We start from the raw sequence: 55811 nt of genomic DNA, 5'->3' as shown, positions 1-55811 counted from the left end.
TCGGGGTTGGTGAGGGCGACGGCGGCGCCGCTGCTGGCGATGAGGGTGTCGCGGAAGAAGCCGGCGAGGTCGACGAGTGCCCGGTCGATCGCGTCGCGCTGCGTCCGGGTGTTGCGGGACTTCTGCTGCCGCTCCAGCTCGCGTTCGGCGGCCTTCGCCCCGCGCGCGGCCGCAGCGACGCCCTTGCCGACGCCGCCCGCACCCATGGCGACCGCGAGCTCCTCGCGTTCGGCCGAGTCGCGGCTCTCGCTCAGCTCGGTCGCCTCGGCCTTCGCCGTGCGGACGAGGTCGGCGGCGAACGCGAAGGCGTCGCCGATGTTGCGCAGGCGCAGCGGCAGGCCGAGGACCGTCTCGCGGTGTGCGCGGGCCTGCGGGTCGCGCGCGAGGTGGCGGGCCCGCCCGACGTGCCCGGCGGCGACGGAGGCGGCCCATTGCGCCGCGTCGGCCTCGATGCCGTCGCGGCGCACCAGGACGTCGGCGATCGCGGCCGGTGAGGGCGTGCGCAGCGGGACCGGACGGCATCGCGAGCGGATCGTGACGGGCAGGTCCTCCGGGTGGTCGGACGGCGCGCAGAGCAGGAAGATCGTCTGGTCGGGCGGCTCCTCGATGAACTTGAGCAGCGCGTTGGCGGCGCGCTCACCGAGCCGGTCGGCGTCCTGGATGATCAGGATCTGGAACCGGCCCGTCGCCGGGCGCCGCGCGGCCGACTGCACGAGCGTCCGCATCGACTTCACCGAGATCGACAAGCCCTCCGGGACGATCTCGCGCACGTCGGCGTGGGTGCCCGACATGACGGTGTGGCACGAGACGCAGTGCCCGCAGCCCTGGTCGGGGCACTGCAGAGCCGCGGCGAACGCGCGCGCGGCCACCGACCGGCCGGAGCCGGGCGGGCCGGTGAAGAGCCATGCGTGCGTCATCGCCGACGGGCTGCCCGCGGCCGCGCTCAGCTCCGCGACGGCCGACGGCTGCCCGACGACCTCGTCCCAGACGCTCACCTGGCTCCTTCCACGCTCGGGTCCGACTCCTTCGCCGGGGCCGCGGGCAGCATGGGCGCAAGACCTGCGGCGATGCGTTCGGCGACCTCATCGGCGGTGCCGTCGGTATCAACGACGACGTAGTGGTGCGGCTCGGCCGCGGCCATCCGCGTGAGCAGCCGCTGCACCTGCGCGTGCTCCTCGCCGGCCAGCTCCGGCCCCGACGGCGCCTCGACCGGCGCGCGGTCGAGCAGCACCGAGACGTCGGGGCGCAGCCGCCCGGTCGCCCAGGCGGCCAGGCTCTCCAGGTCGCCGGGGTCGACGACGGCCTGGATGCGGTCGGCCGTGACGCCGAGCTGGGCGAGGGGGCTGGCGAGGTACCGCTCGACGACCACGATCGCGCCGGCGTCGAGTGCCGGCCGGACCACCCGCTCGACCTGGTCGGCGCGGACGGCCGCGGCGGCGAGCGCCTTCGCGCGCGGACCGGAGAGCGACGCCGCGTGGGTGGCGGCCATCCAGCGCTCGCGGTCGCGTTCGCTGCTGTCGGGCTGCACGACGCTGCGGCCCTCCGCGCGCAACCGTTCGGCCAGCCGGTTCGCCTGCTCCGCCGTCTCCGCAGCGGCCGCGCCCTCGATCGCGATGAGGACGCCGGTGCCGTGCCGCGGCTCGCCGCGCCGGATGGCGGCGAGCAGGTCGGGCAGCATCGGTTCGGTACGCCGGTCGTCCATCTGGCGGTAGGCGAGCATGCCGACGCCCGCCGCGAGCAGCCCGCCGGCCAGCATCACGACCCGGGTGCCGTCGATGACGTAGGGGAAGCCGAAGAGGTCGATCTGCCGCGCGCTCACCAGCCCGACGATCAGCGGCACCAGCGCCATCGAGCCGAGCAGCGTCAACCGGACGATCGACTGCACGAAGGCGACGATCCGGCCGCGGATCTCGTCGGCGACCTGCGCACCGATGATCGTCAGCCCGGTGAGGAACGCGATGCCGGCGAAGCCGCCGACGAGCATCACGGCCGCGATCGCCACGAACAGGTGCGGCGCGATCGCCACCAGCAACAGCGCGACGCCCGCCGCCACGATCGCGGCGCCGAAGAGCCGGTTGTGCGGCAGCCGGCGCGCCATGCGCGGCGCGGCGCCCATCCCGAACGCGAGCCCGACGAACACCGAGGCGAACAGCAGCCCGTACGCCGCGTTCCCGCCGCCGAGGCTCTTCGCGTAGAGCGTCGCCGAGCCGATCACCGTGCCGCCGGCCGCGAACGCGCCGATGATGCCGACGACCAGCCCTCTGATCAGGGGTGTGCGCGCGACGAACGACGCGCCGTCGCGGATCAGCGTGACGACGCCGGGTGCCGTCGCTCTGCGTTCGGCGCTCTTCCCCGAGATCTCGGGGATCCGGAAAAGCACCGTCAGCGCGATCACGAGGTAGGCCACGCCGCTGAACAGCAGCGCGAGGAACACCGTGTCGGCCTTCGACCAGCCGAACACCCGCTCGGTGCTCGACAGCAGCGTGAACAGGCCGGACGCCGTGATCACCGCGACGCCGTAGGTCATGACGAGCGCGAGCTGGTTCGCCGTCTCGACCTGGTCGGGCCTGCGCAGCAGGTTCGGCACCGACGCGTCCTTCGCCGGGATCCAGAACAGCGCGCAGATCTCGATCAGGAACGTCGCGACGAACAGCCACCACAGCGAGCCGACGGCGATGATCGAGACGAACAGCCCGCACCGGAGCAGGTCGCACACGACCATTACCCGGCGCCGGTCGAACTTGTCGGCCAGCGCGCCGGCGAGCGGCCCGAGCACGAGCGCGGGCAGCAGCTTGGTCGCGACGACCCCGCCTAGCGCGAAGCTCTGCGCCTGGTAGCCGTCGGTGAGCTGGGTGGCGAGGGCGGAGAGCGCGAGCAGGCTCATCCAGTCGCAGATGCCGGCGACGGACGTGACGAGCCACAGCCTGCGGAACGCGGGTATCGCCAGCACGCTGCGCACGCGATGGGACGTCGGCGGGGCGAGTGAGGGCTCTGAGCTGATCGCTCGTCACCTCCTCGGCCGGGCCTCTTGCTCGCAGACCAGGGTAGACGGCCGCGCCCGCGCTCACGGTGTTGCGTCGACTACGACGGCCCCATTAGGGCTGTTCGAGAGCGCTCTCTACGACCACGACGTCGTTGTCGGCGGTCACGGGTTCAGCAGCACGGCGATCGTCTGCACGACGATGAGCGCGAAGACGAACACGAAGAACAGCGTGAACAGCCGCGAGCCCAGCCGGCTGCGCGAGTGGCGTGAGAGCCCGAGGATGCTCGGCTCCTCGCCGATGGGTGGGCGCGCAGGCGGCCGCGGGGGCAGCGTCCGCCCGGTGTGCCGAGGGACAACCGCCGGGGTCACGGGAGCGGCCGGGGCCGCAGCCGGGCCCTCTGCCGGAGACCCGGACGGAGACTCTGTCGGGGCCTCCGCCGCGGTGTCGTCCGGGCCGGCCGTCATGGCGCAGATGCTAGGCCCGACCAGCACGAATGCCCGGTAGGACGCGGCGGGCGGGCGCCGCTTCCACTCGTCGGTGGTCAGGCGGCCTAGTTGTACTTAGTTTCCGCCGTTGCCGCCGCCGTTGCCGTCGCCGTCGCCGCCCTCTTCACCGGGCGCCGGCGGTGGTGGTGGCAGCTCACCGCTGCTGACCTGCAGGACGACCTGTTCGCCCGGCAGCGCCTGCCCGCGCGGGGCCTGCCCCACGACGGTGCCGCGCTCCGCAGCGTTGTCGGTCTCCTGCACCGACACCTTCCACCCCGCACGTTCGAGGATCGCCTTGGCGTCGTCCTCCGAGCGGCCGACCACATCGGGCACCCGCGACGCGGCGCCGCCTTCGAGGAACTTCTCCTCCGGCGGCGGGAAGTTCAGCACCGGTTGGCCGTCGAGCAGCGGCTTCATAGCGCCGAACCACGTCTGCGCGGGCGTCTTGCCACCGAAGATGTTGCCGCTGCGGCAGGCGAACGGCGAGCCTGCGCCGTCGCACAGCGGCTTTGGCGAGTTCGAGTTGTCGAACGTGATCACGGCGCCGGCCATCTGCGGCACCACACCGACGAACGCCGCCGACTTGTGCTGCTGCGTGGTGCCGGTCTTGCCTGCCATCGGCCGGTCCCACTGGACCGCGCGCGCCGCGCCGGCCGCCGTCCCGGAGATGTCGTCCTTGCTCAGCCCGAACAGCATCGCGTTGGCCAGCGCGGGCTCGACGGCCTGCTCGCAGGGCGCCTCGGTCACCGGGACGGGGTTGCCGGCCCGGTCGGTGATCGACTCGATCGGGCTGGGCGGGCACCACTTGCCGCCGCTGGCGAGGGTCGCACCGACGTTCGCGAGCTCCAGCACGCTCGTCGGACTCACCCCGAGCGTGAACGACGCGAGTTTCTGTGCCTTCGTGACCTCGGCGATCGAACGGTCGGTCGGGCGCCGCGTCCGCGGGTCGACGAACGGCGTAGTGGCGAGCGACCGCATGCCCAGCCGGACCGCCATGTCGACGACGTCGGGGATGCCGGTGAACTCCTCGAGCTTGATGAACGCCGTGTTCGGCGACTGCGCAAGGGCGTCCTGCATCGTCATCCGCTCGGGGTAGTCGCCCGCGTTCGCCACCGGGAGCGGGCGGCCCGCGCCGTCGACGTAGATCGGCGAGGCGTACCCGCTCGGCGGCACCGTCATCTGGTAGTTGATGCCCAGGCCCTTCGAGAGGGCCGTGGCCGCCGTGAAGATCTTGTAGACGGAGCCGGAGCCGAGGTTGACCGGCTCGTACGGCAGCCCGTAGCTCGTCTGCAGCGCCTTCGCGTCGAGGCCGAACGTGCGGCTGGAGGCCATCGCGAGCACCCGGTGCTTGTCGGCCCCCGGCTGCACGACCGACATCACGTTGGCGACGTTGGGCTGCTGCGAGGGCACCTCCTTGTCGAGCGACGCCTTCATCTTGTCGAGCACGTTGCGGTCGAGCGTGGTCTTGATCGTCAGCCCGCCGCGGTTGAGCAGCTCGCGCGAGAAGCCGGCTTCGACGAGGTAGGCCTCGACGTACTTGCAGAAGAAGCCGGCCGTCCCGGCCCCGATGCAGCCGGCGGGCTGGGTGTTGAGCGGGTTGGCGACACCGAGCGGGCTGGCGATCGCGGCCTGCGCCTGCGCGTCGTCGATCATCTGCTGCTCGCGCATCGCCTGGATCACCGTGTTGCGCCGCGCGACCGCCGCCTGCGGCTTGGTCACCGGGTCGTTCGCCGTCGTGCTCTGCACCAACCCGGCCAGCAGCGCGGCCTGGGGCACCGTCAGCTTGTCGGCGGTGGTGCCGAAGTACGTGCGCGCGGCGGAGGAGATGCCGGCGGCGCCGTTCCCGAACGAGACGATGTTCAGGTAGCGGGTGAGGATCTCCTCCTTGCTGAGGTTGCGCTCCATCTGGAGCGCGATCTGCGCCTCCTTGAGCTTGCGCGCCGGGGTCTGCTCCGTGGCCTTCAGCCGCTCGGTCTCGGTCTGCGCCGCCACGTAGAGGAAGTAGTTCTTGACATACTGCTGGGTGAGCGTCGACGCGCCCTGCACGACGTCACCCGACGCCGAGTTCGCGATGAGCGCGCGCACGGTGCCCTGCCAGTCGACGCCTTCGTGCTGGTAGAAGCGCCGGTCCTCGATCGCGACGATCGCGGCCTTCATGGCGGCCGAGATCTGATCGGCCTTCAATTCCTGCCGGTTCTGGTTCGGGTCGAAGAACTGCGCGATCGGCGCGCCGGCCGTGTCGGTGACGACGGTCGTGACCGGCAGCGGGCCGTCGACGACGTCGGCCGAGACGCTGTTGACGTTGTCGCCGGCTTCCATCGACAGCAGCCCGATCCCGGCCGCGAACGGGAAGACCATCCCCGCGACCAGCACACCCGCGAGCATGCACAGCGCGAGCAGGAGGCCGATCGGCCGGAGGAGTCGGCGGCGCGAGGAACTCACGGTGGGTCAGCGTACGCGGGGTCGCGTCACCGTCCCGTCAGGTCACCGGCCGGTCGAACTGGAGTACTTCTACTCGGTATCGAGTGGAACCAACCGCTCCCAGAATCCGTCTGTGCTGGTCGGACGTCCGCATCGACGAGGGGGAGCAGCCATGACGGGTCGGGGGGAATGGCGTGCTGCGGCGCGCTGCCGGGCGACGGACGCCGACGGGCTCTTCGTGGGCGGGTCGCTGCAACGGCAGGCGCGCCAGTTCTGCCGTCCGTGCCACGTGCGCACCGAGTGCCTCGCGTACGCGCTCGACGAGCGCATCCAGTTCGGCGTGTGGGGAGGCATGACCGAGCGCGAGCGCCGGGCGCTGCTGCGCCGCCGCACCGAGGTCGGGTCGTGGAGCGAGCTGCTGTTCGACGCCCGCGAGTCGCACGAGGCCGCGGAGTGCGTGGCGGCCGCCGAGCGCGCAGCACTCCGCGGTGCGAGCGTCAGCGGGCTGAGCGCAGCTTCCGCTCCGGGGTGAGGGTGGCGGCGCGGTCGGTCGCGAGCCGCTCGCCGATCTCGCGCAGCCCGTCTAGGTCGGCGACCTCCGCGACGACCGGCACCTCCGTCACCGCGACGGTGGGGTGCGCGCTCGTGAAGCGGGCGAGCAGCCGCTCCTCCCGTTCGGCGAGGTCGACGCGGTCGGCGTGCAGCCGCAGCACGGCGGCGGCGAGCGGCGCGCCGCGCAGCCCGTCGGCCGCGTCGCGGGCCTTCGCGGCGGAGAGCGGGGCCAGCGCGGGATGGGTGCGGTTGAGGACGAGGCCGGCCAGCGGCATCTCCTCCTCGGAGAGCCGGTCGACGAAGTAGGCGGCCTCGCGCAGCGCGTCGGGCTCGGGGGCGGCGACGACGACGAACGCCGTACCCGGGGAGCGCAGCAGCTGGTAGGTGGCGTTCGCGCGCTCGCGGAACCCGCCGAACATCGTGTCGAACGCCTGCACGAACGCCGACGCGTCGGCGAGCAGCTGGCCACCGATGATCGTCGAGACCGCCTTCGCGAAGAGCGAGAATCCGGCCCCGACGATCTTGAGCAGGCCGCGGCCCCCGGCCCGCGCCGGCGCGGTGAGCAGCCGGATCATGCGGCCGTCGAGGAAGGTCGACATCCGCTGCGGGGCGTCGAGGAAGTCGAGCGCGGAGCGCGACGGCGGGGTGTCGACGACGATGAGGTCCCACTCGCCGGTGGCGGCGAGCTGCCCGAGCTTCTCCATGGCCATGTACTCCTGCGTGCCGGAGAACGACGAGGAGATGGTCTGGTAGAAGGGGTTCGAGAGGATCTTCTCGGCCCGGTCGGGCTCGGCGTGGGCCTGCACCATCTCGTCGAAGGTGCGACGCATGTCGAGCATCATCGCGTGCAGGTCGCCGCCGGCGGCCTCGACCTTTCCGGGCGCGTTGTCGAGCTGTTCGAGCCCGAGCGCCTGCGCGAGCCGCTTCGCGGGGTCGATCGTCAGCACGACGGCCCGCCTGCCGCGTTCCGCCGCGCGCACGGCGAGCGCCGCGGACGTCGTGGTCTTGCCGACCCCGCCGGACCCGCAGCAGACGATCACCTTGGTCTCGGGGTCGTCGAGCAGCTCGTCGACGTCGAGGCGCGGCGCCACCTTCGTCGGGCTCATGCGACCGGTACCGCGTTCACGGAGACTCCCTGCTCGGTGAGCTCCTCGGCGAGCTCGTAGAGCGCACCGAGGTCGACACCCTCGATCAACCGCGGCAGTTCGAGCCGCGGCAACGGCCTCGTCGGCTCGGTGTCGAGCCGCGCCAGCGCCGCCGACTCGGCGTGCACCCGCTGCGCGTGCTCGACGGTCTCGGCGACCAGCCCGTCGACGACATCGGCCGGGAGGTCGAGGCCCGCGGACGCGAGCCCGGCGCGGACCCGCTCGGCGTCGACCCGCCCACCCGCCGCGGCCGCGACCGAGCGGTCGGGCAGCCACTGCGGACGCACCTGGTTGGCGATCACCGCACCGGGTCGCATCCCGGCGGCGACGAGCTCGTCGACGGTCTCCAGCGTCTCGGTGACGGGCAGGTCCTCCAGCAACGTGACCAGGTGCACGGCGGTCAGCGGCGAATGCAGCAGCTGGACGACACCCTTCGCCTGCGTGTGGATCGGACCGCTCTTGGCGAGGTCGGCCATCGCCGCGGTGACGTCGAGGAAGTTGACGACACGTCCGGTCGGCGGGGCATCGAGCACGACGGCGTCGTACACCGGGCGCCCGTCGCGGTCCTTGCGCGTGACGCACTCCTTGACCTTGCCGGTGAGCAGCACGTCGCGCAGACCGGGCGCCAGCGTCGTCGCGAACTCGATGGCGCCCATGCGCCGCAGCGTCCGCCCGGCCATACCCAGCCGGTAGAACAGCTCGAAGTACTCCAGCAGCGCGGCCTCGGCGTCGACGGCGAGCGCCCTGACCTCGCCGCCACCGGGCGCAACCGCGATCTTGCGCTCCTCGTAGGGCAGCGGCGGGGTGTCGAAGAGCTGCGCGATCCCCTGCCGGCCCTCGACCTCGACGAGCAGCGTGCGACGCCCTCCGGAGGCCAGTGCGAGCGCCAGCGCGGCCGCGACGGTGGTCTTGCCGGTGCCGCCCTTGCCGGACACGACGTGCAGGCGTGCCTCGGACAGCGCTGCCGGCCAGTCGGTGGTGGTCACCTGTCCAGATTAGGCGGACCAGCGCGGACCGGCCGCCCGACCGGGTGAGGCGCTGGCTACAGTCTTGACATGAGCTCCCCAGGTTCAGGCGTGACGAAATGGGAATACCTCACTGCGCCGGTGCTGATCCACAACACCCAGGCGATCTTGAACAACTTCGGCAGAGACGGCTGGGAGCTGGTCGCGGTCACCTCCGGCGCCAACGGCGAAGAGCTGGTCGCGTGGTTCAAGCGGCCGGTGCAGGGCTGATCGATGGCCACCCCTGCCGAGCGGCTCGCTGAGCTGGGAATCACACTCCCGTCCGTTGCGACACCCGCGGGTTCCTACGTCCCCGCGCGGCGCACGGGCTCACTCGTCTACACCGCGGGCCAGCTCCCGCTCGTCGACGGCAAGCTGGCCGCCACCGGCAAGGTCGGCGAGGAGGTCAGCCCCGAAGAGGCCGCGAAGCTCGCCCGCATCTGCGCGCTCAACGCGCTCGCCGCCATCGACAATCTGGTCGGGATCGACGCCGTCACCGGCATCGTCAAGGTGGTCGGCTTCGTCGCCTCGGCGGCCGGGTTCACCGCGCAGGCCGGCGTCCTCAACGGCGCGTCCGACCTGCTCGGCGAGGTGTTCGGCGAGGCCGGACGGCACGCCCGCTCGGCCGTCGGCGTCGCGGAGCTCCCGCTCGCCGCGCCGGTCGAGGTCGAGCTGATCGTCGAGGTGGACGGATCATGACCGCAGCCGACCAGGCCTGCCACGACCTGCTGGTCCGGCTCGCCGGGCGGCTACCCGACGAGCTGCTCTGGCGCCTGCGCGACTGGCTCGCCGCCGAGGGCCGCGCCGCGGTCAGCGCGATGCTGCCGCGCGAGCTGCTCCGCCACCGCCTCGGCCTGAGCGAGGAGGAGCGCGAGATGCTCTTCGCCAGCGTCGGGGAATGGGGTGCGTCGCCGCGGGTGCTCGACGCCGTGCTCCCCCAAGACACGCCGGACGTCCCGGCCGTCAGCTTCCACGCCAGCAAGCTCATCGGGAAGGGCGACGTCGACCTGGCCGCGCTGAGCGTCCTCGCGGTCGTCCGCGGCCACCCCGGCTGCGTCGAGCTGCGCCAAACATGGCGCGGTGAGGGCCGGAAGGAGCAGCGGGTGGTGCTCGTGCTCGGCGCCGATCGGCCCTGGACGCTCACCGGTACGTTGCAACGCGTCTTGCGCGCGCACGGCGACCGCACACCGTGCGTGGAGGTGCTTCCACCGCACGGGGAGGCCAACCCGTACCACCGGGCAGCCATCATCGAATCAGCCCCGCTCTGGCGTTCCCCCGCGATGACGTCCTTGGCACAGGCGGGCGCGTGACGGCCGAAACCGGAGGAGTGCACGTGGACGAGAGGACGGCCTCGAACTCGACGCATGACCTGCTGCTCGCACTGGCCGGCCGGGTTGACGACGACATGCTCTCGTGGGCCCGTGAGCTCGTCGCGGTCGGCGACGACACCCGCGCGATCGAGCTGCTGACCGCGAGCATGGTCGCCGAGCGCACCGTGCTGCCCGCCGAGGTGCGCGAGGCGCTGGTCGCGGCCGGCCGGGCGCTGCGCGTCGACCTCGACTCCTCCGCGCTCGCCCCGGCGAGCAACGAGCAGGGCACCGCGCACACCTTCGACTCGTCACCGCAGGGTGTCGAGGACGTCGCCGCCGCGGTCGCGGACCTCCCGCCGCGGCTCCTGCGCGACTGCGCCGTGCACCTGTCGTGGCGGCTCACCCCGGCTGGGACGGCCCCCGGGCCGCTGCCGCACCCCGTCGTGCTCGTCGAGATCGAGGACGGCATGCAGCCCAGCGACGTGCTGGCCTACCAGCTCGCGGTCGCGCTCGACCGCGCAGGCGTCAACGCCTCCGTCGAGGTGCTGACGGCACGCAGGGCCCGCTCGCCGTACCACGTCGCGGCGCTGCGCGAAGCCCTTCCGGTGATCATCGGCGACCTGATCGACGGGCCGTCGCCGTTCGCGGAACCGCGCAAGAAGCCGGCCCCGCCGCCGGTGGCGCCACCACCACCGCCCCCGCCGGCGCCGCCACGCGAGGAGCACCCGCTCCAGGACGAGCACCCGCTGCGCGACGAGCACCCGCTGCGCGACCATCCGCTGCGCGAGGAGCTCCCGCCTCACGAGGATCTGGAGCCGGAACCGGAGCGGGAGCTGGACCCGGAGCCGCCCGGCTACGAGCCGCGGACGCAGATGCGCGAGCGGTACGAGGTTGCGCTCCCGCCCGAGCCGGAGCCCGTCGAGATCCACGAGCCCGAGCCGCTGCGCGAGCTGCATGAACTGCACGAGCCGGAGGAGCCGGTCGAGCACGACGAGCCCGCGGAGAGCCCCGAACCGCCGCCGGTCCGCGCGGCGTTCGGCAACAGCGGTCGACGCCGGCTGATCACCGAGGACCCCGAGCAGGCCGAACCGGGCCCGCGCCCCGTCCCGCGCACGCTGCCGGGCTCGGGGATGCCCCGGCGCACGACCGTCACGCCGATCTCGCGCACCGTGCTGCCCGCACCGGTGCCGCTGGTCCGCCGCGACGTCGGGCCGCCGCCGCAGGTGCACCCGCTCGCGCCGCTGCCGAAGCAGGAGTCCGCCGAGCCCACCGAGGAGCTCCGGCAGAGCCCGCCCCGCAGGCCGGGTGAGTCGCCCGCGCTGGCTGCCCTGAGCGACCCGCTGAGCGGCCCGCTCGACGAGCCCTTGCTCGACCCGCTGCTCGCGCCGAGGTACCTCGAGGACGACCCGCTCGGCGTCGACGACGCGGACGTGTCGCCACCGACCAGGCAGATCGACGCCCCGGTCAAGGCGCGGCCCGAGCCGGCCGCGCCCGAGGAGAGCTGGGCAGCGGAATGGTCCTCCGGTTCGTGGGCGATGTCGGAGCCGGTCGAGGCCCGGCGCGCGCCCGCCGAGGAGGTCGATCGCGCGCCCGTATCTGAACGCGAGTCGGCCGTGCCGGAGGACGAGCACGACTGGTACCCGCGGCACAGCTTCGCCGACGCGCCGGCCGAGGTCCGCCCGGAGACGCGGCCCGAGTCGCGCCCCGCGCCCGAGCCGGACGTGGAGCGCGTCGAGCATGCGGAAGCCGCCGAGCCGACGACGTCCGGCGCCGGCACCCCGCTCGGGTTGCGCCCGGAGTCGCTGGCCCGGCTCAGCGACGCCGACCGCGAGCTGCTCGCCCGGCTGCAGGCCGAGCTCATCGAGGGGCGCAAGCCGCGCGTGAGCCGCAGGGCCGGTATCGCGGGCAAGGAGCAGCAGAGCAACGGCGCAGCCACCAACGGCTCCCAGACGAACGGCTCGCCCGGCAACAACGGGCACGCCGGGCCGCGCCGGGCCAACCCGCCCGACCTCGCCGGCTGACTTCCCCACCGTTTTGGGTGGATGCGCGCCGCACGAGCGCGCAAGTGCCCAAAACGATGGGGAAGTTCGTGGCCGCACACCCAACTTCCCCACCGTTTTGCCAACCTGCACGGCGTTGCGGGCGTGCAAGTTGGCAAAACGGTGGGGGACTTCTACGGCCGAGCCTGCTCTGCGGTACCCCGCGGGGGTCGACGTGGCCCGACTTCCCCATCGTTTTGGGTGGATGCGCACTCCGCAGGCGCGCATCCACCCAAAACGGTGGGGAGATTCGGGTCAGCGGGCGGCGGAGCCGATCTCGTCGATGATCTCCTGCAGGCGCAGCCCACGTGCGGCGTCGAGCTGCGGAGCGGGGCCCGTCCCGGCGACGGCGGCGACCAGCTCGTCCAGCAGGTTGGAGTAGCACCCGACGGCGTCGCCGACCTTCTGCGACAGCCGCTGCACGCCTGCGGGGCCGAAGACGGCGATCTCCACCTCCGACGGGTCGACGGGCAGCCGCACCGAGATCACGGCCGTGCTCTGCGCGCCGCCTTCGTGGTCGAGCGCGAACCGCCAGAGGTCGGGCTCGCTGTAGTGCGCCCACGCGACGCGGGTGATCGGCCCGAGCGCGGCGTCGATCATGTCGAGGACGTGCGGCCCGATGTCCAGCAGCGCCCCGTGCTCGGCTCGCCACGACGACGTCGCGTAGGGGCCGCCGAGCAGCGCGCCCGAGAGCCAACGGACCGATCCGACGGTGGTGGCGTCGGCCGGCCCGTCCAGGCCGTCGAGCCAGCTGCGGACGCCGTCGTCGTACCGGAGCGTGAGCACGACCGACGAATGCACGCCGGCCTTCCGCACTGCCTCCTCGACGGCACGTGCGCCGTCGAGGTCGGCGGCGAGCGGCTTCTCACAGATCACGTGCTTGCCCGCGTTCGCGGCGCGCACCGCGAGCTCGCCCTGCACGCTCGGCGGCACCGCGAACGCAACGGTGTCGACGTCGCCGATCAGCTCGTCGAGCGTGGCGTACGCGCTGGTCAGGCACGTCGCGGCCAGCTCGGCGGCGGCGTCGGGGCGGCGCGCCCAGACCCCTCGGAGGTCGACGCCGGGATGCGCCGCAAGCGCCGGCCCGTGCACCGTGTGGGCCCACGGCCCGGCCCCGACGAGCCCCACCCGCATGAGATCCATGCGGCACATCCTGCCCGCCGGCGAGTTAGTGTCGGTTGTGCCTGCCGAACCTGTCGTCCCGAAGCCCGCGGCGACCGTGCTGCTCGTCCGCGACGCCCCCGACCCGGCGCCCGGCCGCACCCCGCTGCAGGTGTTCCTGCAGCGCCGCGTCGCCGGCATGGCCTTCGCGGGCGGGATGACGGTGTTCCCCGGCGGTGGGGTCGACCAGCGGGACCGCGCGGAGCTGCCCGGATGGACAGGCCCGGATCCGGCGAGCTGGGCGCAGCGGCTCGACTGCGACGCCGAGCTGGCCGGCGCGCTCGTGCAGGCCGCCGTGCGCGAGACGTTCGAGGAATGCGGGGTGCTGCTGGCCGGCCCGGGAGCCCCCGAGGTCGCGGAGCTGAAGGAGGAGCGGGCCGACCTGGTCGCGCGCCGCGCCTCGCTCGCCGACGTGCTCAGCGGCGCCGGCCTGGTGCTGCGCTCGGACCTGCTGCGGGCGTGGGCGCGCTGGGTCACGCCGGTCGCCTCCCCGAAGCGGTACGACGCGGCGTTCTTCGTCGCGCTGGTGCCGGAGGGCCAGGAGGCCGACGCGCACACGACGGAGGCCGTCGAGGCCACGTGGTGGTACCCGGCGGAAGCGCTGGAGCACTGGCAGAGCGGCGACATGCAGCTGATGGCCCCGACGTTCCGCACGCTGCAGGAGATCGGCGAGCACCCCGACAGCGCCTCGGTGCTCGCGGCCGCCGAGCACCGGGTGATCCGCCCGCTCATCCCGCGGGTGCGCCGCGAAGGCGAGCAGGTGATCGTCGTCCTGCCCGACGACCCCGATTTCGAGATCTCCGAGGACCACCTCACCCCTGGCACCCCCGGCGGCGGCGCATGAGCCACCCCGCGTACGGCGAGCTGCGTCCCGTCACGCCGCTCGCCTCGGTGCTGCTGGCCGAGAACCCGTCACCGATGACCCTCGAAGGCACGAACACGTGGCTGCTTCGGGCACCTGAACAGCAGGAATGCATCGTCGTCGACCCGGGCGAGCACGAGGAGGAGCACCTGCGGCGGGTCGCGGCCGCCGGGCCGGTCGCCCTGATCATCCTGACCCACCGCCACTTCGACCACGCCGGCGGCGCGAAGCGGCTGGCGGAGCTCACCGGGGCGCCGGTCCGAGCCCTGGACCGCTCGCTGGTGCTCGGCTCGGAGGCACTCGGCGACGGCGACGTCGTCGAGGCCGCAGGCGTCGAGCTGCGGGTCGTCGGCACCCCGGGGCACACGTCGGACTCGCTCTCGTTCCTGCTCGACGGACCGGCGCCGGGACGGCCTCCGGTGCTGACGGGCGACACGATCCTCGGCCGGGGAACGACCGTGATCGCGCATCCCGACGGCACGCTCGGCCCGTACCTCGACTCGCTGCGGAAGCTGGCGCAGCTGCCCGAGGGCACCACGGTGCTACCGGGGCACGGCCCGGAGCTGCCGGACGCGCCCGCGGTCGCTGCCGCCTACCTCGCGCACCGGCAGGAGCGGCTGGAGCAGGTGCGCGAGGCGCTCAGGACCCTCGGGCCGGACGTGACACCGAGGCAGGTCGTCGAGGTGGTCTACGCGGACGTGGACCGGATCCTGTGGCCGGCCGCCGACATGTCGGTGGCGGCGCAGCTGGAGTACCTCCGCGCTTGAGGGCCGCCCGCCCGGGTCGCGGTGGGGTCAGCGGGCCTCGGCGAGCTCCGGGGCGGGCGTCGACGTCTCGGGGGCCAGCGTGCGGCGGCGCGCCCAGAGTGTGACGGCGAGCACGCCGCCCGCGGCGGCACCGACGAGGAACGCCGCCGGCGGCCCGGAGGCCTCCACCGCGATGCCGCCGACCGACTGGCCCGCGGCCAGCCCGAGCGTCGCGGCGGTGACGACCCAGCCGAACGCCTCGGTCGCGGTGCCGCGGGGCGCGGCGATCTCGACGGCCATCGAGTGGCCCGTGACCTGCGGTGTGATCGTGGCGCCGGCCAGCAGCATCGCGACCACGAGCACCGGCAACGAGCCGGTCGGGCCGGTCAGCGCCATGGCGGCGACGAAGAGCGCGAACAGCGCGAGCAGCACCGGCAGCCGCAGGTGCAGCGGGCGCGGCCACGGCCGCATCGAGTAGAGCACCCCGGCGAGCACCGACGTGACCGACCAGGCGGACAGCAGCACGCCGCCCAGCGCGGGCGCGCCGCCCGCTGCCGTCACGGCGGGCACCCCGACCTCGACGGTGCCGACGACCAGCCCGAACCCGAGGGAGGCCAGCGCGACCGTCCGCATGCCGGGCCGCGCGATCGCGCCGAGCATGCCGATGGACGGGCCGACCGGCGCCGGCTCCTGGGCCCGCACCGGACGGCTCATCGCGAACACGACCGAGCCCGCGACCATCCCGCTCAGCGCTACGACGACGGCCGTGCCCGGCCAGGGCGCGAGGATGAGCAGTGCCGCGATCGCCGGTCCGAGGATGAAGAACACCTCGAGGCTGATCGCCTCGTAGCTGTAGGCGGCGTCGCGGCGCGGGCCGCTGGGCACGAGCGAGCTCCACAGCGACCGCGAGGCGCCCGGCATGGCCGGCTGGGTGAGCCCGGCGAGCACGGCCAGCGCGACCAGCACCGCGGTCGGCTGCCTCGTCTCGATCGCGAGCACCATCCCGGCGCCCGCGAGCGCGAAGACCGCCGCAGCGCCCAGCAGCGGGCGTGTGGCGCCGATGCGGTCCATGAGCCGGCCCTGCCCCACCGCGCCCAGCGAGACGCCGGCCAGCGCGCCTGCCGACACCAGCCCCGCGATCGCGAACGATCCGGTCGCGCGCTGCACGTAGAGGAGTGTCGCGAAGCTGAACATCGCGATCGGCAGGCGGGCGAGTGCGGAAGCGAGCACGGGAACGAGCGCGCCGGGCGCGGTCAGCGCGGCACGGTAGTCGGCGAGTGTTGCGGACGAGGAGGACACGCGAAACAGATTCGCACATCTGGTACGCCCGTACCACTTTTTCTCGGAAATGGGGACGAACGACACCACCGTGCCGTCATCATCGGCACGGTGGTGTGGGCGTTCAGGCGGTCAGCGGGCCCGTCGGGCCAGCCGCTCGGGCTCCAGGATCAGCACGCTCTTGCCCTCGAGCCGCAGCCAGCCGCGGTGCGCGAAGTCGGCGAGCGCCTTGTTGACCGTCTCGCGCGACGCCCCGACGAGCTGGGCGATCTCCTCCTGCGTGAGGTCGTGCGTGACCCGCAGCAGGCCCGACTCCTGGGAGCCGAACTGGCGCGCGAGCTGCAGCAACGACTTGGCCACGCGGCCGGGCACGTCGGTGAAGATCAGATCGGCGAGCATGTTGTTGGTGCGGCGCAGCCTGCGCGCGAGCACCCTCAGCAGCTGCTCCGCGATCTCCGGCCGCTTGCCGATCCATTCCCGGAGCGCCGCCCGGTCCATGGTGTACGTCCGCACTTCGGTGACGGCCGTCGCCGAGGACGTGCGCGGTCCCGGGTCGAAGATGGAAAGCTCGCCGAACATGTCGGAAGGGCCGGCGACCATCAGGAGGTTCTCCCGGCCGTCCGGCGACTTGCGTCCGATCTTCACCTTGCCGCTGCCGACGATGTACAGCCGATCGCCCGGCTCGCCCTCTGCGAAGATCACGTGCCCACGCGGGAACTCCGCAGGGTCGAGCGCCTGCGCCAATGCCTCTGCCGCGTGCGGCTCGACGCCCTGGAAGATCCCTGCGCGGATCAGAATCTCGTCCACTGCACCGCTCCTCGTCCCAGCCGCTACCGCGCGGCGGATCACCGGCGCGCCAGTCTAGGGGGTCGGGTCGGCCCTCTGTGACCTGGCAAGGCTCGTTTTGTCGCACGACCGGGCGACAAACCGCGAATCGGACGCCCGATCGGTGGTCAGGCGGCCTTGCTGCGCTTGTCGGAGCGTCGCCCTCGAGGGTTGCGGCTGCGCAGCCGGAACAGCTCCAGAGCGCGCCCGGTGCCTTGCCGGAAGAGGGCACGCACCTCGTCGGGACGGGGGCGCTCCAGAAGCTCTTCGAGCTCTTCCGGGCGCACGGTCGACTCCCGCAGCTTGGACTCCACGCGCTCCATCCCGAGCGCGAAGAACATCACGAGCAGCGGTACGAGGACGGACAACCAGGCAGTCATGACGCCGTTGATGGTCCCGCACGGCGCACCGGGTCGACACATCGGGGTGGCCCGCGCCATCCGTCCGATGCCCATTCGTAACCTGACCAGGCGACATGACGGTCCCGTCCGTGTTGTCGGCGCGCGGCCGTACGCTCGTGCTGTGACCACCGTCGCGCGCGAGACGCTCACCAAGACCACGGCAAAGCTGGCCAAGCGGGTCGCTGCGGGCGAGCCCCCGCTCGGCCGGGCGCGCCGGATCGGGCGGATGCTGCGCGTTCTGGAAGCCACGCACATCGACGCGCACTGCGAACTGGACTTCACGAACCCGCTCGAGCTCGCCGTCGCGACGATCCTCTCGGCGCAGAGCACCGACAAGATGGTCAACGACGTCACGCCGGCGGTCTTCGTGCGCTACCCGACAGCGGTCGACTACGCGAAGGCCGATCGCGCCGAGCTGGAGACGTTGATCCACCGCACGGGCTTCTTCCGCAACAAGGCGAGCTCGCTGATCGGGCTCGGCGCAGCCGTCGTCGAGAAGCACGGCGGCGTGCTGCCGAACACGCTGGAAGAGCTCGTGGCGCTGCCGGGGATCGGCCGCAAGACCGCCAACGTGATCCTCGGCAACGCCTTCGACGTGCCCGGCATCACCGTCGACACCCACTTCGGCCGGCTGGTGCGCCGGTGGGGGTGGACGGCGGAGGAGGACCCTGTGAAGGTCGAGCACGCGATCGGCGCGCTCGTGCCGAAGCGCGACTGGACGATGGTGTCGCACCGGGTGATCTTCCACGGGCGGCGGGTCTGCCACGCCCGCAAGCCGGCCTGCGGCGCGTGCACCCTCGCCGCCGACTGCCCGTCGTACGGCGCGGGACCGACCGACCCCACGCTGGCCGCCAAGCTGATCAAGGGGCCGTCCCGGCCGCACCTGCTGGCGATGGCCGGGCTACCGGCCGACCTGGACGAGACGTGACCAACCGGCTCGGCGCGCACCGAACCGAGATCATCAGCACCGTCGTGGTGCTTTTGCTCGTCATCGGTGCGGTTGTTGCGCTCTGGCCGCGCGGGAGCGGAGCGACGTCGGAACGCGCGCTCGCCGAGCCGGCCACGGCCAGTGAGTCGGAGCTCGCGCCGCTGCGCGCTGCCGCCCAGCTCGAACCGTGCCCGACGCCGGCCGCAGCGGGAGCCGCAGCCTCCGCCCCGACAGGGTCGCTGGCCGGGATCACCGTCCCGTGCCTGGGCGCCCCGGGCACCGTCGACATCGGCGCCGCGCTCGCCGGGCGGCCCGCGCTGCTGAACGTCTGGGCGTCGTGGTGCGCACCGTGCCGCGCCGAGCTGCCGGCGCTGGCCGAGTACGCCGCACGGCCCGGCGCAGTCCCCGTGCTCGGCATCAACGTGCGCGACGACCAACGCGCCGCGTTGCAGCTGGTCACCGAGCTCGGCGTCCGGCTGCCCGCGGTCACCGACCCCGATGCGCAGCTCCGCAGCGCGCTGCGGGTGCCGCCAGGGCTCCCGATGAGCTACGTGGTGCGCGCCGACGGCAGCGTCGTGCAGGTCGACCCACCGATCCCGTTCGCGAGCGCCGACGACGTCGCGGCCGCGGTAGAGCGGCTGACGTGACCGATCAGCCACAACCCGACCGCGCCCCCGAATGGCTGCGCCCGCTGCTCGACAACCTGCATGGCGTCGACGTCCACGACCTGATCCAGCACCGCATCCCACCACCGGCCGGCGGCCGGCGGGCCGCGGTGCTGATCCTCTTCGGCGAGCACGAGTCGACCGGCCCCGACGTCCTGCTCGTCGAGCGGGCCAGCACGCTGCGCAGCCACCCGGGACAGGTGGCGTTCCCCGGCGGGGCCGCCGATCCCGGCGACGACGGGCCCATCGCCACTGCGATGCGCGAGGCCGAGGAGGAGACCGGGCTCGCCCCGGAAGGCGTCGTCCCGCTCACGGTGCTGCCGGAGCTGTTCGTGCCGCCGTCGGGATTCGTCGTGTCGCCGGTGATCGCACACTGGGCGAAACCGACCGCCGTGCACGCCGTCGACCCTGGTGAGACGGCCACCGTCGCCAGGGTGCCGCTGGCCGACCTCCTCGACCCGTCCGCGCGGATCAGGGTCGCGCACCCATCCGGGTTCACGGGCCCCGCGTTCCTCGTCCCGGGGCTGCTCGTGTGGGGCTTCACCGGGGGCCTATTGTCCGCCCTGTTGGATCTCGGGGGATGGGCTCGACCGTGGGACGGCTCCCCGGTCCACGACCTGGACGCGGCACTCGACGCGGCCCGGGCCCTTCGGCAGGAGGTCGCAGGATCATGAGCTCGGACGGGTTGCCGCCGACACGGGACACCACGGGAGCCGAGGCCATTTCGTGAGTTGGGTTGACCTGGTCGTCATCGCGCTGGCGATCATCGCGGGAATCTCCGGGTGGCGACACGGGATGGCGGTCGCGCTGCTCTCGTTCGTCGGCGTGCTCGGTGGAGCGATCCTCGGTGTCCGGCTGGCGCCGCTGCTCGCCGTCGGCGTCGAGAACCCGAACAGCCGGGTGGTCGTCAGCATCATCGTCGTGGTGCTGCTCGTCGCCCTCGGCGAGACCACGGGTGTGTTCTTCGGGCGGCGGATCCGCGATCGGATCACCGGTGAGCGTTCGCTGAAGGTCGACTCGACGCTCGGGTCGATCCTGCAGGCCATCACGGTGGTGCTCGCCGCGTGGCTGGTGGCGCTGCCACTGGCCTCCGCGAGCTTCCCGGGGCTCGCCGCCGGCGTTCGTGGCTCGACGGTGCTCGGTGCCGTCGACACGATCATGCCGGAGGGCGCGAAGCAGCTGCCCAGCGAGCTGCGGCAGCTGCTCGACAACTCCGGCTTCCCCGACGTGCTGAGCCCGTTCTCGAAGACCCCGATCTCCGAGGTCGCCGCGCCCGACCCGGCGCTGCTCGAGAGCCCGGCGGTGACGGCCGTGGCCAGCAGTGTGCTCAAGGTCCGCGGGCGCGCGCCGTCGTGCCGCAAGGAGCTCGAAGGCACCGGGTTCGTCGTCGGACCGCAGCTGGTGATGACCAACGCGCACGTCGTGGCGGGCACGTCGGAGGTCGCGGTGGAGGTCCGCGGCCGGCGCGGGGCGGTCGTCCCGCTCGACGCGACGGTGGTGCTCTACGACCCCGAGGTCGACGTCGCGGTGCTGCGGGTGCCCGATCTCGACGCCGAGCCGATGACCTTGCGCCCGACGCCGGCCGAGACCGGCGACGACGCGATCGTTCTCGGCTACCCGCTCGACGGCCCGTTCACGATCACCGCCGGGCGCGTGCGGCAGAACATCACGCTCAAGGGCCCCGACATCTACGAGGGCCCCGAGGTGACCCGCGACGTCTACACCGTGCGCGCGCGGGTGCAGTCGGGCAACTCCGGCGGGCCCATGATCGACACGTCCGGCCAGGTCATCGGCGTGGTGTTCGGCGCGGCGCTCGACGACGTCGAGACCGGGTTCGTGCTCACCGTCAAGCAGGTCACACCCGCGCTCGACGCCGCGAGCGGCCGCACCCGCGCGGTCAAGACGGGCGCCTGCGCGGCGTAGCGGGCCGCGCGGGCCCCTGGGCCGCCCAAGCCGGCGGGGCCGCCGGCCGGGCAGGTCGGGCAGCGCCTACGGGCGGCTGAACCGGCCACCCGGGCACCCGGGCCTACTCCACCGCGCGGGCCGCCCGGCCTCCCACTGCGCCGGCCGAGCGGGGGCGGCCAACCCGCGCGTGCGCGCGCCACGCCCGCGTGCCCGCCCGGCACGCCTCCCGCATCGCGGGGGCGCGTCACGCAGCCCGTCGCGCGAGCGGGTCGGCGCTACCCGTTGCGCGGCGCTCCGCAACCGCCGACGCGAGCCGCCCGCTGCCCAGCAGCCGTCGCGCAGCGCTCCGCGTTCCCCGTCCCGACCCTCCCTCCCGTGCGTTCCGTTCATCACTCGGACGGAAACGATCTCCGATCGGTTCCACCGCTCGGCGAACCGGCGGCAGTTCGGCGGCGGACGGGCGTTCAGACGTCGCGGGTGATCGTCTCGTCGCGCCCGGGGCCGACGCCGATGGCGCTGACGGGCGCGCCGGTGAGCTCCTCGATGCGGTGCACGTAGGCGCGCGCGTTGGCCGGGAGGTCGTCGAACGTGCGGCACGCCGAGATGTCCTCGAACCAGCCCGGCAGCTCCTCGTACACCGGGACGGCGTGGTGGACGTCGGTCTGGGTCATCGGCATGTCGTCGATCCGCCTGCCGTCGACCTCGTACCCGACGCACACGGGCACGGTCTCCAGCCCGGAGAGCACGTCGAGCTTGGTCAGGAAGAAGTCGGTGATGCCGTTGACGCGCACCGCGTACCGCCCGATCACGGCGTCGAACCAGCCGCAGCGGCGCGGGCGGCCGGTGGTGACGCCAACCTCGCCGCCGGTCTTGCGGAGGTGCTCGCCCATGGCGTCGAGCAGCTCGGTCGGGAACGGGCCGGAGCCGACCCGCGTCGTGTACGCCTTGAGGATCCCGATCACGCGGGTGATCTTCGTCGGGCCGATGCCCGAGCCGACCGCGGCGCCGCCGGCGGTCGGGTTCGAGCTGGTCACGAAGGGGTAGGTGCCGTGGTCGACGTCCAGGAGCGTGCCCTGCGAGCCTTCGAGGAGGATCGACTCGCCGGCTTCGAGCGCCTTGTTCAGCAGCAGCCGGGTGTCGGCGATGCGATGCGCGAACTTCCGCCCGTACGCCAGCACCGTGTCGACGACCTCGTCGACGTCGAGCGCGCGGCGGTTGTAGACCTTCACCAGCACCTGGTTCTTGTAGGCCAGCGCGGCCTCGACCTTCTGGTGCAGGATCTTCTCGTCGAGGATGTCGGCGACCCGCACGCCCACCCGCGCGACCTTGTCCTGGTACGCCGGCCCGATGCCGCGGCCGGTGGTGCCGATCTTGGCCTTGCCGAGGAACCGCTCGGTCACCTTGTCCATCGCCACGTGGTACGGCATGATCAAGTGCGCGTCCGCCGAGATCAGCAGCCCGCTCGTGTCGACGCCGCGGGCCTCGAGCGCGGAGAGCTCGTCCAGGAGGACGCCGGGGTCGACGACCACGCCGTTGCCGATGACGTTCTTGGTGCCCGGCGTGAGGATGCCCGACGGGATGAGGTGCAGGGCGTAGTCCTGGCCGTCGGGCAGCACCACGGTGTGGCCGGCGTTGTTGCCGCCCTGGTAGCGCACCACCCACTGCACCTGGCTACCGAGGATGTCGGTTGCCTTGCCCTTGCCCTCGTCGCCCCACTGGGCACCGATCACGACGATCGCCGGCATGTCAAACTCCAGTCCTAGCCACATGAACGTGGTCGCAGCAGCCGCGGGTCGCGTCTTCGGCACCGCAGCGGGGAAGGGTAACCGATCTGGTGGGCTCGATCGATTCGGAACCGGTGCTGTTGATCTGCACGCAGGACCGACAGCTCCCCGGCAACGGTAGCCGTCATCCGGGCGGCCTCACAGGGGTCCGGGCCGTGACGGTCGCGGCACTGCCCGACCGCTCCACGATCGATCCCGTGCTCGCGGAACACGAGCCGCGCCGCCTCGTGGTCGCCGGCTCCGACGCCGATCTCGCCGCGGTCGTGCTGCGGCTGCTGCGCACCGACCGGCTCGGGGTCGAGGTCGCCTACCTGCCATCGGCACGCTCGCTGTTCGCCGCGCGATGGGGCCTGCCGCGGGGACGGGCGGCCGCCGCGCTCGCGACGGCGGGGACGGCCGCTCCGACCCCGTTGATCAGGGACGACGCCGGCGGGGTGCTGATGGGCCGCGCTGAGATCCGTGCGCTTCGCGGTGAGTGCTACTGCGACGAGACGCTCGTGCTGCGCGGCTCGACCCGGCGGCTCGTCGTCCAGGCCGGCCCCGACGTGCTCGCCGTCCGCGCGGGTCGGCGGCCCGACGGCAAAGTGCGCCCGGTGCCACCGCTCGCGAGCAGCGGGCGCGGTTCCGCAGTCGGGCGAGCGGTGCAGGTCGGCGGCGAGCCGATGATCGTCGTCCACGACGGTGTGGAGCACCCGCGCCCCGTCACCCGCTGGACCTGGTACCGGCACACGAGCGACTGGCTGCTCGTCCGGCCCAGCTGATCAGGTGTCGAACTCGCCCGCCCGCACTCCGTTCAGGAACACCGACCATTCGGCGGTTGTGAACCGAAGAACGTAACCCTGCGGCCTTTTTGAATCACGGACTTCGACCTCGTTCTTTCCCAGCCGAACCTCGACGCATTCGTTGTTGGACCCGCTGAACGAGCTCTTGCGCCACCCATCGGAACCGTTCCCCTGATCGGACACCCCGCCACCCCTCGATCCGGCCCGTGCACCCTGCGGCACGGCCAGCCTAGGTAGCGGCACGGCTGCCTGCCACCCACGAGTGGCCAGCAGCACGTGACCAGGCAGTGTCGAAGATCGTTCCGGCGTGGCTATTCGGCGGATTCGGAGAAGCTGCCGATCGCGCGTTCGACGAAGCGCCCGAACTTCCCCGGTGGCGCGGCAAGATCTTCGAGCGCGAAGAACGACTCCTGGAACTGTGCGGTGATTTCCACGTCGTCGATGAATGTCGCGGCATTGCGCACGTTGTCGACGAAGACGACATCGGGGTCGGACGGCACCTGGAACTCCAGGTGCACGAACGGGCCCTGGATGGCCTCGTAGGCGCCGTGGTCGAACGGTACGACCTGGATCGTCACCTTCGACCGCTCGGCGAGCACTTCCAGGTGCCGCAGCTGGCGGGTCATCACCGCGGTGCCGCCGACGCGCCTGCGCAGCACCGCCTCGTCGAGGATCGTGAAGACCTCCGGCGGCTCCGCGCGGTCGAGCGCCTCCTGCCGTTCGCGGCGGCTCTCGACGATCCGGTCGATCGACTTGGCGTCGGTGCCGTAGGCGTGCAGGAGCGCCCGCGTGTAGTCCTCGGTCTGCAGCAGCCCGGGGACCACGAGCGGCTGGACGTGGCGGATCAGCGAGGCGGACGCCTCATAGCCGAAGAACCGGATCGTCTCTGCGGACAGGACGTCGCGGTAGTCGGAGAACGGCTGCCGCTTCGAGCCGCGGGCCATGCCGGCCAGCTCGTCCACCGCGTCGCCGTCGGTCAGGCCGTAGAGCGCGAGCAGCGCGCGAAGGTCGGTGACGCTGATCCCCACCTGGCCGCTCTCGATCCGGATCACCTTCGACGGCGACCAGTCCAGCGCCGCCGCGACATCGCGTTGCGTGAGATCAGCCTCGCCGCGCATTCGCCGGAGCTCCACACGGAGTCGGCGCCGCATACCCGCGGAGTCGTCCACAAGCGTTCCTTCCCGTGCGCACGCACGTTCAGCAGCAGGGTCGGGTGATCGTTCCACCCGCGACGGATCGGCTCGCTGTCAGCTGCCCAATCGTTACGAAGCTTTTCGAGTGGTGCGATCTGCTATGTAGCACTACGCTAGCAAGCGAGTTGCTGGCTACCTTAACGGCAGCTTGCATCGCGGGGTGCTCGGGGCCACCGCCAACCCTCGGAGGAGGCGGCTCGGATGGATCTGATGGTTGCCCTCGTCGGCATGGCGTTCCTGTTCCTGCTGGCGCTCGCTGTTGCGGTCACCGTGGCCGACCAGCGCGAATCCGCTGATCGGGCGCGGCGTGAGCTGGCCGATCTGCGCCGGACGCGGCAGGAGGAGTGCCGCGCGGCCACCGTGCGGTGCCGCGACTGCCCGCTCCGCCGGCTCTGACGGCGCGGGCTGGCGATCTCGGTCGCGTCGGTGGGCGTCGGTAGCGTCGTAGGTGATGCAGCGGCGTACGAACGAGACGGCGAGAACCTGCCCGTGCACGTCACGGCAGGCCTTGCTGCTCCGGGGCAACCCCGGGGTGCACCACTTCTGCGCAGCATGGCGTCCCGCGCGCGCGAGGCACAGGAAGAGTGCCGACGGCGCGCGGCGGACGGGAACACCGGTCGCTCGCGCGCCGCTGCATCACCACTCCCACCCCAACCGGGGCGGGCCCGATGGCTCCTGATCCCCACACCGTCGCCGCAGCGGCGCTGGCCGGTCCGTGGCAGCTCGAACCGCTCACCGAGCGGCTCGCGGAGCACGGGAAGTGGCGCAGCCCCGAGGAGATCGGCGATGTCGTCGCGATCCTGCTCGGCCGCTGGCGCGCGCGGCCACGTCGGCCGTTCGAGCGGGTTGTCACCGAGGTCGAAGGGCTGCTCGCAGCCCGGCCGGGCACCCGCCCACCCGATCTCGAACCGGACGTGCCGATCTGGCGGTGGCCGGTGCAGCAGTGGACCGATCTTGACGCGCTGGCGCTCGGCCTGGACCTGCGCGACGGGGAGCTCGAATGGTTCGCCGACCCGGGCGGGTGGCTGCGCCGCACGCCGGCCGGGCCGCTGCACCACTACCGGCGCCGCTGGGTCACGGCCCGCTCCGGCACACCGCGACTGCTGGAGTCGCCCGGTCCGCGCCTGCAGGAGCTGCAACGCCGGGTCGGCCGGCACGTGCTGGCGCGCATCCCGGTGCACGACGCCGCGCACGGCTACGTCCGCGGGCGCTCGCCCGCGACGCTCGCCGCTCTGCACGCGGGTCGTGCGATGGTCGTCAAGGTTGACCTCGAAGGCTTCTTCGGGCACGTCACCGGCGAGCGGCTGGCCGGCCTGATGCGCATCGCCGGCTACCCGCCCGCCGTGGCCGCGGCGCTGGCCGGGCTGCTCGTGACGGCCACGCCGGAGCCCGTCCTGCGATCCGCGCCCGCCGCCGAGGGAGCCTGGGAGGCCCGGCGGCGGCTGCTCGACCGGCTCGCCGCGCCGCACCTGCCGCAGGGTGCTCCGACGTCACCGGCGGCGGCGAACCTCCTCGCGTTCCGGCTCGATCGGCGCCTCGCCGGGCTCGCGGCGGCGCTCGGTGCCACGTACGGCCGCTACGCCGACGATCTCGTGTTCTCCGCGGCGACGCTGCCGGCCAGCGGGCTCATCACGCGCATCGGCCGGATCGCCGAGGAGGAGGGCTTCCGGCTGCACGCCACGAAGACCCGTGTCCTGCCGTCCCACCACCGGCAGCGGGTCACCGGGCTCGTGGTCAACGCGGAGCCGGGAGCGGCTCGCCGCGAGTACGACGCGCTGCGGGCGTTGCTGCACAACTGCGCCCGCACCGGCCCGGACGAGCAGAACACCGCGGAGCATCCCGCGTTCCGCGAGCACCTGCTGGGTCGGATCGCCTGGGTCTCGACCGGGCGGCCGCGCCGCGCCGACCGGTTGCGCGCGCTCTTCGACGCGATCCGCTGGCCCTGACCCGGCCTGGGGAACTCAGGCGGCGGGGCGCTGGTGGTAGGTGTCGACGTACTCCTGCTGCGAGATGCGCGCGATCGCGTCCATGATCTCGTCGGTCGCGGCGCGGCGGATCACGTTGGAGCTGGAGAGGCCGTCGTAGCGGGAGAAGTCGAGCGGCTCGCCGTAGTGGATCGTGACGCGGCGCAGCCGGGGGAACTTCTTGCCGACCGGCTGCACCCGCTCGGTGCCGTGCAACGCGACCGGGACGACTGGCGCGCCGGTCTCCAGCGCGAGCGTCGCGACACCGGTGTGGCCGCGGTGCAGCCTGCCGTCGAGCGACCGGGTGCCCTCCGGGTAGATCGCGAACGCGCCACCCGCCTCCAGGACCGTGCGGGCGGCGTCGAGCGCGGCGAGCCCCGCCTTGGCGTTCGTGCGGTCGACCGGCACGTACCCGAGCGCGGAGAGGAACGCGGCCAGCGCCTTGCCCTTGATGCCGATGCCCTCGAAGTACTCCGACTTGCCGAGGAACGAGACCGGCCGCCCGGCCGTCAGCGCGATGACCGCGGTGTCGACCGCAGCCCTGTGGTTCGCAGCGATGATCACCGCGCCCTCCCGTGGGACGCGGTCGGCACCACGGACGATCGGCCTGTACAGAAGTCGGGCGAGCGGCGCCAGCAGCCAGCGCACAAGCAGATGCACGTGACCTGAACGACATCACCGCCGCAGAGGTTCCGCTGCGGGCGAACACCACCCGGACGGCGGCGTCCGGGGCGCCAGGAAAGCCACTTTCCGGACGTCTCGTGCCAGGAAAGTGGCTTTCCTGGCACACCCGGAGGGTGCCTTCCTAGGGGTCTTCGCGCATTTCCCGTAGGGCTGCGCCTCTGGTCAGACCGGTGGCTTGCAGCAGGTCGAGCGCGATCGAGCGCAGCTGGGCCAGCATCACCTGCTCGGACGGACCCGGCTCCCACTGGCGCTGCAGCGCCACCGCGTGCCGGACGACGTCCAGCACGGGCTCGCGGGCGAGCGTCCGGTCGCCGTCGCGGTCCAGCTGCGCGGTGAGCGCGGTGACGGCCGACGCCAGCTCGCTGATGAGGTCGGCGAGCTCCGGCACCGCCGGCTCGTCGTCCTGCAGCGCCGTGTACGCGCGCCGCCCGAGCACCCGGGCGTTGCGCATCGCGTAGTCGGCCCGCTCGGCGACCTCGGCGAACTTGCCGAGCACCCGTCGTCGCCTGCGGTGCAGCGGCGCGACGGTCGCAACCTCGTTGCCGCCGCGCAGCGCCGCCCGCAGCCCGTCGATCAGCGGCTGGCTCGCCCGGGCCTGCTGCAGCGCGGCACCGGCTGCTTCGGCATCGCGGTTGCGCAGCGCGTCGGCGGTCGCGGTGAGGACGGCCGCGAGCTCGTCGAGCAACGCCCGGGCCTCGCGGCGCACCGGCGCGACGGGGTCGGAAGGCAGCAGGGCCGCGATCAGCACACCGACGCCGCCGCCGATCAGCGCGTCGATGCAGCGGTCGAACCCGCCGGTCTCCCCCGGCGGCAGCAGCGTCGCCACCAGCACCGCCGACGACCCGGCCTGCGCGACGAGCAGCGCGGCGCCGTCGGCGAAGACGGCGATTGTCATCGCCAGCGCCACGACCAGCATGATCTGCCACGGGCCGCTGCCGATCTGGGAGATCAGGAGGTCGCCGACCAGCACCCCGAGGCTGACCCCGACCACCAGCTCGACGACCCTGCGCAGCCGGCTGCTCAGCGAGACGCCCAGGCTGATCACGGCCGCGATCGGCGCGAAGAACGGCCTGGCGTGGCCGACGAGGTCGCCCGCGACGAACCACGCCACGCCGGCCGCGACCGCGCACTGGACGATGGGCAACGCCGACACCCCGACCCGGCGGCTCCGCGCCGTCAGGTGGGCGCGGAGCCGCTCGGTCCGGGTCGGCGCGGCCACGGTTCCTGCTGTCTCTCGGGGTCGGTTCGTTCGGGGCCGGCTCAGTCGATCCCGAGCGCCGCGGGCGCTGCCGGGTCGGACTCGGCGAGGAAGACGCGGCAGCGCTCCGCCTCGTCGGTCTCCTCGATGGCGACGGCGGCCTTGTGCAGCACCGCGAGCGCACGCAGGAACCCGCGGTTGGGCTCGTGCGACCACGGAATGGGGCCGAAGCCCTTCCACCCGTTGCGGCGCAGCAGGTCGAGCCCGCGGTGGTAGCCGGTGCGGGCGTAGGCGTAGGCGGTGATGGTCTGGCCGTCCTCGAGCGCGCGCTCGGCGAGCACGGCCCAAGCGAGGCTCGACGTCGGGCGCGCCGCGGCGACCTCGGCCGGCTCGATACCGCGGTCGAGGTCGGCCGCGGCGGGGTCCACCGGGAGCAGGGTGGGGTCAGGACCGAGCAGGTTGGTCATGACCCCATCCTGCCGGGTGGGCTATTCGCCTACTTCCCGAGGCTGGTGCCCGTCGAGCGGAGGTTCTCGCACGCGTGCGCGACGCGGTCGGCCATGCCGACCTCGGCCGCCTTGAGGTACGAGCGCGGGTCGTACTGCTTCTTGTTGCCGACCTCTCCGTCGACCTTGAGCACGCCGTCGTAGTTGCCGAACATGTGCGCGGCGATCGGGCGCGTGAACGCGTACTGCGTGTCGGTGTCGATGTTCATCTTGACGACGCCGTAGTCGACGGCCTCCTGGATCTCCTCGAGCAGCGAGCCGGAGCCGCCGTGGAAGACCAGGTCGAACGGCTTCGAGCCGGCTTCGAGCCCAAGCTTCGCGGTGGCGACCTCCTGGCCCTGCTTGAGGATCTCCGGGCGCAGCTTGACGTTGCCCGGCTTGTAGACGCCGTGCACGTTGCCGAAGGTGGCCGCGAGCAGGTAGCGGCCCTTCTCACCGCCACCGAGGGCCTCGACGGTGCGCTCGTAGTCGCCGGGCGCGGTGTAGAGCTTCTCGTTGATGTCGTGCGCGACGCCGTCCTCCTCGCCGCCGACGACGCCGATCTCGACCTCGAGGATGATCCTGGCCTTGACGGCCTGGTCGAGCAGCTCGGCCGCGATCTGCAGGTTCTCCTCCAGCTCGACGGCGGAGCCGTCCCACATGTGCGACTGGAAGAGCGGGTTCTCGCCGCGGTCGACGCGCTCCTGGCTGATCGCCAGCAGCGGCCGGACGAACCCGTCGAGCTTGTCCTTGGGGCAGTGGTCGGTGTGCAGCGCGATGTTGACCGGGTACTTCGCGGCGACGACGTGCGCGAACTCGGCGAACGCCGAAGCGCCGGTGACCATGTCCTTGACGCGCGTGCCGGAGAGGAACTCGGCGCCGCCCGTCGACACCTGGATGATCCCGTCGCTCTCCGCCTCGGCGAAGCCGCGCAGCGCGGCGTTCAGCGTCTCACTGCTCGAAACGTTGATCGCCGGGTAGGCGAAGCGGCCACTCTTGGCCTTGTCGAGCATCTCGTTGTAGATCTCAGGGGTGGCGATCGGCACGGTGTGACCCTCCTGTCCGCGGTTCGCGGACAAGTATCCAGCACCTGCTACCGGGCACGACGGGCGCCGGTCGGCAAGCTCACCCATGCCCGTGTCTTGTTGTGCACGCTACGGAATAGGCTGTGGTTCATGGTCGGCGATGCGGGGTACAACGCCGTCGAGCAGACGCTCACTCGGTTGCGCGTGCTCGATGACCGTCCCGTACCCGCACCTTCACAGGGTCCGGGTCCTTCGAGTCCGCGCACGCTCGCGGACCTCTACCGCGACCACCGCATGCGCATGGTGCGCCTCGCGGTGCTGCTCGTGGACGATCCGAGCACGGCGGAGGACGTCGTGCAGGAGGCGTTCGCCGGGTTGCACCGGCACTGGGCAGGGCTGCGCGACGAGGCCGCTGCCGTCGGCTACCTGCGCACGGCCGTCGTCAACGGTTCGCGCTCGGTGCTGCGGCGCAGGCGCACCGCCCGCGACTACGTGCCGCCGCACCAGGTGAACGCACGCTCGGCCGAGTCGCTCGCGATGCTCTCCGCAGAGCACCAGGCCGTCGTCGACGCGCTGGCGTCGCTCCCGCCCCGGCAGCGTGAGGTGCTCGTGCTGCGCTACTACGGCGGGCTGTCGGAGGCCGAGATCGCCGAGGCGACCGGCATCACCCGCGGTACGGTCAAGTCCACTGCCAGCCGCGCGCTCGACGCCGTCGGGCGCGTGATGAACCCGGGGCCGGGGTGAGCGCATGACCAGGGGCGACGAGCCGGAGCAGCGCCTCGCCGAGGCGTTGCGGGCACGCGCGACCGGTGCCGGACGGCCTGCCGGGCAGTACGTCGACGAGCCGTCGGGCGCGAGCGCACGCACCGCGCTGCTGCTGGCGTTGCTGCTCGGCGCCGTGCTCGGCGGGGGGTTCGCGCTGCTATCACTTCTGGTGCCGGGGGTCCTACCCCCTCTCGGGTGACGTGCGCCGCCCGGTACCGTTTTCGGAGTGACGACAACGCTCGCACTCGGCCCTGAGTGGCTCAAGCCCGACGTGATCATCGCCTGGCTGGGCCCATGGGCACTGGTCGGGCTGGCGCTCATCGTGTTCGCCGAGTGCGGGTTGCTGCTCGGCTTCTTCCTCCCTGGCGACTCCCTGCTGTTCACCGCGGGGCTCTTCGTCGCGCAGGGCGCCATCCAGGCACCGCTGTGGCTGGTGTGCCTGATCCTCGTGGTGGCGGCGTTCGTCGGCAACGCGGTCGGCTACTACATCGGCCGGGCCGCTGGGCCGGCCATCTTCGACAAGCCGCAGTCGAAGGTGTTCAAGCCGAAACACGTCGTGAAGACCCAGGAGTTCTTCGACAAATACGGCAACCGCGCGATCGTGCTGGCCAGGTTCGTGCCGATCGTGCGCACGTTCATCACGGTCATGGCCGGTGTCGGCCGGATGGAGCCGAAGCGCTACCTCACGTACTCGCTGATCGGCGGCGTCGTGTGGGCGGCGGGGGTGACGATCCTCGGGTTCTGGCTCGGCCAGTTCGAGTGGGTCCGCTCGAACATCGAGATGATGCTGATCCTGATCGTCGCGCTGTCGCTCCTGCCGATCGTCGTCGAGATCGTCCGCGCGCGCCGCGGCGGAGCGCACGCCGCGTAGCGGCGGTCCAGGGTTCAGCCCCTGCCGTTGGGCGTCTGCCGGATCCGGGCCGCGGCTTCGAGCAGCATCCACGCCGCGAGCTGCACGGAGAGGTCCGCTTCCGGTGCGCCGGGGCACGGTGGGCGGGCCGGGGCGGACCAGTCGGCCGCGAACACCGGGCCGCCGCCCACCTCCGCGCGGCCGTCCCACGCCGCTTCCGCGCTGGCGAGGACGAGCCGTGACGCCGTAGGTGCCAGCTCCGGTCGACGCACCGCGGCGTCGGCGAGGTAGCGCGCGAGGATCCCCGCGAAGAGCCCGCCGTCGCCCCCGCCGTCGCCGGGCAGCACGCCGTCGCGGCTCACGAGCCGGTTGGTGACGGCATCGACGACGCCGGCAGCGCGGTCGGTCCACCGCCAGTGCCCGTCGCGTTCGGCCAGCTCGACGCAGGCGCCGAGGTAGGCGCCTTGGCAGTACGTGTAGACGTGGCGGACGACGTGCTGCACCGATCCGTCCGGTGCGAGCCGGACGGCGTTGCGCACCAGCCCGGTGTCGGGGTCGACGAGCGTGTCGGCGACCCAGTCGACGATCGACGACGCGAAGTCCAGCTGGCCGACCCTGGCGAGCAGGATCGCGGCCGGCCCGTTCGACGGCGCGTTCTTCACGTGGTCGCCGTGGTGCCAGACGATCCCGCCGCCGCCGTCCTCGGTCCATCCTTCGTGCAGCCGCTGGGTGATGGCCGTGAGCGCAGGCGCGCCGTGGGAGCGGGTGAGCGCGCCCGCCCGGTGCACGGCGAGGCCGAGCCACGCGGTGTCGTCGTAGTAGCGGTTGGTCCACGAGCCGAGGTTGCGCAGCCGCACCGTGCGGGTCGCCTTCGCGATCGTCCGCGCCCTGCGCGCCGAGGGGTCCCTGAGCTGCGCGTCGACGAGGCAGTCGAGCAGCTGCGCCTGCCACCAGAAGTGCCACGGCTTCGGCGAGGCCGGGACCCGGCGGGGCCAGCGGATCCGCGCTATGCGGGTACCCGGGAGCACGCCGGCGACCCGGCGCAGGTGGCGACGGAGGATGGCCCGCTCCGCTATCGCCGCCCGTTCCGACCAGTCGATGTCCGGAACGCCCATCAGACCAGTCTGCCTGATGGCTGAATGTGTGGGACACCGGTCGTTGACGCCATCCGCGAGGTCGACGACGGTGGAGGGGTGCCAACCAGCCGAGTCATCGTCCCGGTCTTCGACGGCGTCCAGTCGCTCGACGTCACCGGGCCGCACGAGGCCTTCGCCACTGCGACGTCGTTCGTGGGCACGGCGGACGGGTACGAGATCCGGCTGGTCAGCGCCGTCCCGGGGCCGGTGACGACGTCCAGTGGGCTGCAGCTCGTCGCGGAAGGGCTACCGGAAGGGGAGATCGACACCCTGCTGGTCCCCGGCGGGCGCGGTGCTCGGCAGGCCCCTGCCGACGGCTGGCTCGTCACGTGGCTGCGCGGCGCGGCCGAACGGTCGAGGCGGGTCGTCTCCGTCTGCACGGGCGCGTTCCCGCTGGCCGCGGCCGGGCTGCTGGACGGGCTCTGCGCGACGACGCACTGGCGCCACGCCGACGAGCTCGGCGCCACTCACCCCGCCGTCGACGTCACCGCCGACGCCATCTACCTGCGGCAGGGCCGGATCTGGACGTCCGCCGGTGTCACGGCCGGTATCGATCTCGCGCTCGCGCTGATCGAGGTCGACCACGGGCCGGAGGTCGCGCAGGACGTCGCCCGCGAGCTCGTCGTCTTCCTGCGCAGGCCCGGTGGGCAGAGCCAGTTCGCCGGCCCGGTGTGGGCGCCGCCGGCACGGCAGCCGTCGATCAAGGCGGCACAGGAGATCATCCACGGCGATCCGGCCGCCGACCTGCGCGTTCCGGTGCTCGCCTCGCGGGTGGGGATGAGCGAGCGGCACTTCAGCCGCGAGTTCACGAAGGCGCTGGGCAGCCCGCCCGGCGACTACGTCGAGCAGGTCCGCGTCGACGTCGCGCGCCGGTTGCTGGAGTCGGAACCGCTGCTCGTCACCGCGGCGGCCACCCGGGCCGGCTTCGGCTCCGCCGAATCGATGCGCAAGGCCTTCCTCCGCCGGGTCGGGGTCGCCCCCGACCACTACCGGCGCCGTTTCACCCTGACCGAGAGGACCTGACCATGCAGGTTGCGATCCCGCTGTTCCCCCGGCTCACCGCGCTCGACGCGATCGGGCCGTACGAGGTGCTGCAGCGCGTCCCGGAGCTCGACGTGACGTTCGTCGGGGAGACCCGCGGCGAGGTGCGCACCGAGAACGGCTTCCTCGGGCTGGTCGTCGACCGGACCTTCGACGAGCTGCCCGATCCCGACATCGTCGTGGTGCCCGGTGGGCGGGGCAGCAGGGCGTTCCTCGACGGCGGGCCGATCGTCGACTGGGTGCGCGCGGCGCACGCCGGCACCCGGTTCACGACGTCGGTCTGCACCGGCTCGCTGATCCTCGGCGCGGCCGGGCTGCTCGACGGGCTCACCGCGACCACGCACTGGGGAGCGTTCGACGTGCTGGCCCGCTTCGGCGCGACACCCGTGAGCGAGCGGGTCGTCGAGCACCTCGACCGGCGGATCGTCACCGCGGCCGGGGTCTCGTCCGGCATCGACATGGCCATCCGGCTGCTGGCGGTGCTGTTCGACGACGTCGCCGCGCAGGCGGCGCAGATGTTCATCGAGTACGACCCCGAGCCGCCGTTCGACGCGGGGCATCCGAGCAAGGTCGGACCCGACGTCGTCGAGCGGCTCGCCGAGTACACCAAGATCCGCGTATAGGAGGCAGGACCATGCAGGTAGCGATTCCGCTGTTCCCGCGTCTCACGGCGCTCGATGCGATCGGGCCGTACGAGGTGCTCAAGGCCGTCCCGGCGCTCGAGATCGTCTTCGTCGGCGAGCGGCGCGGCGAGGTCCGGACCGGGACCGATCAGCTCGGCCTCAGCGTCGACCGGACGCTGGCCGAGGTGCCGTCCCCCGATGTCGTCGTGATGCCGGGTGGGCCGGGTGCGCGCGACCACCTCGCCGGCGGCGCGCTCGTCGACTGGGTGCGTGACGTGCACGGCGGTACCCGGTTCACCACGTCGGTCTGCACGGGTTCGCTGGTGCTCGGCGCGGCCGGGCTGCTCGACGGCCTGACGGCGACGACGCACTGGGGCTCGTTCACGACGTTGCGCGAACTCGGCGCCGTACCGGTGACGCAGCGGGTGGTAGAGCACCTCGACCAGCGGATCGTCACCGCGGCCGGGGTCTCCGCCGGGATCGACATGGCGCTGCGGCTGCTGGAGCTCCTCTTCGACGACATCGCGGCGCAGGCGTCCCAGGTGAAGATCGAGTACGACCCGCAGCCGCCGTTCGACGCCGGGCACCCCAGCAAGGTCGGCGCCGCCGTCATGGAGCGGGTCGCGGAGTACAGCCGCCGCTAGCCGCGCCGAGTTCCGGCCTCCGGCCGGAGGGCAGCAAAGCCACCTTCAGGCCCTCACAGGGCAGGAAAGTGGCTTTGCTGCCCTCCCGTCGGGCTCGACCCGCCGCTCAGAAGTGCTTGACCAGCTGCGTGAAGTGCTCGAGGTGGAGCACGCCGGCATCGTCGGGCAGCTCGTCGTGCTCCAGCACCCAGGTGTGCGCGTTGGGGATGAAGACCGCGCCCAGCCCCGCGGCCCGGGCCGGTCGGATGTCCGACTTCGGCGAGTTGCCGATCATCCACGTCGACGCCGGCGTCAGCGACCGCTCGGCGACCAGCGAGCGGTAGGTCGACTCGTTCTTCTCCACGACGATGTGCACGCTGCCGAAGTGGTGCGCGAGGTTCGACGCGTCGATCTTGCGCTGCTGCTCGTCGAGCGCGCCCTTGGTCAGCAGCATCAGGTCGTGGCGGGTGCCGAGGTCGGCGAGCGTCTCCGCGACCCCGGGCACCAGCTCGACCTCGTGGTTCACCAACGCCGCCGCAAGCTCGGCGATCTGCGCCCGCTCCGCGTCGGTGGCGGGCCGTTCGTTGAGCCGCTCGAAGCACTCGCCGAGGCTGTGCAGGAAGCTCGCGCTGCCGTAGCCGAGCACCTCGACGTTGGCGCGCTCGATGTCGTCGAGCACCGCGCGGGTGGCCGCCCGGTCGAGCGTCGGGTGGGCGAGCCAGGCGAGGTAGTCGTCGATCACACGCTCGAAGACGACGTTGTTCTCCCAGAGCGTGTCGTCGGCGTCGAAGATCAGCGTCTGTCGGTGCACCCGACGAATCGTAGAGACCCGGTTCTGTCGGTGCCCCGGAATACCGTGGCGGGCATGGAGGACCACGAGCGCTTCACCCACCTCGTCGACCAGTACGACGCGTGGCAGCGAGAGACCATCCGCCGCCACGGCTGGGCGCTGCAGGCGGTGCTCGGCGACGACGACGGGCCGCCGTTCGTCTACACCGTCGGCCTCTCCGGCTTCGAGCACGCCGAGCTCATCCTGTTCGCGACGTCGCAGCGGGTCGGTGGCGCGGTGCTGAACGAGCTGGGTGAGCTGGTGCGGGCAGGGCGGACGCTCGTGCCGGGTGAGCTCGTCGAGCTGGAGAGCGGTGCCGTCCACCTGCTGGAGTTCCCCGAGTCGGCGGGCTGGCTGTTCGCGGCGAACGATCTCTACCGGGCGCCCGGTGGGCCACCCGTCCCCGCGCTGCTCGTAGTGCGCGACGAGGACCTCGAAGCCGGCACCGACGATGGGGACGCCGGCGGGCACTGCTTCTTCTGCTCACATTGAGCGACTCACCAGGCTGTTCCCAGGTCGGCGTGCTGGCGCACCCACGCGTGCATCGCGACGCCGGCCGCCACACCGGCGTTGATCGAGCGGGTGGAGCCGAACTGGGCGATCGAGACCGTCAGCGCAGCTGCGTCCCGCGCCGCTGACGTCACGCCAGGGCCCTCCTGCCCGAAGAGCAACATGCAGTCCCGCGGCAGGCTCGCGGTCTCCAGCCGCTGCGCGCCCGGTGTGTTGTCCACCGCCACCACCTGCAGCCCACGCTCGTCCGCGAACGCCAGCAGGCCGCCGACGTCGTCGTGGTGGCGCACGTCGAGGTAGCGGTCGGTCACCATCGCACCGCGCCGGTTCCAGCGCTTGCGCCCGACGATGTGCACGCCGGCGGCGCCGAACGCGTTGGCGGTGCGGACGACCGTCCCGATGTTGTGGTCGTGCCCGAAGTTCTCGATCGCCACGTGGAACGGGTGTGCCCGCGCGGCAAGATCGGCCGCGACCGCGTCGCGCCGCCAGTAGCGGTACGCGTCGACCACATTGCGGGTGTCGCCGTGTTCGAGCAGCTCCGGGTCGAACCGCTCGTCACGTGGCCATTCCGCGGGGCCGCCCGGCCACGGCCCGACGCCGACCTGACCCGGCACCGCCCACTCGGTGGGGCCCGCCTCCGGCTCGTCCGGGATCGACACGCTCACCAGGCGATGATGCACGCCTGCCCGAAGTGACGACCCACCGCGCTGGAACCGTCGACTCACCGTGCCGAAAGTGACGACTCACCGTGCTGGAAGTGGCGACTCACCGCTCCGGGATGCGCGGCTCGCCTTGGTGGGTCGGGGTGGCGGCTGCGGTGTCCGTCTCCGGGTCCCTTTCGCGGTGGCCGGCCGGTAGGGCGAGGGTGATGCCCGTGTGGCCGCGGTGGGCCCCGGCCGCTGCCGCGTGGTACTCCTCCAGCTGCGTGACGAACTGCGGGTCGGCGTAGGCGGTGCCGTCCAGCGTGATGCCGGGGCGGCGGTCGATGATCGCCTCGACGTCGTCGCCGGTGAGCGTCTTGTGCGTCTCGAGCGCGTGCGCCACGGCGAGTACCGCGGCCCGGTTCTCGGTGAGGATCGCCTCGGCCTTGCCGAGCAGCTCGGCGAGCTGGTCCTCGATGCGGTCGGCGAGCGCCCTGCGCAGCACCGACTCCGTGCTCTCGCCCTTCTGCGGGCCGCCGCGGCCACCGCCGGGGCTGCCGACCTCCAGCCGCCGCGCCGTCGAGTACGACGAGATGGTGGAGCCCATCCCCCAGTAGCCCTCCATGAACGACGCGACCGCGGTCGCCGACTCCAGGTCGCCGGACACACCGGAGGACGAGTCGCCGTCGAAGAACATCCGCTCCCCCGCCAGCGACGCGAGCGAGACGAGGATGTCGGCCTCGAACTCCGAACGCCAGCGGGTGAACTGGTCCTCCGGCGGGATGCTCGCGACCATCCCGAGGTAGTCGCTGCCCTTCTCGATCGTCGCGATGTCGATCTCCATGTGCCGCCGGGTGCGGAACGCGACCACGGCGTGGCACGCCTCGTGCACGGCGACGGCGTGCCGCTCGCGCTCGATGTACTCGACGTCCTCGGGTGGGCCGAGGTCCTTGAGCTGCTTGGCCCGCATCACGTCCTTCCACGTGATGATCTCCCGGCCGTCCCGGATGGCGATGATCAGCGCCTCGTTGACGAGGTCCTTGATGGTGGCGCCGGTCGCGTACGGGGTGATCGTCGCGAGCTTGTCGATCTGCTCGGGCTCCAGCTCGTGCGAGACCTTCGCGAGGTAGCCCTCGTACGTCCTGACCCGGCCCGCCTTGCTCGGATAGCCGACCCGGTAGATCCGGTCGATGCGCCCGGGACGCAGCAGCGCCTCGTCCAAGGCCTCCGGCATGTTCGTCGCCATCATGACGAGAATCCGGTACTTGGGCGGCGGCTTGGGCCGCATCCCGAGGATCCGCCGGCCGACCCGGTTGATGATCCCGCGTGGCTTCTTGAGCCCGGACAGCTCCGTGAGCAGGGCCTGGAGCGTGCCCATCCCGCCCCCGCCGCCGGCCATCCCGCCCATGACGAACCGGTTGCGCGGCGCCTCGGCCGGCTCAGCGTGGGCGCGCATCGACTCCTTCGCCAGCAGCCACCGGGTGTCGTCGGACAGGTAGGACACGCCGTGGCAGCCCGCCGGGTGGTACGCGCCGAAGCCGCGCTGCCCGCCCGGCCCGACCTGCGCGAGCGTGCCCCGGTTGCCGAGCGCGTCGGCCTCGTCGAAGAAGACGATCACGCCGCCGTAGCGCAGCGCGAGCTTGCGCAGCTTCCGGAACACCGACTTGACCTTGAGGATCCCGACGCCCATGAACATGTTCGTGAACGCGCCGGGGTCGACGAAGACGTACGGCTTGCCGGTCTCGCCCGCCACCGCCTCCGCCATCAGCGTCTTGCCCGTCCCCGGCGGCCCCCATAGCAGCAGGCCCGACGGGACGTACCCGCCCTTGGCCTCGATCTCGTCGGGGTTCTCCAGGAAGACGATGTTCTCCTTGATCCGCGCGACGACGTGGTCCTGGCCCCAGACGTCGCTGAAGCGCGTGGTGATGTCGTCGGGGTAGTAGGTGTCGACGCCACCGCGGGTGAGCAGCCAGAACAGGCCGATGAACTGGAACGCGACGAAGAAGAACGCAAACGCGAGCTGCAGGATGAACGGCAGCGCGTCGTAGAGCAGTGCGGGCGCCTGGAAGATCGCCAGCACCGGCGACGTCTCCAGGATCTGGCCCGCGACCAGCGCGAACAGGACGATGAACGCCAGCCACTTGAGCAGGCGCGCCAACCGGAAGCGGGTCCAGTCGGAGAAGCGCCGCCGCAGTGCCCGCTCGGTGCCGCCGAACACCCGCTGCGACCAGAACCGGTGGTAGGGCGCCGACCGCTCGCTGACGAGGAAGTGGATCTGGCGCAGCAGCTCGGCGCCGGCGAGCCAGAGCAGCCACTGCGAGTCGACCGCCTGGATCCGCGCGGCGTCGACGAAGGGCAGCAGCGGGTTGTCGGCCATCGCGGCCCACACGATGATCAGCCACGCGACGCTGAACAGGAGCAGCAGTCGGATCCGGTCCCAGAGCCCCATGCGCTTGCGGGTGGCGCTCGGGGCGCCGTGCGGCGGCTCGTCGGGCGGGGTGAGGCCCTCCCGGGCGGGGATCTGGTCGGACCGTGCGGTCATGGCTTCTCCCGGACGGTGAAGGAGGAGACCACGTTCTCGATCTCCTTCTGGCGCTGCTGGTAGCACTCGGTCGAGCAGCGGACGTAGAAGAGGTAGAGCTTGCTGGCGTCATCGTTCGTGTAGGACGTCTGGTTGATCATCTGCAGCGGGCCGCCGCCCATCCGGTACCGGAAGACAGAGTGCACGCCGCGGATGCCGTTGCCTGGCGTCAGCACCTCGTCGGCGACCAGCGCGAAGTCGCTCAGCATCGCGAACGGGCTGGCCGCCAGCTGCTCGCGCGCCGTCGGTGAGACCGGGAAGAACGCGTCACGCAGTGCGTCGAGCGAGAGCTGGCCGCGCCGGGCAGGTGCCACGTCCTGGACGCTGACCAGCACTGCGGGCGCCGCGGCGTGCTGACCGAAGAGGTGGTCCGGCGAGGGCGCCGCGTCCGCGTCGTAGGCCTCGAGCCACAGCCCGCGGTCCTCGTTCTCCACGGCGGGGTCGAGACCGACGGCCACGACCAGCGCCCGCTCGTCGATCGGCTGCCACGAGCTCGGGATCCGCAGGTACGTGCGGTCGGCCGAGTTGGTGACGTAGGTGTATTCAGGCGCCCCGCACGCCACGAGGAGCAGCACGGCGAGCGCCCAGATCCCCCGGGTCGGTCGCCAGGTCCGGAACGCCATGGGACCTCCCGCCGTGACCTGCTCGTGATTTACGAGTATGAGTCACGGAACGGGCGTGGGAATGAGCCGTCCGGGGAGGACAAAACGGGCGTTTCGCCTGGTAGACCTGCTCAGGCGAGTCCGAGGTCGGCCAGTTGGAGCAACGAGCGGTATGGCACGTCCTCCGCTTCGATCACCTCGCGCGCACCGGTGTCGCGATCGACGACGGTCGCAACACCGACAACCGTCGCGCCGGCTTCCCGGACGGCGGCCACGGCGCTCAGCGGCGACGCGCCCGTCGTCGAGGTGTCCTCGACGACCAGCACGTGGCGGCCCACGATGTCGGGCCCCTCGATGCGGCGCTGCATGCCGTGCCGCTTCTGCTCCTTGCGCACGACGAACGCGTCGACGGGCTGGACCCCGGCCTCGGCCGCCGAGGCATGCATGATCGCGACGGCGACCGGGTCGGCGCCGAGGGTCAGCCCGCCGACCGCCGCGTACTCCCAGTCGGCGGTGAGCACCCGCATCAGCCGCCCGACCAGCGGTGCGGCGCGGTGGTCGAGCGTGACCCGTCGCATGTCGATGTAGTAGTCGGCCTCGGTGCCGGAGGAGAGCGTGACCTTGCCGTGCACCACGCCCAGCTCCCTGACCAGCGCGGCGAGCTGCTCGCGCTCGGCGTCGGCGCTCACGTCCGGTCCCGCTCGCCGAACGCCATCAGCATCCTGACCAGCGGGCGCGGCAGCAGATCCACCGCCGTCACGATCGCCTTGTACTGCAGGCTCGGCACGGACACGACCTTTCCTCTCGCAAGATCGGCGAGGCAGTCGTCGACCACCCGCCCGGCATCGAGCCACAGCGGCCCGGTGCGCGCGCCCATGTCGATGCCGGCGCGCTCGTGGAACTCGGTGCGCACGAAGCCGGGGCAGAGCGCCATCGCCCGCACGCCGGTCCCCGCCAACGATCCGGCGACACCTTCGGTGAAGGACGTCACCCACGCCTTCTCCGCCCCGTACGTGGAGCCGCCCGAGAAGAAGCTCAGGACGCTGGAGACGTTGACCACCGCGCCGCGGCCGCGTGTGATCATGCCCGGCAGCACCGCCCTCGTCAGCTGCATCACGCTGGTGACGTTCACGTCGAGCTGGCGCTGCAGCTCGTCCGGTGCCTGGTCGAGGAAGCCGCCGCCGGCCAGCGAGAAGCCGGCGTTGTTGACCAGCAGGTCGACGGGCGCGACATCGGGGTTGGCGAGCCGGGCGACGACGCGGGCGCGGTCCGCCGCGTCGGCGAGATCGGCGGGCAGCACCTCGACGGTCACGTCCCGGGCCCGCGCCTTCTCGGCGACCTCGTCGAGCCGTTCCTTCGTACGGGCGACGAGCACGAGGTCGCGGCCGTCGGCGGCCAGCCGTGCGGCGAAGGCGGCACCGATGCCAGCAGTCGCTCCGGTGATCAGGGCGGTGGGCACGCCGAGAACCCTAACGATCTGTTCTCGGGGCGCAGGGCGGGGCGCCCTGCTACCGCTTGGCGTCCTGGCTCTGCTCCAGCGCGGTCGCCACCTCGGCGAGGTCGGCGAGCAGGTCCTGCAGCCGGTCGGCCGAGGAGCCGAGCGGGGCCGTTGCCAGCACCCACGACTCCTCCGCCCACAGCAGCTCGACGTCGTCGCCGACCGCGTCGCTCGCCTCCGACAGGCGCTGGGTGAGCAACGGGCGCACGGCATCGGCGTCGGACACGAACGCGTAGCGCTCCCCGACGGGTTCGAGCAGGTCGAGCCCGGCGTCGTCGGGCAGCGGGGCGGACGGCAGCCGCAGCTCCACCGCGGCCGGCAGCTGGGCCTGCACCTGCACCGCGACGAGCACGGAGTTGAGCCGGCCGGCCTGCTCGTGGTCGAAGACGTAGGCCTGCCGGGGCCCGTCGGGCGTCGGGACGTCACCGCTGATCAGGTTGCGGGCGACGCCCGGCCCGCCCTGGTGGATCGTCCCGTAGCGCCACCTGCTGGGCAGCACCGGATCGGTGTCGAGGTACTCCCAGCCGCGCATCGCGGCCCACCGGCGCCGGTCCTTCCCGCCACCGCCCCCGGAGCGGTCGACGAAGAGCAGCACGGCGCCGAGCGCCAGCGCTACCACCGCGATCAGAAACCACACCGTCGACGAGAGGCCCACGTCGGGAGCCTAGACCGGACGGCCGCATCCCGTGAGGAACGCCACGCCACCGGGCGCCCCGCACGCACACCCGAACTTCCCCACCGTTTTGCCAACCTGCACGGGCTTTCGGGTGTGTGGATAGGCAAAACGGTGGGGAAGTTGGGCTATTTCGTTGTACTGACGGGCATCGCCTTGCCGACGATGAGGCTGCCTGTGCCGCCCTCGGCCGTCGGGTCGAGGTCGACGCGCACCGTGTCGCCCTCACGGACGTCGCCGGCCAGCAGCTCCTTCGCGAGCTGGTCGCCGATGGCCGACTGCACCAGCCGCCGCAGCGGGCGGGCGCCGTAGACGGGGTCGAACCCGTTGAGCGCGAGCCACTCGCGGGCGGGGTCGGAGACCTGCAGCGAGAGCCGCCGCTTGGCCAGCCGCCTGCGCAGCACGTCGAGCTGGATGTCGACGATCGAGGTCAGCTCCTCGGTCGAGAGCGCGTGGAACACCACGACGTCGTCGAGCCGGTTGAGGAACTCCGGCTTGAAGTGGCGCTGCACGACCGACATCACGGCGTCCTTGCGGCCGCGCTCGTCGAGCGCGGGATCGGCGATCGCCTGCGAGCCGAGGTTCGACGTCAGCACGAGGATCGTGTTGCGGAAGTCGACCGTGCGGCCCTGGCCGTCGGTCAGCCGGCCGTCGTCGAGCACCTGCAGCAGCGTGTCGAAGACGTCCGGGTGCGCCTTCTCGACCTCGTCGAACAGCACCACCGTGTACGGGCGGCGCCGCACGGCCTCGGTGAGCTGGCCGCCCTGGTCGTAGCCGACGTACCCGGGCGGGGCGCCGACGAGCCTGGCGACGGAGTGCTTCTCCGAGTACTCGCTCATGTCGATGCGGACCATCGCCCGCTCGTCGTCGAACAGGAACTCGGCCAGCGCCTTCGCCAGCTCGGTCTTGCCGACGCCGGTCGGGCCGAGGAACAGGAACGAGCCGGTCGGGCGGTTCTCGTCGGCGATGCCGGAACGCGCGCGGCGCACGGCGTCGGACACCGCACGCACGGCCTCCGCCTGGCCGACGACCCGCTTGCCGAGCTCGTCCTCCATGCGCAGGAGCTTGGCGGTCTCGCCCTCCAGCATGCGGCCGGCGGGGATGCCGGTCCATGCGGAGACGACATCGGCGACGTCGTCGGGACCGACCTCCTCCTTCAGCATCACCTGGGCCTCGGGCGCGGTGACGGCCGTGGCCTCGGCGAGCTTCTTCTCCAGCGCCGGGATCCGGCCGTAGCGCAGCTCGGCGGCCTTGCCGAGGTCGCCGTCGCGCTCGGCGCGCTCCGACTCGCCCCGCAGCGACTCCAGCTGCTCCTTGAGCTCGCGGACGCCCTCGATCGCGCCGCGCTCGTTCTGCCAGCGTGCCGTCAACGCGGAGAGCTCCTCGCGCTTCTCGGCCAGCTCCGCCCGCAGGGCCGCCAGCCGCTCGACGGACGCGGCGTCGGACTCCTTCGCGAGCGCCATCTCCTCGATCTCGAGGCGGCGGACGGCCCGCTCGACCGTGTCGATCTCCACGGGCCGCGAGTCGATCTCCATGCGCAACCGCGACGCGGCCTCGTCGACGAGGTCGATCGCCTTGTCGGGCAGGAACCGCGCGGTGATGTAGCGGTCGGAGAGCGTCGCGGCGGCGACCAGCGCGGCGTCGGTGATCCGGACGCCGTGGTGCACCTCGTAGCGCTCCTTGAGCCCGCGCAGGATGCCGACGGTGTCCTCGACCGACGGCTCGCCGACGTAGACCTGCTGGAAGCGGCGCTCCAGCGCGGGATCCTTCTCGATGCGCTGGCGGTACTCGTCGAGCGTGGTGGCGCCGACGAGGCGCAGCTCACCGCGGGCCAGCATCGGCTTGATCATGTTGCCGGCGTCCATCGCGCCCTCGGCGTTGCCGGCACCGACGATGGTGTGCAGCTCGTCGATGAACGTGATGATCTGCCCGGCCGACTCGGTGATCTCCTTGAGGACGGCCTTGAGCCGCTCCTCGAACTCGCCGCGGTACTTCGCGCCCGCGACCATCGAGCCGAGGTCGAGGGAGACCACGCGCTTGCCGCGCAGCGACTCGGGCACGTCGCCCGCGACGACCCGCTGGGCGAGGCCTTCGACGATGGCCGTCTTGCCGACGCCCGGCTCGCCGATCAGCACGGGGTTGTTCTTGGTGCGCCGCGAGAGCACCTGCACGACCCGGCGGATCTCGGTGTCGCGACCGATCACCGGGTCGAGCTCGCCGGCGCGGGCGCGTTCGGTGAGGTCGACGCCGTACTTCTCCAGCGCCTGGTAGGTGCCCTCCGGGTCGGGGCTCGTCACTCGTGAGCTGCCGCGGACCTTGGCGAACGCCTCCCGCAGCGCCTCCGGCGTCGCGCCGTGGCGGCGCAGCAGCTGCGCGACCGGTCCGCCCGCGGACGCGAGCCCGACGAGCAGGTGCTCGGTCGAGACGTACTCGTCGCCCATCTCGGTGGCGAGCTGCTGTGCGGCCGTGATCGACGCCAGCGCCTCGCGCGAGAGCTGCGGGGCGCTCACGGTGGAGCCGGACACCGACGGGATCCGGTTGCCGAGCTGGGTGAGCTCGCCGCGCACCGCGCCGGCGTCGGCACCGACGGCCGCGAGCAGCGGCGCGGCGATCCCGTCGCCCTGCGCGAGCAGGGCACCCAAGAGGTGGGTCGGCCCGACGTCGGCGTTGCCGGCGAGCGTCGCGGCCTGTGCTGCCGCCGAGATCGCCTGCTGTGTCTTCGTGGTGGGGTTGAACGAGTCCATCCCGCACGTCCTCCTGCAATGGTCATCCGGGCTCCGGGTGCGAGCCCACACACGTCCAACGTCAGAAAAGTTGAGTGTGTTCCACTCAAGCTGCTCCGGCTTCCACTTACGGGTGATACTTCGCTTCGATGTCCGACGACGCCCTGCTCTCCAGTCTGCTCTCGGCCGTCGCCGCCGCACCGGAGGACGTCCCGCTCCGCGTGCACGTCGCCGGCCTCCTCGCCGAACGCGACCGGCTCACCGAAGCGCTCCAGCACTGCACCCACGCGCTGGCCGTGGAGCCGGGCAACCCGGCGGCCCTCGCGATGCTGCAGCGGCTGACGACGCTGCTCGCGCCACAACCGGAGTCGCCGGCCGCCACGCCGCCACCGGACCCGTCACCAACCGGCTTCGACTGGCGCCAGGCCGAGGAGCAGGTCGCCGACATCGCGACCCCCGACCCGGCCGATCATCTCATCCCGTCGCCGACGATCGAGGACATCGAGCGCCCGAAAGTGCGGTTGTCCGACGTCGGGGGGATGGAGAACGTCAAGCAGCGCCTCGAAGCGGCGTTCCTCGGCCCGATGCGCAACCCGCAGCTGGCGAAGGCCTTCGGCAAGAGCCTCGCCGGCGGGCTGCTGCTCTACGGCCCGCCGGGGTGCGGGAAGACGTTCATCGCCCGTGCGGTGGCCGGCGAGCTCGGCGCGAACTTCTTCAACGTCGGGATCGCCGACGTGCTCGACATCTACACGGGGGCGAGCGAGCGCAACCTCGCGCAGATCTTCGAGGCCGCGCGCCGAGCCGCGCCGTGCGTGCTGTTCCTCGACGAGGTCGACGCGCTGGGGCAGAAGCGCTCGCACCTCACCCACTCGAGCAGCATGCGCAACACCGTCAACCAGCTGCTTTCCGAGATGGACTCGCTCGGCGGCGGCAACGACGGCGTCTTCGTGCTCGGCGCGACCAACCACCCCTGGGACATGGACAGCGCGCTGCGCCGGCCGGGCCGCTTCGACCGGACGCTGCTGGTGCTGCCCCCGGACGCGCCGGCCCGGGCGGCGATCCTCGAGTACAACCTGCGCGAGCGGCCCACGTCGTCGATCGACATCGGCAAGCTCGTCGCGGCGACCGAGCACTACTCGGGCGCCGACCTCGCGCACATTTGCGAGACGGCCGCCGAGCAGGCGCTCGCCGCGTCGATGGAGGCAGGGCAGCTGCGCCCGCTCACGACGTCCGACCTCGTCGCGGCGCTGCGCGAGGTCCGCCCGAGCACGGGCCCGTGGTTCGCGACCGCGCGCAACGTCGTGACGTTCGGCAACACCGACGGGAGCTACGACGAGCTGGCGGCCTACCTGCGCAAGCACCGCAAGCTGTGAACACCGCCGCGGAGCGGGTCGCGCACCTGCGCCTGCTCGGCAGGCTCGACGACGCCGAGGAGCAGGCCCGCTCCGCGCTCGCGGCCGAGCCGACGCACCCGGACGTGCTCTGCGAGCTGTCCGCGGTGCTGCTGGCGAAGAAGCGGTTCGACGAGGCGCTCGCGGCCGCCGACGCGGCCACGGGGGCCGCGCCCGAGCACGAGCGGCCACATCGGTTGCGCGGGCTCGCCCTCTCCGCGATGGGCCGCCACCCGGAGGCCGTCGAGGCCGGCTACCTCGCGGTCTCGATCGAGCCGGAGCACCCGACCGTCGCGACCGCGTATGCGGAGATCCTGCAACGGGCCGGCCGGCTCGGCGACGCGCTGAACGTGGCACGTCTGGTCGTGACGATGGCGCCGCACACCGCCGACTCGCACTTCCTGATCGCCGACATCACCAGCGACATGGGCGACATGGTGACGGCACGCGCCGCCTACACCGAGGCGCTGCGGCTCGACCCGCAGCACGCGCTAGCCCAGCACGACCTGGCCGTGCTCGACCTGCGGGCGCGCCGCCCCGGCCGCGCCCTGCAGGGGTTGATGCAGGCCGGTGCGCTGGCGCCGGGCCAGTCGACGCTGCTGCCCAACGTCGCCGCGGTGCTGTGGCGGCTCTCGTGGCGGCTGCGGATCTGCATCTGGATCGCCACGATCGTGATCATGACGGCGTCCGGCCGCTCGGCGGGCCAGCACACGACGGTGGCGCAGCTGCTCGCGATCGCCGCCCTCGTCGTCGGCGGGGTGCTGATGTGGCACTCGAGCCGCGACCTGCCGCCGCAGACCCGGCCCGTGCTGATGGCGGCGCTGCGCTCCGACGTCCCGCTGGCGATCACCTACGGCGCACTCGCGCTCTGCGTGCTGGCGCTCGTCGCCACCGCCGTCACCGGCTTCGCTCTGTTCGGCGCCTTCATCATCCTGGTGCTGGTCGCGCTGGCGCTGCTCGCCGTCGTAGTGGGGCTGTTCCGCCGGGGGCGGCGCTAACGCAGCGCCCGAGAGGAGGTGCCGGAGCCGAGGTGGGTCGTGCTGGGGAACCGGCGCCGCGGGCGCGGCGCCGTCGACGGTGTGCTCTTCGCGCCGAAGTAGTCCCCACCCTTCCGGCCAGGGTCGTCGGTACCCCATTCGCGCTTCTCGGTGATGCGCGCCATCCGCGGGATGTGCTTGCGGCAGTGGATGTAGGCCTCTTCGACGTCGACCACCACCCACCGCTCCGCCCGGCGCCCGGGGGTGGGGTCCTCGGGGACCGCCGCGTAGAGGCCGCGGAACTGGGTGTTCTCGACGATCTGGGCCGCGCCGTTGACGTGCAGGCCGATCATGTCCTGCACGAAGTCGACCATCAGCAGCCCGACGTGGCCGTTCTCGGCGATGTTGCCGAGGCTCGCGTGCACGCCGTTCCCCCGGTACTCCGGATAGGCGAGCGTGCGGGCGTCCAGCACCCTGATGAATCCGGGCGGGCCGGCACGCAGCGACGCGTCGCATTCGCCCTTCGCGTCGGACGACGCGACAAAAACCATCTCCATCCGACCGATGAAGGAAATCATCGCAGGGAGTAGTCGGTCGCGTACCTGGTCGGCGTAGAACCGGTTGGCCCGCTCGGTGCTGCCGTAGGCGCATTGAAGTGCATGTTCACCCGCTGAGCCCGGTTGTTGCACCGGTCGGGCACACTCTAGGTCATCAGGACCAGTCGTAGTGCCCCGAACGGGGGAGCCTGGACGGGTGAGGCCGGGGATACGCAGTGACACACCTCTACGGTGCCATCTGCCGTTCTTCGGAGTCACCTGGGGCTCTTCAGCGCGCTACGCTGGCACAACCCGTCCCGCATTCCGGGCACCCGCTCCCCGAAGCGGTCCCTCCGAGCGCAGGAAGAGAGTCGGCAGTCGATGACAGCTGAACAGTTGCTCGCGGCCGACCTCCCCTCGGTGCGCGGGACGCGCGGCCGGCGCTCGACGATGGTGGAGACCATCCGCGCCAGCTTCGAGAAGGTCGAGCAGCACCACGAGGAGCTCGGGAAGCACTTCTACGGCGTCCTGTTCAGCCGCGCGCCGGAGACGAGGGCGCTGTTCCCGGTGAACATGGAGGTGCAGCGCAGCAGGCTGTTGCGCGCGCTCGTCCACGTCGTGCAAATGGTCGACCAGACCGACGACCTCTTCCCGTTCCTGGAGCAGCTGGGCCGCGACCACCGCAAGTTCGGGGTGCTCGCGACGCACTACGACGCCGTCGGCGTCGCGCTGATCAGCGCGATCCGGACCTTCTCCGAAGACGCCTGGACGGCGGAGGTCGACGCCGCGTGGCACGAGGCGTACGAGATGGTCTCGGCCGCGATGTCGCGGGCGGCCGACGCCGAGCGCGGGCCGGCGTCGTGGCGCGGCCGGGTCGTCGGGCACGAGCGCATGGGTTGGGACCTCGCGCGGATCACCGTCGAGACCGAGGAGCCGATCCCGTACCGGGCCGGCCAGTACCTGAGCGTCGAGACCCCGCAGCGGCCGCGGCTGTGGCGCTACCTGTCACCCGCGAACGCCCCACGCAGCGACGGCGTCCTGGACTTCCACGTCAGGGCCGTCGACGGTGGCTGGGTGAGCCGCGCGATCGTTGCGCACTCCCAGGTCGGCGACACCTGGCGGATCGGGCCGCCCATGGGCCGGATGCACGTCGACCCCGCCTCCGGACGCGAGGTGCTGATGGTCGCCGGCGGCACCGGCATGGCCCCGATCAAGGCGTTGCTCGAGGACATCGCGGAGCGCCCCGACCCGCCGCGCACGCAGGTGTTCGTCGGCGGCCGCACGTGGGACGACCTCTACGACTTCACCACGCTGCGCAAGCTCTCCTACAGCAACACGTGGCTCGACGTGATCCCCGTCGTCGAGAATGACGACACCGCCTCCGGCGCCGAGCGCGGCACCCTCGCCGACGTCGTCACCCGCTACGGCGCGTGGGCCGACCACGACGTGCTGGTCTGCGGCTCACCGCCGATGATCAGGGCGACCGTCTCCCGGATGCTCGTGGCCGGCACCCCGCTCGACCGCATCAAGTACGACCCGTTCACGATGGACTGACCCGGTCGCGGGCTCTGAAGGCGACCAGACGCTAAGAGCACGGCTCCACCGGAGATTTGTAGCGACCGATTGCTTGGGTTCTTAGAACCTTGCACGGCAAGGGTGGTTGGTTTCAACTCCTGCAATCGGGCGGACCTACCCTCTTTAATGGCCCGACCGGTCCAGGTCGGCCAACATGACTCATGCGCACAATCAATCGGAAGTTGATCCACGGTCTGACTTGCATCTGCGGATGCCTGTGCCTTGCCGCTGGCTCAATCCTGTGCGCCCCTGAGTACTGCCGTCGCGGCCCAGATCCCTCCCTGTATCAACTACGTGCACCATGAACCAGGAGGTCGGGTCGAAGTCGATCTTCGACTTGACCCAGCTACCGGCACCTACACCACCCTCACGATCTTCTGGTTCATCAATGACGTTGCGGCCCGTCCAGGACTGTACAACTGGTCCCACGTAATCGATGGAGTTCCCCGAAAGCCTCAAATAAACTTCAAGGATGACAATTTTCACACAGCTTTCAGAGTCACGGACGGCTGGTACTTCGGCGACCGCTACAAGCTTCAGGCTGCACACTTCTCACCTGCGACGCGAACGACCTACATTTCGGCGGTAAATGAATGCCTCATCACCCCGCGTTGAGATCTGATCAGCCGTGGATCGACCATCTCACGGCCATGGTGCTGGCCCACCTGTCCGAGCACCTCTCCGATCTGCTCCCCGAGCCGTTGACACTGGTGGCGGCGGCCGACCAGATGGTGCTCGCGGCTGTGGACGGCAGGCGGACGCGGACGCTGGTCACGCAGTCGACGCACCGTCCTCAGCAGCTCGAAGAAAGTGGGATCGGCCCGTTCGCACGGACCCTGCTGGGTGACGTCCAGGACCTGGTGAGCATGTATCTACATGCGCCGTGGCCACTCACAGCAGATGGTCGCGTGACCTACCCGGTGGCAGCGTCCGCAGGCGGCACGATCGAGTTCGGCTTCCGGGCCTCCAGCTCGGCCGGCAACGACATCAGCCTCCCTCCGCTCGTTCTCGACGCACTGGGCTGAGCCACCCCACCCGGACGACGAACAGCGCTGCTCCTCCGGGAGGAACAGCGCTGCGGTTCGGCTCTCGATTGCGTCAGCTGCGCCGCGGCTTCGGCCGCCACACCACCAGCGACTGGCGGCGGTCGACCGGGACGAGGTCGCGGCGGTAGGAGGCGTGGACCGCGGCTGCGGCGTGCTCGGCCGCCGCATGTGCGGTGGCCAGCTCCGCAGCCATCTCCTCCAGACGCGAGCGCAGCTCGTCGACGAGCTGCTCCAGCTCGATGATCCGCTTCACGCCGGCGAGGTTGACGCCCTCCTCCTGGGAGAGGCGCTGCACCTCGCGCAGCAGCGCGATGTCGCGGGCGGAGTAGCGCCGCCCGCCACCGGCCGACCGGCCGGGGCTCACCAGCCCCAGCCGGTCGTAGCTGCGCAGGGTCTGCGCATGCATCCCGGAGAGTTCCGCCGCTACCGAGATGACGAACACCGGGCTGTCCGGTGTGGCACCCGGCGGCAACGACGGGCCGCTCACCGCTCGCTCCGCAGCAGGTCGGCGCGCGGGTCGAACGCCTTCGTCGCCTCGGCGTAGGCCTGCAGCGCATCGGCCGCGGCGTTGTCGAGCTTGGCCGGGACGGCCACCTCGACGGTGACGAGCAGGTCGCCGGTCTTGCCGTTGCTGCGCTGCACGCCACGACCGCGCACCCGGAACGTCCGCCCGCTCGCGGTGCCGGCCGGCACCTTGAGCGAGACGGTCGACTCGAGCGTCGGCACGGTGATCGTCGTGCCGAGCGTGAGCTCGGGGAAGGTGACAGGCACCGACAAGGTCAGGTCGTCGGCGTTGCGCGCCGACCGCCCGAACAGGCGGTGCGGCATGACGTGCACGGTGACGTAGAGGTCGCCTGCCGGCGCCCCACCACGGCCGGGCTCGCCCTGCCCCTTCAACCGGACCTTCTGCCCGTTGTCGACGCCGGCCGGCACCCGCACGGTGAGCGAGCGGATGCGGGTGCTGACGCCGTCACCGCCGCACTCGGGGCACGGGTCGTCGATGATCCGGCCGGTGCCGCGGCAGTCGCGGCACGGCTCGGAGAACGCGAACGCGCCCTGGCTGCGGCTGACGAGACCGACCCCGGCGCAGGTCGGGCAGGTGCGTGGGGTGCTGCCCGGTCGGGCGCCGGTGCCGCCGCAGCGGTCACAACGACCCGGCGAGGAGAGCCTGATCGGCACCTCCGCCCCGCGCACGGCGTCGGCGAAGTCGATCGTCAGCTCGCTCTCGACGTCGGCCCCACGCTGTGCGCGGCTCGCCGTGGTGGTCGTCGGGCCGCCGCGGTTGCCGAAGATGCCTCCGAACAGGTCGCCGAGCCCACCACCAGCACCGCCGCCGCCACCGGCGCCGGCCCTGTTGAACAGGTCGTTCAGGTCGAAGCCCTGCCCGGCGGCTCCGCCGCCGAAGCCGCCGGGGAAGGAGCCCGCGCCGCCCGCGAAGAGCGCACGCGTCTCGTCGTACTCCTTGCGCTTCTTCTCGTCGGACAGGACGCCGTAGGCCTCCGACACCGACTTGAACCGGGCCTCGGCCTTGGCGTCGCCCGGGTTGGCGTCCGGGTGCAGCTCGCGGGCGAGCTTCCGGTACGCCTTCTTGATCTCGTCGCTGGATGCGCTGGAGGCGACGCCCAGCTCACGGTAGAAGTCCTTCTCGATCCAGTCGCGCTGGGTCATACCGCCCCCCTTTCAGCTCGTCGGAACGGTGGTCAAGCCGGGTTCTCGCCCGGCTCCGCGGTCGCCTGCCCGGCGGTGGGCTCGGGCTGGTCGACCACGGTGACCATCGCCGGACGGAGCACGCGGTCGGTGATGCGGTAGCCGCGGCGCAGCACGCTCGACAGCACCGGCACGACCGGCCCGGCGGCGTCGCTGGTCTCGTGCTGCACGGCCTCGTGGACGGACGGGTCGAACAGCTCCCCCTCCGCGCCGAACGACTCGAGGCCGAGCTTCTGCACCACTGCGACGATCTTGTCGGCCACCGCCTTGAACGGGCCGTTCAGGTCGCCGTGCGCCTCTGCCCGCTCGAGGTCGTCGAGCACGGTGAGCAGCTCGGAGACGAACTGCACGCGGGCGCCGACCAGCACGGTCTCCCGGTCGCGGTCGACGCGGCGCCGGTAGTTGGCGTACTCCGCGCTGACCCGCTGCAGGTCGGCCGTCCGCTCCGCCACCTGCGCGGCGAGCTCGGCTGTTGCGACGTCGACGCCGTTCTCGGGGAGGGTGTCCGCCGCGGGCCCGGCCCCGGCAGGGGCGCCGTCAGCGGACGGGCCTCCTGCCGGGACGCGAACCTCACCTGTCACCGGGTCGATCCGGCGACGGTCACGGACCACGACCCGCTCGGCGTCGGCGCCGTACTCGGCGCTCTCGTCACGGTCGTGATCGGTCACTTCTTGTCCTTCTCCTCGTCGACGATCTCGGCGTCGACGACGTCGTCGGCAGCGTCGTCGGCGCTCTGCTGGGCGTCGCCGGCCGCGCCGGCGTCGGCCGTGGCCGCACCCTGCTGCTGGTAGAGGGCGGAGCCCATCTTCTGCGACTCGGCGGCCAGCTTCTCCATCGAAGACTTGATCTTCTCGGAGTCGGTGCCCTTCAGGGCCTCCTGCGCCTCGGCGAGCGCCGAGTTCACGGAGTCCTTGACCTCGGACGGAAGCTTCTCGTCGTTCTCCTTGACGAACTTCTCCGTCTGGTAGACGAGCGACTCGGCCTGGTTGCGGACCTCGGCCTCCTCGCGGCGCTTCTTGTCCTCCTCGGCGTGCTGCTCGGCCTCGCGCATCATCCGGTCGATCTCGTCCTTGCCGAGCGCGGACCCACCGGTGATCGTCATGGCCTGGCTCTTGCCGGTGCCGAGGTCCTTCGCGGACACGTTGACGATGCCGTTGGCGTCGATGTCGAACGACACCTCGATCTGCGGCACACCACGCGGCGCCGGCGGCAGGCCGGTCAGCTCGAACGTGCCGAGCTTCTTGTTGGCCGCGGCCATCTCGCGCTCACCCTGGAACACCTGGATCAGCACGGAGGGCTGGTTGTCGTCGGCCGTGGTGTAGACCTCCGACCGCTTGGTCGGGATGGTCGTGTTGCGCTCGACCAGCTTGTGCAGGATGCCGCCCTTGGTCTCGATGCCCAGCGACAGCGGGGTGACGTCGAGGAGCAGGACGTCCTTCACCTCGCCACGCAGCACACCGGCCTGGAGCGCGGCACCGACCGCAACGACCTCGTCGGGGTTGACGCCCTTGTTGGGCTCCTTGCCGCCGGTCAGCTCCTTCACCAGATCGGTGACGGCCGGCATGCGGGTGGAACCGCCGACCATCACGACGTGGTCGATCTGGCCGACGGAGATGCCGGCGTCCTTGACCACCTGGTTGAACGGGGCGCGCGTGCGGTCGAGCAGGTCGGACGTGATCCGCTGGAACTCCGCGCGCGAGAGCGTCTCGTCGAGGAACAGCGGGTTCTTCTCGGCGTCGACCGTGATGTAGGGCAGGTTGATCGTCGCCGTGTTCTGGCTCGACAGCTCGATCTTGGCCTTCTCAGCGGCCTCGCGGAGGCGCTGCATGGCCATCTTGTCCTTGGTGAGGTCGATGCCCTGCGCCGACTTGAACTTGTCGACGAGCCACGTGATGATCCGCTCGTCCCAGTCGTCGCCACCGAGGTGGTTGTCGCCGTTGGTCGCCTTGACCTCGACGACGCCCTCGCCGATCTCCAGCAGTGACACGTCGAACGTGCCGCCACCGAGGTCGAAGACGAGGATGGTCTGCTCCTTCTCGCCCTTGTCGAGGCCGTACGCCAGCGCGGCCGCGGTGGGCTCGTTGACGATGCGCAGGACGTTGAGGCCCGCGATCTGGCCGGCCTCCTTGGTGGCCTGGCGCTGCGCGTCCTCGAAGTAGGCGGGAACGGTGATCACCGCGTCGGTGATCTCCTCGCCCAGGTAGGCCTCGGCGTCGCGCTTGAGCTTCTGCAGCACGCGCGCGCTGATCTCCTGGGCGGAGTACTTCTTGCCGTCGACGTCGTCGGTCGTCCAGGTGGTGCCGATGTGGCGCTTGACCGACCGGATGGTCCTGTCGACGTTGGTGACGGCCTGGTTCTTCGCCGACTGCCCGACGAGCACCTCGCCGTTGCGGGCGAACGCCACGACCGAGGGCGTGGTGCGCGCGCCCTCCGAGTTCGCGATGACCGTCGGCTCGCCACCCTCAAGGACGGCGACGACGGAGTTGGTTGTCCCGAGGTCGATACCGACCGCACGAGCCATGGTGGTTGCCTCCGTGAGCTTGCTTGCGTTGACTGCACTCAAGTCTGCCACGAGCCTCGGCCGGCCGACCTAGGTGGTCTTGAGCCGAGCTCGCTCAACTTGCTTGCCCGGTCCAACGCGCGGGGTGCCGGTCGTGTTCCCGAGCCCCCGGGGGCACCTTCAGAATGCGTCCGTTCGGGACGGGTGAGTTCATCGGAAACCGCATCGGAACAGCCGTCGCTCCCTACGCTGGACACCAGCAGCAAACATTAGAAGGAACGGGGTGGCTTTCATTTGAACGGGATCGCGCTGACACCCACGAGTTCTCCCGAACGCCCACGGGAAGAGGCCGCGGAACTCTACCCTCACCACCATGACCGAACCCGGACCCTTTCGACCACGACTCGACGCCGCCGTTGCCCATCTGGCACTGCAGGTGAACCGCGAGAACGTCCTGAAGGCACGAGCGGCACTGCTGGCGGAAGCGGATCGTCTCGACGCGATCGTCGAAACTCACATCGCGAGTTGGAAGGGGATGGGCCTCTGCGGCGGCGACCCCGTGTCTCGCGATGCCCAGGCCGCATTCAATGAGCGCACATTGGCATTGATTGACGGCTGCTTTTCATACAATAGGGACTTACGTCAGGCGGCGCACGCACTCGACGAAACCGCCCGCTTTTACGGCTACACGGACGACGAGATCGCATCGTCCTTCGTTAGCTCGAAGTGATCCGCCGTCTCGTGATGCTCGCCGTGACTGTGTCGGTGCTGGCATCTACTGGATGCACCCTCTCGCATCCGGACGCACCCACCACAACTCCTCCTCCAGCACTCCCCAGTCGTCCGCGAGATGTTCCTGTCGACAACTTCGATCCATGCTCCGCACTCGATCAGCAGAGTCGATCTTTGTTGGGCATCGGGATGCCCAGCATGAATCCGTCGAGAGCGGATGACACACCTGGGTCGAGGCGGTGCTCGTGGCGCGCGAATTCCAGCACGGCCTACATATCCTACTCGGTTGAAACCAGCGCGAGAGCAGGAGCCGGCCCAGCACTTCAAACTCCCGGAGCATCTTCAACTGTCGTCGCAGGATTTCCCGCGGTACGGACCAGAAATCCATACGCCCCCCGGGGTAGCCAGTGCATTTTCGTCATCGAT

Annotated in this window: 58 protein-coding genes (2 of these 58 only partly in view); 27 read left to right on the top strand and 31 right to left on the bottom strand. The window is 71.7% G+C overall.

The genetic code is table 11. The features are described 5' to 3' along the window. From LL648_RS06225 to LL648_RS06210, 4 genes are all read right to left on the bottom strand, one after another. Positions 1 to 995, bottom strand: the 5' portion of a protein-coding gene (locus LL648_RS06225; RefSeq protein ID WP_232661434.1) for a DNA polymerase III subunit delta'. Its footprint begins 157 nt before the window's first position; the window shows 995 of its 1152 coding nt (coding positions 1–995); its start codon is at positions 993 to 995; its stop codon lies off the left edge, out of view. After that, entirely contained in the window at positions 992 to 2959 is a 1968-nt protein-coding gene (locus LL648_RS06220; RefSeq protein ID WP_232661433.1) for a bifunctional MFS transporter/dTMP kinase, read from the bottom strand. The genes LL648_RS06225 and LL648_RS06220 overlap by 4 nt, the downstream gene beginning before the upstream one ends. Positions 2960 to 3145: 186 nt before the next feature. Continuing rightward, positions 3146 to 3448, bottom strand: coding sequence for a hypothetical protein (locus LL648_RS06215; protein ID WP_232661432.1), 303 nt, complete (start codon positions 3446 to 3448; stop codon positions 3146 to 3148). A gap of 96 nt (positions 3449 to 3544) precedes the next feature. Continuing rightward, on the bottom strand, positions 3545 to 5911 hold the full coding sequence (locus LL648_RS06210; RefSeq protein ID WP_232661431.1) for a penicillin-binding protein: 2367 nt from the start codon (positions 5909 to 5911) through the stop codon (positions 3545 to 3547). Between the two features lie 151 nt (positions 5912 to 6062). On the opposite strand from LL648_RS06210, the gene LL648_RS06205 reads away from it, so the two are divergent. Next, positions 6063 to 6422, top strand: a complete 360-nt coding sequence (locus LL648_RS06205) for a WhiB family transcriptional regulator (RefSeq protein WP_232661430.1) — start codon at positions 6063 to 6065, stop codon at positions 6420 to 6422. Here LL648_RS06205 and LL648_RS06200 read toward each other — a convergent pair. Together LL648_RS06200 and LL648_RS06195 are read right to left on the bottom strand one after the other, a co-directional pair. Next, the gene (locus tag LL648_RS06200) at positions 6388 to 7548 is read right to left on the bottom strand and encodes an ArsA family ATPase (RefSeq protein WP_232661429.1); all 1161 of its coding nucleotides are present in this window, start codon (positions 7546 to 7548) and stop codon (positions 6388 to 6390) included. The two genes, LL648_RS06205 and LL648_RS06200, sit on opposite strands and share 35 nt — an antisense overlap. Then, positions 7545 to 8573: an ArsA-related P-loop ATPase gene (locus LL648_RS06195; protein WP_232661428.1), complete on the bottom strand. Its 1029-nt coding sequence runs from the start codon at positions 8571 to 8573 to the stop codon at positions 7545 to 7547. The genes LL648_RS06200 and LL648_RS06195 overlap by 4 nt, the downstream gene beginning before the upstream one ends. A gap of 90 nt (positions 8574 to 8663) precedes the next feature. Here LL648_RS06195 and LL648_RS06190 point away from each other — a divergent pair, with 90 nt between their 5' ends. Genes LL648_RS06190 through LL648_RS06175 form a run of 4 tightly spaced genes read left to right on the top strand, consistent with a single transcriptional unit; the run spans position 8664 to position 11922 of the window. Beyond that, positions 8664 to 8822: a DUF4177 domain-containing protein gene (locus LL648_RS06190; RefSeq protein ID WP_232661427.1), complete on the top strand. Its 159-nt coding sequence runs from the start codon at positions 8664 to 8666 to the stop codon at positions 8820 to 8822. 3 nt (positions 8823 to 8825) lie between these two features. Next, on the top strand, positions 8826 to 9290 hold the full coding sequence (locus tag LL648_RS06185; protein ID WP_232661426.1) for a RidA family protein: 465 nt from the start codon (positions 8826 to 8828) through the stop codon (positions 9288 to 9290). After that, on the top strand, positions 9287 to 9901 hold the full coding sequence (locus LL648_RS06180; protein ID WP_232661425.1) for a hypothetical protein: 615 nt from the start codon (positions 9287 to 9289) through the stop codon (positions 9899 to 9901). The genes LL648_RS06185 and LL648_RS06180 overlap by 4 nt, the downstream gene beginning before the upstream one ends. A gap of 23 nt (positions 9902 to 9924) precedes the next feature. Further along, positions 9925 to 11922, top strand: coding sequence for a hypothetical protein (locus LL648_RS06175; RefSeq protein WP_232661424.1), 1998 nt, complete (start codon positions 9925 to 9927; stop codon positions 11920 to 11922). Between the two features lie 273 nt (positions 11923 to 12195). On the opposite strand, the gene LL648_RS06170 is transcribed toward LL648_RS06175, so the two are convergent. Next, complete coding sequence (locus tag LL648_RS06170) at positions 12196 to 13083, bottom strand: Gfo/Idh/MocA family protein (RefSeq protein ID WP_232661423.1); 888 nt, start codon at positions 13081 to 13083, stop codon at positions 12196 to 12198. 37 nt (positions 13084 to 13120) lie between these two features. Here LL648_RS06170 and LL648_RS06165 point away from each other — a divergent pair, with 37 nt between their 5' ends. Next, on the top strand, positions 13121 to 13945 hold the full coding sequence (locus LL648_RS06165; RefSeq protein WP_232661422.1) for an NUDIX hydrolase: 825 nt from the start codon (positions 13121 to 13123) through the stop codon (positions 13943 to 13945). Then, a complete protein-coding gene (locus LL648_RS06160) occupies positions 13942 to 14730 on the top strand; it encodes an MBL fold metallo-hydrolase (RefSeq protein ID WP_232661421.1) in 789 nt (262 codons plus the stop codon). The genes LL648_RS06165 and LL648_RS06160 overlap by 4 nt, the downstream gene beginning before the upstream one ends. 27 nt (positions 14731 to 14757) lie before the next feature. Here the strand turns inward: LL648_RS06160 and LL648_RS06155 are convergent, their stop codons facing one another. The 3 genes from LL648_RS06155 to LL648_RS06145 all read right to left on the bottom strand — a co-directional run bounded on the left by LL648_RS06155 (position 14758) and on the right by LL648_RS06145 (position 17192). Beyond that, positions 14758 to 16008: an MFS transporter gene (locus LL648_RS06155; RefSeq protein ID WP_232661420.1), complete on the bottom strand. Its 1251-nt coding sequence runs from the start codon at positions 16006 to 16008 to the stop codon at positions 14758 to 14760. Between the two features lie 111 nt (positions 16009 to 16119). Then, positions 16120 to 16794, bottom strand: coding sequence for a Crp/Fnr family transcriptional regulator (locus LL648_RS06150; protein WP_232661419.1), 675 nt, complete (start codon positions 16792 to 16794; stop codon positions 16120 to 16122). A gap of 146 nt (positions 16795 to 16940) precedes the next feature. Continuing rightward, positions 16941 to 17192, bottom strand: a complete 252-nt coding sequence (locus LL648_RS06145) for a hypothetical protein (protein ID WP_232661418.1) — start codon at positions 17190 to 17192, stop codon at positions 16941 to 16943. Positions 17193 to 17439: 247 nt separating this feature from the next. Between LL648_RS06145 and nth the strand changes: the two genes are divergently transcribed. The 4 genes from nth to LL648_RS06125 are packed head-to-tail and all read left to right on the top strand — an operon-like array spanning position 17440 to position 20729. Continuing rightward, complete coding sequence (gene nth, locus LL648_RS06140) at positions 17440 to 18141, top strand: endonuclease III (RefSeq protein WP_232661854.1); 702 nt, start codon at positions 17440 to 17442, stop codon at positions 18139 to 18141. After that, the gene (locus tag LL648_RS06135) at positions 18138 to 18788 is read left to right on the top strand and encodes a TlpA family protein disulfide reductase (protein WP_232661417.1); all 651 of its coding nucleotides are present in this window, start codon (positions 18138 to 18140) and stop codon (positions 18786 to 18788) included. The genes nth and LL648_RS06135 overlap by 4 nt, the downstream gene beginning before the upstream one ends. Beyond that, positions 18785 to 19480, top strand: coding sequence for an NUDIX hydrolase (locus LL648_RS06130; protein WP_374111990.1), 696 nt, complete (start codon positions 18785 to 18787; stop codon positions 19478 to 19480). Before LL648_RS06135 ends, LL648_RS06130 begins: the two co-directional genes overlap by 4 nt. A gap of 52 nt (positions 19481 to 19532) precedes the next feature. Continuing rightward, a complete protein-coding gene (locus tag LL648_RS06125; RefSeq protein ID WP_232661416.1) occupies positions 19533 to 20729 on the top strand; it encodes a MarP family serine protease in 1197 nt (398 codons plus the stop codon). A 446-nt stretch (positions 20730 to 21175) separates the two neighbouring features. Here the strand turns inward: LL648_RS06125 and LL648_RS06120 are convergent, their stop codons facing one another. Beyond that, positions 21176 to 22456 (bottom strand): adenylosuccinate synthase, encoded by a 1281-nt coding sequence (locus LL648_RS06120; RefSeq protein WP_232661415.1) that lies wholly within the window; start codon positions 22454 to 22456, stop codon positions 21176 to 21178. 194 nt (positions 22457 to 22650) lie between these two features. Here LL648_RS06120 and LL648_RS06115 point away from each other — a divergent pair, with 194 nt between their 5' ends. Next, complete coding sequence (locus tag LL648_RS06115; RefSeq protein ID WP_232661414.1) at positions 22651 to 23256, top strand: hypothetical protein; 606 nt, start codon at positions 22651 to 22653, stop codon at positions 23254 to 23256. Here the strand turns inward: LL648_RS06115 and LL648_RS06110 are convergent, their stop codons facing one another. Beyond that, the gene (locus LL648_RS06110; RefSeq protein WP_232661413.1) at positions 23257 to 23460 is read right to left on the bottom strand and encodes a DUF397 domain-containing protein; all 204 of its coding nucleotides are present in this window, start codon (positions 23458 to 23460) and stop codon (positions 23257 to 23259) included. A 128-nt stretch (positions 23461 to 23588) separates the two neighbouring features. After that, entirely contained in the window at positions 23589 to 24428 is an 840-nt protein-coding gene (locus LL648_RS06105; RefSeq protein ID WP_255684758.1) for a helix-turn-helix domain-containing protein, read from the bottom strand. Positions 24429 to 24671: 243 nt separating this feature from the next. Here LL648_RS06105 and LL648_RS06100 point away from each other — a divergent pair, with 243 nt between their 5' ends. Continuing rightward, entirely contained in the window at positions 24672 to 24866 is a 195-nt protein-coding gene (locus LL648_RS06100; RefSeq protein ID WP_232661411.1) for a hypothetical protein, read from the top strand. Between the two features lie 272 nt (positions 24867 to 25138). Continuing rightward, complete coding sequence (locus LL648_RS06095; RefSeq protein ID WP_232661410.1) at positions 25139 to 26416, top strand: reverse transcriptase family protein; 1278 nt, start codon at positions 25139 to 25141, stop codon at positions 26414 to 26416. A 15-nt stretch (positions 26417 to 26431) separates the two neighbouring features. On the opposite strand, the gene LL648_RS06090 is transcribed toward LL648_RS06095, so the two are convergent. The 4 genes from LL648_RS06090 to fbaA form a co-directional block, all read right to left on the bottom strand. Further along, positions 26432 to 27094 (bottom strand): lysophospholipid acyltransferase family protein, encoded by a 663-nt coding sequence (locus LL648_RS06090; protein WP_232661409.1) that lies wholly within the window; start codon positions 27092 to 27094, stop codon positions 26432 to 26434. Positions 27095 to 27239: 145 nt separating this feature from the next. Beyond that, positions 27240 to 28337: an FUSC family protein gene (locus LL648_RS06085; RefSeq protein WP_232661408.1), complete on the bottom strand. Its 1098-nt coding sequence runs from the start codon at positions 28335 to 28337 to the stop codon at positions 27240 to 27242. Between the two features lie 41 nt (positions 28338 to 28378). Further along, a complete protein-coding gene (locus LL648_RS06080; protein ID WP_232661407.1) occupies positions 28379 to 28783 on the bottom strand; it encodes a DUF3151 domain-containing protein in 405 nt (134 codons plus the stop codon). A 29-nt stretch (positions 28784 to 28812) separates the two neighbouring features. Then, positions 28813 to 29847 (bottom strand): class II fructose-bisphosphate aldolase, encoded by a 1035-nt coding sequence (gene fbaA / locus LL648_RS06075; RefSeq protein WP_232661406.1) that lies wholly within the window; start codon positions 29845 to 29847, stop codon positions 28813 to 28815. A gap of 129 nt (positions 29848 to 29976) precedes the next feature. On the opposite strand from fbaA, the gene LL648_RS06070 reads away from it, so the two are divergent. From LL648_RS06070 to LL648_RS06060, 3 genes are read left to right on the top strand one after another with little or no spacing between them, the layout of a single operon-like run. Then, positions 29977 to 30570 (top strand): SigE family RNA polymerase sigma factor, encoded by a 594-nt coding sequence (locus LL648_RS06070; protein ID WP_232661405.1) that lies wholly within the window; start codon positions 29977 to 29979, stop codon positions 30568 to 30570. A 4-nt stretch (positions 30571 to 30574) separates the two neighbouring features. Continuing rightward, positions 30575 to 30790, top strand: coding sequence for a hypothetical protein (locus tag LL648_RS06065; protein ID WP_232661404.1), 216 nt, complete (start codon positions 30575 to 30577; stop codon positions 30788 to 30790). 27 nt (positions 30791 to 30817) lie between these two features. After that, positions 30818 to 31462, top strand: coding sequence for a DedA family protein (locus tag LL648_RS06060; RefSeq protein ID WP_232661403.1), 645 nt, complete (start codon positions 30818 to 30820; stop codon positions 31460 to 31462). 14 nt (positions 31463 to 31476) lie between these two features. On the opposite strand, the gene LL648_RS06055 is transcribed toward LL648_RS06060, so the two are convergent. Then, entirely contained in the window at positions 31477 to 32556 is a 1080-nt protein-coding gene (locus LL648_RS06055; RefSeq protein WP_232661402.1) for a glycoside hydrolase family 76 protein, read from the bottom strand. Between the two features lie 78 nt (positions 32557 to 32634). Here LL648_RS06055 and LL648_RS06050 point away from each other — a divergent pair, with 78 nt between their 5' ends. Genes LL648_RS06050 through LL648_RS06040 form a run of 3 tightly spaced genes read left to right on the top strand, consistent with a single transcriptional unit; the run spans position 32635 to position 34885 of the window. Then, on the top strand, positions 32635 to 33600 hold the full coding sequence (locus tag LL648_RS06050; protein ID WP_232661401.1) for a GlxA family transcriptional regulator: 966 nt from the start codon (positions 32635 to 32637) through the stop codon (positions 33598 to 33600). A gap of 2 nt (positions 33601 to 33602) precedes the next feature. After that, on the top strand, positions 33603 to 34241 hold the full coding sequence (locus LL648_RS06045; protein ID WP_232661400.1) for a DJ-1/PfpI family protein: 639 nt from the start codon (positions 33603 to 33605) through the stop codon (positions 34239 to 34241). 11 nt (positions 34242 to 34252) lie between these two features. Continuing rightward, positions 34253 to 34885 (top strand): DJ-1/PfpI family protein, encoded by a 633-nt coding sequence (locus LL648_RS06040; protein WP_232661399.1) that lies wholly within the window; start codon positions 34253 to 34255, stop codon positions 34883 to 34885. 106 nt (positions 34886 to 34991) lie between these two features. Here LL648_RS06040 and LL648_RS06035 read toward each other — a convergent pair whose 3' ends face one another. Beyond that, positions 34992 to 35675 (bottom strand): HAD family hydrolase, encoded by a 684-nt coding sequence (locus LL648_RS06035; protein WP_374111989.1) that lies wholly within the window; start codon positions 35673 to 35675, stop codon positions 34992 to 34994. Between the two features lie 54 nt (positions 35676 to 35729). Here LL648_RS06035 and LL648_RS06030 point away from each other — a divergent pair, with 54 nt between their 5' ends. Continuing rightward, positions 35730 to 36185 (top strand): DUF4262 domain-containing protein, encoded by a 456-nt coding sequence (locus tag LL648_RS06030; protein ID WP_232661398.1) that lies wholly within the window; start codon positions 35730 to 35732, stop codon positions 36183 to 36185. A gap of 5 nt (positions 36186 to 36190) precedes the next feature. Here the strand turns inward: LL648_RS06030 and LL648_RS06025 are convergent, their stop codons facing one another. From LL648_RS06025 to clpB, 7 genes are all read right to left on the bottom strand, one after another. Further along, positions 36191 to 36868, bottom strand: a complete 678-nt coding sequence (locus LL648_RS06025; protein ID WP_232661397.1) for a TrmH family RNA methyltransferase — start codon at positions 36866 to 36868, stop codon at positions 36191 to 36193. Between the two features lie 100 nt (positions 36869 to 36968). Further along, a complete protein-coding gene (locus LL648_RS06020; protein ID WP_232661396.1) occupies positions 36969 to 39386 on the bottom strand; it encodes an AAA family ATPase in 2418 nt (805 codons plus the stop codon). After that, positions 39383 to 40048 carry a hypothetical protein gene (locus LL648_RS06015; protein WP_232661395.1) on the bottom strand — a complete coding sequence of 222 codons (666 nt, stop codon included), beginning with the start codon at positions 40046 to 40048 and terminating at the stop codon, positions 39383 to 39385. The genes LL648_RS06020 and LL648_RS06015 overlap by 4 nt, the downstream gene beginning before the upstream one ends. A gap of 110 nt (positions 40049 to 40158) precedes the next feature. Continuing rightward, positions 40159 to 40716, bottom strand: a complete 558-nt coding sequence (gene pyrE, locus LL648_RS06010; RefSeq protein ID WP_232661394.1) for an orotate phosphoribosyltransferase — start codon at positions 40714 to 40716, stop codon at positions 40159 to 40161. Continuing rightward, on the bottom strand, positions 40713 to 41486 hold the full coding sequence (locus LL648_RS06005) for an SDR family NAD(P)-dependent oxidoreductase (RefSeq protein ID WP_232661393.1): 774 nt from the start codon (positions 41484 to 41486) through the stop codon (positions 40713 to 40715). Before LL648_RS06005 ends, pyrE begins: the two co-directional genes overlap by 4 nt. A gap of 49 nt (positions 41487 to 41535) precedes the next feature. After that, the gene (locus LL648_RS06000) at positions 41536 to 42180 is read right to left on the bottom strand and encodes a hypothetical protein (RefSeq protein WP_232661392.1); all 645 of its coding nucleotides are present in this window, start codon (positions 42178 to 42180) and stop codon (positions 41536 to 41538) included. A gap of 146 nt (positions 42181 to 42326) precedes the next feature. Beyond that, positions 42327 to 44942, bottom strand: coding sequence for an ATP-dependent chaperone ClpB (gene clpB / locus LL648_RS05995; RefSeq protein ID WP_232661391.1), 2616 nt, complete (start codon positions 44940 to 44942; stop codon positions 42327 to 42329). A 128-nt stretch (positions 44943 to 45070) separates the two neighbouring features. Between clpB and LL648_RS05990 the strand changes: the two genes are divergently transcribed. Continuing rightward, entirely contained in the window at positions 45071 to 46294 is a 1224-nt protein-coding gene (locus LL648_RS05990) for an ATP-binding protein (protein WP_232661390.1), read from the top strand. Next, positions 46291 to 47310 carry a tetratricopeptide repeat protein gene (locus LL648_RS05985; RefSeq protein ID WP_232661389.1) on the top strand — a complete coding sequence of 340 codons (1020 nt, stop codon included), beginning with the start codon at positions 46291 to 46293 and terminating at the stop codon, positions 47308 to 47310. Before LL648_RS05990 ends, LL648_RS05985 begins: the two co-directional genes overlap by 4 nt. On the opposite strand, the gene LL648_RS05980 is transcribed toward LL648_RS05985, so the two are convergent. Beyond that, on the bottom strand, positions 47307 to 47846 hold the full coding sequence (locus tag LL648_RS05980; protein ID WP_374111988.1) for a pyridoxamine 5'-phosphate oxidase family protein: 540 nt from the start codon (positions 47844 to 47846) through the stop codon (positions 47307 to 47309). The two genes, LL648_RS05985 and LL648_RS05980, sit on opposite strands and share 4 nt — an antisense overlap. 429 nt (positions 47847 to 48275) lie before the next feature. Here LL648_RS05980 and LL648_RS05975 point away from each other — a divergent pair, with 429 nt between their 5' ends. Both LL648_RS05975 and LL648_RS05970 read left to right on the top strand, forming a co-directional pair. After that, positions 48276 to 49379 carry an FAD-binding oxidoreductase gene (locus tag LL648_RS05975; protein ID WP_232661851.1) on the top strand — a complete coding sequence of 368 codons (1104 nt, stop codon included), beginning with the start codon at positions 48276 to 48278 and terminating at the stop codon, positions 49377 to 49379. 632 nt (positions 49380 to 50011) lie between these two features. Next, positions 50012 to 50425 carry a hypothetical protein gene (locus LL648_RS05970; protein ID WP_232661387.1) on the top strand — a complete coding sequence of 138 codons (414 nt, stop codon included), beginning with the start codon at positions 50012 to 50014 and terminating at the stop codon, positions 50423 to 50425. A 73-nt stretch (positions 50426 to 50498) separates the two neighbouring features. Here LL648_RS05970 and LL648_RS05965 read toward each other — a convergent pair whose 3' ends face one another. The 4 genes from LL648_RS05965 to dnaK are packed head-to-tail and all read right to left on the bottom strand — an operon-like array spanning position 50499 to position 54674. Next, positions 50499 to 50933 carry a heat shock protein transcriptional repressor HspR gene (locus tag LL648_RS05965; RefSeq protein ID WP_308190247.1) on the bottom strand — a complete coding sequence of 145 codons (435 nt, stop codon included), beginning with the start codon at positions 50931 to 50933 and terminating at the stop codon, positions 50499 to 50501. Further along, positions 50930 to 52114 carry a molecular chaperone DnaJ gene (gene dnaJ / locus LL648_RS05960; protein WP_232661386.1) on the bottom strand — a complete coding sequence of 395 codons (1185 nt, stop codon included), beginning with the start codon at positions 52112 to 52114 and terminating at the stop codon, positions 50930 to 50932. The genes LL648_RS05965 and dnaJ overlap by 4 nt, the downstream gene beginning before the upstream one ends. A gap of 32 nt (positions 52115 to 52146) precedes the next feature. Beyond that, complete coding sequence (gene grpE / locus LL648_RS05955) at positions 52147 to 52821, bottom strand: nucleotide exchange factor GrpE (protein ID WP_232661385.1); 675 nt, start codon at positions 52819 to 52821, stop codon at positions 52147 to 52149. Beyond that, on the bottom strand, positions 52818 to 54674 hold the full coding sequence (gene dnaK / locus LL648_RS05950) for a molecular chaperone DnaK (protein ID WP_232661384.1): 1857 nt from the start codon (positions 54672 to 54674) through the stop codon (positions 52818 to 52820). The genes grpE and dnaK overlap by 4 nt, the downstream gene beginning before the upstream one ends. Positions 54675 to 55026: 352 nt before the next feature. Between dnaK and LL648_RS05945 the strand changes: the two genes are divergently transcribed. Continuing rightward, entirely contained in the window at positions 55027 to 55383 is a 357-nt protein-coding gene (locus LL648_RS05945) for a hypothetical protein (RefSeq protein ID WP_232661383.1), read from the top strand. 14 nt (positions 55384 to 55397) lie between these two features. Next, on the top strand, positions 55398 to 55811 hold the 5' portion of the coding sequence (locus LL648_RS45705; RefSeq protein ID WP_374112006.1) for a DUF3558 domain-containing protein. Its footprint extends 141 nt past the window's final position; 414 of the gene's 555 nt are visible here — the first part of the coding sequence; the start codon lies at positions 55398 to 55400; its stop codon lies beyond the right edge, outside the window.

Origin of the sequence: Pseudonocardia sp. TRM90224 (assembly GCF_021245725.1) — a bacterium.
Taxonomy (GTDB): Bacteria; Actinomycetota; Actinomycetes; order Mycobacteriales; family Pseudonocardiaceae; genus Pseudonocardia.
The sequence above is the reverse complement of the archived record's forward strand: the minus strand, read 5'-3'. Positions and strand labels throughout refer to the sequence as shown.

Bases quoted from the DNA above. Each gene is read 5' to 3' on its own strand.
- LL648_RS06215 (WP_232661432.1), bottom strand. From the start codon at position 3,448: ATGACGGCCGGCCCGGACGACACCGCGGCGGAGGCCCCGACAGAGTCT.
- LL648_RS06205 (WP_232661430.1), top strand. From the start codon at position 6,063: ATGACGGGTCGGGGGGAATGGCGTGCTGCGGCGCGCTGCCGGGCGACG.
- LL648_RS06200 (WP_232661429.1), bottom strand. From the start codon at position 7,548: ATGAGCCCGACGAAGGTGGCGCCGCGCCTCGACGTCGACGAGCTGCTC.
- LL648_RS06185 (WP_232661426.1), top strand. From the start codon at position 8,826: ATGGCCACCCCTGCCGAGCGGCTCGCTGAGCTGGGAATCACACTCCCG.
- LL648_RS06180 (WP_232661425.1), top strand. From the start codon at position 9,287: ATGACCGCAGCCGACCAGGCCTGCCACGACCTGCTGGTCCGGCTCGCC.
- LL648_RS06170 (WP_232661423.1), bottom strand. From the start codon at position 13,083: ATGGATCTCATGCGGGTGGGGCTCGTCGGGGCCGGGCCGTGGGCCCAC.
- LL648_RS06160 (WP_232661421.1), top strand. From the start codon at position 13,942: ATGAGCCACCCCGCGTACGGCGAGCTGCGTCCCGTCACGCCGCTCGCC.
- LL648_RS06145 (WP_232661418.1), bottom strand. From the start codon at position 17,192: ATGACTGCCTGGTTGTCCGTCCTCGTACCGCTGCTCGTGATGTTCTTC.
- nth (WP_232661854.1), top strand. From the start codon at position 17,440: ATGCTGCGCGTTCTGGAAGCCACGCACATCGACGCGCACTGCGAACTG.
- LL648_RS06120 (WP_232661415.1), bottom strand. From the start codon at position 22,456: ATGCCGGCGATCGTCGTGATCGGTGCCCAGTGGGGCGACGAGGGCAAG.
- LL648_RS06105 (WP_255684758.1), bottom strand. From the start codon at position 24,428: ATGCGGCGCCGACTCCGTGTGGAGCTCCGGCGAATGCGCGGCGAGGCT.
- LL648_RS06100 (WP_232661411.1), top strand. From the start codon at position 24,672: ATGGATCTGATGGTTGCCCTCGTCGGCATGGCGTTCCTGTTCCTGCTG.
- LL648_RS06095 (WP_232661410.1), top strand. From the start codon at position 25,139: ATGGCTCCTGATCCCCACACCGTCGCCGCAGCGGCGCTGGCCGGTCCG.
- LL648_RS06080 (WP_232661407.1), bottom strand. From the start codon at position 28,783: ATGACCAACCTGCTCGGTCCTGACCCCACCCTGCTCCCGGTGGACCCC.
- LL648_RS06070 (WP_232661405.1), top strand. From the start codon at position 29,977: ATGGTCGGCGATGCGGGGTACAACGCCGTCGAGCAGACGCTCACTCGG.
- LL648_RS06065 (WP_232661404.1), top strand. From the start codon at position 30,575: ATGACCAGGGGCGACGAGCCGGAGCAGCGCCTCGCCGAGGCGTTGCGG.
- LL648_RS06055 (WP_232661402.1), bottom strand. From the start codon at position 32,556: ATGGGCGTTCCGGACATCGACTGGTCGGAACGGGCGGCGATAGCGGAG.
- LL648_RS06045 (WP_232661400.1), top strand. From the start codon at position 33,603: ATGCAGGTTGCGATCCCGCTGTTCCCCCGGCTCACCGCGCTCGACGCG.
- LL648_RS06040 (WP_232661399.1), top strand. From the start codon at position 34,253: ATGCAGGTAGCGATTCCGCTGTTCCCGCGTCTCACGGCGCTCGATGCG.
- LL648_RS06030 (WP_232661398.1), top strand. From the start codon at position 35,730: ATGGAGGACCACGAGCGCTTCACCCACCTCGTCGACCAGTACGACGCG.
- LL648_RS06020 (WP_232661396.1), bottom strand. From the start codon at position 39,386: ATGACCGCACGGTCCGACCAGATCCCCGCCCGGGAGGGCCTCACCCCG.
- LL648_RS06015 (WP_232661395.1), bottom strand. From the start codon at position 40,048: ATGGCGTTCCGGACCTGGCGACCGACCCGGGGGATCTGGGCGCTCGCC.
- clpB (WP_232661391.1), bottom strand. From the start codon at position 44,942: ATGGACTCGTTCAACCCCACCACGAAGACACAGCAGGCGATCTCGGCG.
- LL648_RS05990 (WP_232661390.1), top strand. From the start codon at position 45,071: ATGTCCGACGACGCCCTGCTCTCCAGTCTGCTCTCGGCCGTCGCCGCC.
- LL648_RS05980 (WP_374111988.1), bottom strand. From the start codon at position 47,846: ATGGAGATGGTTTTTGTCGCGTCGTCCGACGCGAAGGGCGAATGCGAC.
- LL648_RS05975 (WP_232661851.1), top strand. From the start codon at position 48,276: ATGGTGGAGACCATCCGCGCCAGCTTCGAGAAGGTCGAGCAGCACCAC.
- dnaJ (WP_232661386.1), bottom strand. From the start codon at position 52,114: ATGACCCAGCGCGACTGGATCGAGAAGGACTTCTACCGTGAGCTGGGC.
- dnaK (WP_232661384.1), bottom strand. From the start codon at position 54,674: ATGGCTCGTGCGGTCGGTATCGACCTCGGGACAACCAACTCCGTCGTC.
- LL648_RS05945 (WP_232661383.1), top strand. From the start codon at position 55,027: ATGACCGAACCCGGACCCTTTCGACCACGACTCGACGCCGCCGTTGCC.